Annotated in this window: 50 protein-coding genes, 1 tRNA gene and 1 pseudogene (1 of these 52 only partly in view); 26 read left to right on the top strand and 26 right to left on the bottom strand. The window is 53.3% G+C overall.

All coding sequences use genetic code 11. The features are described from left to right. On the top strand, window positions 1–1076 hold the 3' portion of the coding sequence (locus ACHZB8_RS14520) for a hypothetical protein (RefSeq protein ID WP_316861371.1). It extends 394 nt beyond the left edge of the window; the window shows 1076 of its 1470 coding nt (coding positions 395–1470); its start codon lies beyond the left edge, outside the window; it ends in the stop codon at window positions 1074–1076. A gap of 242 nt (window positions 1077–1318) precedes the next feature. Here the strand turns inward: ACHZB8_RS14520 and ACHZB8_RS14515 are convergent, their stop codons facing one another. The 4 genes from ACHZB8_RS14515 to ACHZB8_RS14500 all read right to left on the bottom strand — a co-directional run bounded on the left by ACHZB8_RS14515 (window position 1319) and on the right by ACHZB8_RS14500 (window position 7514). Beyond that, complete coding sequence (locus ACHZB8_RS14515) at window positions 1319–2500, bottom strand: M20 aminoacylase family protein (protein WP_316861370.1); 1182 nt, start codon at window positions 2498–2500, stop codon at window positions 1319–1321. A gap of 556 nt (window positions 2501–3056) precedes the next feature. Then, complete coding sequence (locus tag ACHZB8_RS14510) at window positions 3057–4079, bottom strand: L-threonylcarbamoyladenylate synthase (RefSeq protein ID WP_316861369.1); 1023 nt, start codon at window positions 4077–4079, stop codon at window positions 3057–3059. Between the two features lie 257 nt (window positions 4080–4336). Then, complete coding sequence (locus ACHZB8_RS14505; protein ID WP_316861368.1) at window positions 4337–5812, bottom strand: pitrilysin family protein; 1476 nt, start codon at window positions 5810–5812, stop codon at window positions 4337–4339. A gap of 13 nt (window positions 5813–5825) precedes the next feature. After that, complete coding sequence (locus tag ACHZB8_RS14500) at window positions 5826–7514, bottom strand: insulinase family protein (protein WP_316861366.1); 1689 nt, start codon at window positions 7512–7514, stop codon at window positions 5826–5828. 580 nt (window positions 7515–8094) lie between these two features. Between ACHZB8_RS14500 and ACHZB8_RS14495 the strand changes: the two genes are divergently transcribed. The 6 genes from ACHZB8_RS14495 (at window position 8095) to ACHZB8_RS14470 (ending at window position 12181) form a co-directional block, all read left to right on the top strand. Further along, window positions 8095–8451, top strand: a complete 357-nt coding sequence (locus ACHZB8_RS14495) for an AtpZ/AtpI family protein (RefSeq protein ID WP_316861364.1) — start codon at window positions 8095–8097, stop codon at window positions 8449–8451. A gap of 148 nt (window positions 8452–8599) precedes the next feature. Beyond that, the gene (locus ACHZB8_RS14490; RefSeq protein ID WP_316861362.1) at window positions 8600–9361 is read left to right on the top strand and encodes a F0F1 ATP synthase subunit A; all 762 of its coding nucleotides are present in this window, start codon (window positions 8600–8602) and stop codon (window positions 9359–9361) included. A gap of 85 nt (window positions 9362–9446) precedes the next feature. After that, complete coding sequence (locus ACHZB8_RS14485) at window positions 9447–9674, top strand: F0F1 ATP synthase subunit C (RefSeq protein ID WP_316861360.1); 228 nt, start codon at window positions 9447–9449, stop codon at window positions 9672–9674. Between the two features lie 367 nt (window positions 9675–10041). Next, window positions 10042–10593 (top strand): F0F1 ATP synthase subunit B, encoded by a 552-nt coding sequence (locus ACHZB8_RS14480; protein WP_316861359.1) that lies wholly within the window; start codon window positions 10042–10044, stop codon window positions 10591–10593. A gap of 9 nt (window positions 10594–10602) precedes the next feature. Continuing rightward, window positions 10603–11085, top strand: a complete 483-nt coding sequence (gene atpF, locus ACHZB8_RS14475; RefSeq protein WP_316861358.1) for a F0F1 ATP synthase subunit B — start codon at window positions 10603–10605, stop codon at window positions 11083–11085. A gap of 472 nt (window positions 11086–11557) precedes the next feature. Next, window positions 11558–12181: a class I SAM-dependent methyltransferase gene (locus ACHZB8_RS14470; RefSeq protein ID WP_316861357.1), complete on the top strand. Its 624-nt coding sequence runs from the start codon at window positions 11558–11560 to the stop codon at window positions 12179–12181. A gap of 338 nt (window positions 12182–12519) precedes the next feature. On the opposite strand, the gene ACHZB8_RS14465 is transcribed toward ACHZB8_RS14470, so the two are convergent. After that, window positions 12520–13248, bottom strand: coding sequence for a hypothetical protein (locus ACHZB8_RS14465; RefSeq protein ID WP_316861355.1), 729 nt, complete (start codon window positions 13246–13248; stop codon window positions 12520–12522). A gap of 424 nt (window positions 13249–13672) precedes the next feature. Between ACHZB8_RS14465 and ACHZB8_RS14460 the strand changes: the two genes are divergently transcribed. Then, the gene (locus ACHZB8_RS14460; protein WP_316861354.1) at window positions 13673–14293 is read left to right on the top strand and encodes a TetR/AcrR family transcriptional regulator; all 621 of its coding nucleotides are present in this window, start codon (window positions 13673–13675) and stop codon (window positions 14291–14293) included. Window positions 14294–15329: 1036 nt separating this feature from the next. On the opposite strand, the gene ACHZB8_RS14455 is transcribed toward ACHZB8_RS14460, so the two are convergent. Continuing rightward, window positions 15330–15953, bottom strand: coding sequence for a LysE/ArgO family amino acid transporter (locus ACHZB8_RS14455; protein WP_316861352.1), 624 nt, complete (start codon window positions 15951–15953; stop codon window positions 15330–15332). 127 nt (window positions 15954–16080) lie between these two features. Then, a complete protein-coding gene (pdxH, locus tag ACHZB8_RS14450; protein ID WP_316861350.1) occupies window positions 16081–16677 on the bottom strand; it encodes a pyridoxamine 5'-phosphate oxidase in 597 nt (198 codons plus the stop codon). 89 nt (window positions 16678–16766) lie between these two features. On the opposite strand from pdxH, the gene ACHZB8_RS14445 reads away from it, so the two are divergent. The 5 genes from ACHZB8_RS14445 to nadC all read left to right on the top strand — a co-directional run bounded on the left by ACHZB8_RS14445 (window position 16767) and on the right by nadC (window position 21998). Next, complete coding sequence (locus ACHZB8_RS14445; protein ID WP_316861348.1) at window positions 16767–17234, top strand: RT0821/Lpp0805 family surface protein; 468 nt, start codon at window positions 16767–16769, stop codon at window positions 17232–17234. A gap of 746 nt (window positions 17235–17980) precedes the next feature. Further along, entirely contained in the window at window positions 17981–18193 is a 213-nt protein-coding gene (locus ACHZB8_RS14440) for a hypothetical protein (RefSeq protein WP_316861347.1), read from the top strand. Continuing rightward, on the top strand, window positions 18165–19244 hold the full coding sequence (nadA, locus tag ACHZB8_RS14435; protein WP_316861345.1) for a quinolinate synthase NadA: 1080 nt from the start codon (window positions 18165–18167) through the stop codon (window positions 19242–19244). The genes ACHZB8_RS14440 and nadA overlap by 29 nt, the downstream gene beginning before the upstream one ends. 141 nt (window positions 19245–19385) lie before the next feature. Then, the gene (locus tag ACHZB8_RS14430; RefSeq protein ID WP_316861344.1) at window positions 19386–21014 is read left to right on the top strand and encodes an L-aspartate oxidase; all 1629 of its coding nucleotides are present in this window, start codon (window positions 19386–19388) and stop codon (window positions 21012–21014) included. A 90-nt stretch (window positions 21015–21104) separates the two neighbouring features. Next, the gene (nadC, locus tag ACHZB8_RS14425) at window positions 21105–21998 is read left to right on the top strand and encodes a carboxylating nicotinate-nucleotide diphosphorylase (protein ID WP_316861342.1); all 894 of its coding nucleotides are present in this window, start codon (window positions 21105–21107) and stop codon (window positions 21996–21998) included. A 77-nt stretch (window positions 21999–22075) separates the two neighbouring features. Here the strand turns inward: nadC and ACHZB8_RS14420 are convergent, their stop codons facing one another. The 3 genes from ACHZB8_RS14420 to ACHZB8_RS14410 form a co-directional block, all read right to left on the bottom strand. Continuing rightward, a complete protein-coding gene (locus ACHZB8_RS14420) occupies window positions 22076–22717 on the bottom strand; it encodes a DUF805 domain-containing protein (protein WP_316861341.1) in 642 nt (213 codons plus the stop codon). Window positions 22718–22927: 210 nt separating this feature from the next. After that, window positions 22928–23422: a DUF805 domain-containing protein gene (locus ACHZB8_RS14415; protein WP_316861340.1), complete on the bottom strand. Its 495-nt coding sequence runs from the start codon at window positions 23420–23422 to the stop codon at window positions 22928–22930. Window positions 23423–23588: 166 nt separating this feature from the next. Then, on the bottom strand, window positions 23589–24041 hold the full coding sequence (locus ACHZB8_RS14410) for a DUF805 domain-containing protein (RefSeq protein ID WP_316861338.1): 453 nt from the start codon (window positions 24039–24041) through the stop codon (window positions 23589–23591). A 249-nt stretch (window positions 24042–24290) separates the two neighbouring features. Here ACHZB8_RS14410 and ACHZB8_RS14405 point away from each other — a divergent pair, with 249 nt between their 5' ends. Next, entirely contained in the window at window positions 24291–25271 is a 981-nt protein-coding gene (locus ACHZB8_RS14405) for a histone deacetylase family protein (protein WP_316861336.1), read from the top strand. A 241-nt stretch (window positions 25272–25512) separates the two neighbouring features. Then, a complete protein-coding gene (locus ACHZB8_RS14400; protein WP_316861335.1) occupies window positions 25513–25749 on the top strand; it encodes an exodeoxyribonuclease VII small subunit in 237 nt (78 codons plus the stop codon). Between the two features lie 153 nt (window positions 25750–25902). Here ACHZB8_RS14400 and ACHZB8_RS14395 read toward each other — a convergent pair whose 3' ends face one another. Next, a complete protein-coding gene (locus tag ACHZB8_RS14395; protein ID WP_316861333.1) occupies window positions 25903–26181 on the bottom strand; it encodes a hypothetical protein in 279 nt (92 codons plus the stop codon). Between the two features lie 158 nt (window positions 26182–26339). Beyond that, a complete protein-coding gene (locus ACHZB8_RS14390; protein ID WP_316861332.1) occupies window positions 26340–27365 on the bottom strand; it encodes an aldo/keto reductase in 1026 nt (341 codons plus the stop codon). Between the two features lie 200 nt (window positions 27366–27565). Between ACHZB8_RS14390 and ACHZB8_RS14385 the strand changes: the two genes are divergently transcribed. From ACHZB8_RS14385 to ACHZB8_RS14370, 4 genes are all read left to right on the top strand, one after another. After that, entirely contained in the window at window positions 27566–27967 is a 402-nt protein-coding gene (locus ACHZB8_RS14385) for a YchJ family metal-binding protein (protein WP_316861330.1), read from the top strand. Between the two features lie 322 nt (window positions 27968–28289). Beyond that, complete coding sequence (locus ACHZB8_RS14380; RefSeq protein ID WP_316861329.1) at window positions 28290–29900, top strand: bifunctional metallophosphatase/5'-nucleotidase; 1611 nt, start codon at window positions 28290–28292, stop codon at window positions 29898–29900. A 724-nt stretch (window positions 29901–30624) separates the two neighbouring features. After that, window positions 30625–30701: transfer RNA gene (locus tag ACHZB8_RS14375), tRNA-Pro, on the top strand. 272 nt (window positions 30702–30973) lie between these two features. Next, window positions 30974–31900: a DUF2493 domain-containing protein gene (locus ACHZB8_RS14370; RefSeq protein ID WP_316861328.1), complete on the top strand. Its 927-nt coding sequence runs from the start codon at window positions 30974–30976 to the stop codon at window positions 31898–31900. Window positions 31901–31911: 11 nt separating this feature from the next. On the opposite strand, the gene ACHZB8_RS14365 is transcribed toward ACHZB8_RS14370, so the two are convergent. After that, window positions 31912–32655 (bottom strand): RES family NAD+ phosphorylase, encoded by a 744-nt coding sequence (locus ACHZB8_RS14365; protein ID WP_316861326.1) that lies wholly within the window; start codon window positions 32653–32655, stop codon window positions 31912–31914. Then, window positions 32615–32998: an MbcA/ParS/Xre antitoxin family protein gene (locus tag ACHZB8_RS14360; RefSeq protein WP_316861325.1), complete on the bottom strand. Its 384-nt coding sequence runs from the start codon at window positions 32996–32998 to the stop codon at window positions 32615–32617. The genes ACHZB8_RS14365 and ACHZB8_RS14360 overlap by 41 nt, the downstream gene beginning before the upstream one ends. A 393-nt stretch (window positions 32999–33391) precedes the next feature. On the opposite strand from ACHZB8_RS14360, the gene ACHZB8_RS14355 reads away from it, so the two are divergent. Next, window positions 33392–34489 carry an alpha/beta hydrolase gene (locus ACHZB8_RS14355; RefSeq protein ID WP_316861324.1) on the top strand — a complete coding sequence of 366 codons (1098 nt, stop codon included), beginning with the start codon at window positions 33392–33394 and terminating at the stop codon, window positions 34487–34489. Window positions 34490–34578: 89 nt separating this feature from the next. Here ACHZB8_RS14355 and ACHZB8_RS14350 read toward each other — a convergent pair whose 3' ends face one another. From ACHZB8_RS14350 to ACHZB8_RS14335, 4 genes are all read right to left on the bottom strand, one after another. Next, window positions 34579–35478 (bottom strand): LysR family transcriptional regulator, encoded by a 900-nt coding sequence (locus ACHZB8_RS14350; protein WP_316861322.1) that lies wholly within the window; start codon window positions 35476–35478, stop codon window positions 34579–34581. Between the two features lie 105 nt (window positions 35479–35583). Continuing rightward, window positions 35584–36777: an arabinose transporter gene (locus ACHZB8_RS14345; protein WP_316861321.1), complete on the bottom strand. Its 1194-nt coding sequence runs from the start codon at window positions 36775–36777 to the stop codon at window positions 35584–35586. A gap of 59 nt (window positions 36778–36836) precedes the next feature. After that, window positions 36837–37286 carry a cyclophilin-like fold protein gene (locus ACHZB8_RS14340; protein ID WP_316861320.1) on the bottom strand — a complete coding sequence of 150 codons (450 nt, stop codon included), beginning with the start codon at window positions 37284–37286 and terminating at the stop codon, window positions 36837–36839. A gap of 63 nt (window positions 37287–37349) precedes the next feature. Then, the gene (locus ACHZB8_RS14335) at window positions 37350–37787 is read right to left on the bottom strand and encodes a cytochrome P460 family protein (protein WP_316861318.1); all 438 of its coding nucleotides are present in this window, start codon (window positions 37785–37787) and stop codon (window positions 37350–37352) included. A 131-nt stretch (window positions 37788–37918) separates the two neighbouring features. On the opposite strand from ACHZB8_RS14335, the gene ACHZB8_RS14330 reads away from it, so the two are divergent. Then, on the top strand, window positions 37919–38815 hold the full coding sequence (locus ACHZB8_RS14330) for a LysR family transcriptional regulator (RefSeq protein ID WP_316861316.1): 897 nt from the start codon (window positions 37919–37921) through the stop codon (window positions 38813–38815). 261 nt (window positions 38816–39076) lie between these two features. Here the strand turns inward: ACHZB8_RS14330 and ACHZB8_RS14325 are convergent, their stop codons facing one another. From ACHZB8_RS14325 to ACHZB8_RS14315, 3 genes are read right to left on the bottom strand one after another with little or no spacing between them, the layout of a single operon-like run. Further along, window positions 39077–40288, bottom strand: coding sequence for an NAD(P)-dependent alcohol dehydrogenase (locus ACHZB8_RS14325; RefSeq protein WP_316861314.1), 1212 nt, complete (start codon window positions 40286–40288; stop codon window positions 39077–39079). A 20-nt stretch (window positions 40289–40308) separates the two neighbouring features. Continuing rightward, window positions 40309–41175, bottom strand: coding sequence for an SDR family NAD(P)-dependent oxidoreductase (locus tag ACHZB8_RS14320; RefSeq protein WP_316861313.1), 867 nt, complete (start codon window positions 41173–41175; stop codon window positions 40309–40311). Between the two features lie 50 nt (window positions 41176–41225). Then, window positions 41226–41966: an SDR family oxidoreductase gene (locus tag ACHZB8_RS14315; protein ID WP_316861311.1), complete on the bottom strand. Its 741-nt coding sequence runs from the start codon at window positions 41964–41966 to the stop codon at window positions 41226–41228. A gap of 122 nt (window positions 41967–42088) precedes the next feature. On the opposite strand from ACHZB8_RS14315, the gene ACHZB8_RS14310 reads away from it, so the two are divergent. The 3 genes and pseudogenes from ACHZB8_RS14310 to ACHZB8_RS14300 form a co-directional block, all read left to right on the top strand. After that, window positions 42089–42985, top strand: a complete 897-nt coding sequence (locus ACHZB8_RS14310; RefSeq protein ID WP_316861310.1) for an AraC family transcriptional regulator N-terminal domain-containing protein — start codon at window positions 42089–42091, stop codon at window positions 42983–42985. A 3-nt stretch (window positions 42986–42988) separates the two neighbouring features. Further along, entirely contained in the window at window positions 42989–43177 is a 189-nt protein-coding gene (locus ACHZB8_RS14305; RefSeq protein WP_316861309.1) for a hypothetical protein, read from the top strand. Between the two features lie 907 nt (window positions 43178–44084). Next, a pseudogene (locus ACHZB8_RS14300) lies at window positions 44085–44219 on the top strand (IS3 family transposase); the annotation flags it as partial. Window positions 44220–44405: 186 nt separating this feature from the next. Here ACHZB8_RS14300 and ACHZB8_RS14295 read toward each other — a convergent pair. The 5 genes from ACHZB8_RS14295 to ACHZB8_RS14275 all read right to left on the bottom strand — a co-directional run bounded on the left by ACHZB8_RS14295 (window position 44406) and on the right by ACHZB8_RS14275 (window position 49531). After that, window positions 44406–45446 carry an SMP-30/gluconolactonase/LRE family protein gene (locus ACHZB8_RS14295; protein ID WP_394706204.1) on the bottom strand — a complete coding sequence of 347 codons (1041 nt, stop codon included), beginning with the start codon at window positions 45444–45446 and terminating at the stop codon, window positions 44406–44408. A 93-nt stretch (window positions 45447–45539) separates the two neighbouring features. Further along, the gene (locus tag ACHZB8_RS14290) at window positions 45540–47036 is read right to left on the bottom strand and encodes a tripartite tricarboxylate transporter permease (RefSeq protein WP_316861308.1); all 1497 of its coding nucleotides are present in this window, start codon (window positions 47034–47036) and stop codon (window positions 45540–45542) included. A gap of 9 nt (window positions 47037–47045) precedes the next feature. Beyond that, on the bottom strand, window positions 47046–47495 hold the full coding sequence (locus ACHZB8_RS14285; protein WP_316861307.1) for a tripartite tricarboxylate transporter TctB family protein: 450 nt from the start codon (window positions 47493–47495) through the stop codon (window positions 47046–47048). 76 nt (window positions 47496–47571) lie between these two features. Next, on the bottom strand, window positions 47572–48417 hold the full coding sequence (locus ACHZB8_RS14280) for an MBL fold metallo-hydrolase (protein ID WP_316861306.1): 846 nt from the start codon (window positions 48415–48417) through the stop codon (window positions 47572–47574). A 106-nt stretch (window positions 48418–48523) separates the two neighbouring features. Then, window positions 48524–49531, bottom strand: coding sequence for a tripartite tricarboxylate transporter substrate binding protein (locus ACHZB8_RS14275; protein ID WP_316861304.1), 1008 nt, complete (start codon window positions 49529–49531; stop codon window positions 48524–48526). Window positions 49532–49662: 131 nt separating this feature from the next. On the opposite strand from ACHZB8_RS14275, the gene ACHZB8_RS14270 reads away from it, so the two are divergent. Then, on the top strand, window positions 49663–50595 hold the full coding sequence (locus tag ACHZB8_RS14270) for a LysR family transcriptional regulator (protein WP_316861302.1): 933 nt from the start codon (window positions 49663–49665) through the stop codon (window positions 50593–50595). A 783-nt stretch (window positions 50596–51378) separates the two neighbouring features. Next, window positions 51379–56637: an ABC transporter ATP-binding protein gene (locus ACHZB8_RS14265; protein WP_316861300.1), complete on the top strand. Its 5259-nt coding sequence runs from the start codon at window positions 51379–51381 to the stop codon at window positions 56635–56637. Window positions 56638–56847: the final 210 nt, after the last annotated feature.

Below are 56847 nucleotides of genomic sequence, written 5' to 3'. Positions count from 1 at the left end.
TGAGCGAAGGACTGGCAGGCGAAAACATGATTGACGAGGCCGAGGAGGCCGAAGAGACCGTCGCCGAGCAAGCCGAGGCGGCCGTCAAGGAAGTCGAAACCGCTGCCGAAGAGCGGGCCGAGCCCGTTGTCGAAGAGGTCGCCGAGACATCAGTCGAGACATCAACTGAGACTTCAGCCGAGAGTGAAGAGGACCGTATTGCCTCGCTTCTCGCCGCTCTGCCAAAAGACGCAAGCCCAGAGCAAAAGGCCGAGGCCGTGGGCACCAAACCGGCGTTGCTCTCTGCTCCGCGTGGCGGGGCTGCTGATGATCTCAAAAAGATCAAGGGCGTCGGCAAGGTCATTGAGGACAAGCTCAACACGCTTGGCGTGTTCCATTTCGATCAGATCGCAGGCTGGAGCCGTGATGAGGTCAACTATGTTACGACCTTCCTCAGCTTCAAGGGCCGCATTGACCGCGAAGAGTGGATCCCACAGGCCAAGGGTCTGATGGGTGAGGGAGCATCTGACACCAAGGCCGCAGAGGCCGCACCGCTTCTTGCAGCGCTGCAAGACGATGTTTCTGAAACAACCGAGCCCGCAAAAGCGGCTCCGGCCAAACCTGCGAAGGCTCCGAAAGCCAAAGCTCCGGCCAAGGCGAAAGCTCCGGCCAAAGCGAAAGCTGCTGCCCCGGCTCCTGTTGAAGAGCCCGTAGACCTTGAGGCAGAAGAAAAACAGATGGCCGCAGCCCTGGCTGCCCTGCCTGCTGACGCCAGCGCCGAGGACAAGGCTCGCGCCGTTGGCAAAAAGCCAAGAGCACTCAAGCAGCCACGCAAGGCCGGTGCAGATGATCTCAAGGAAATCAAGGGCGTCGGCAAGGTCATCGAAGGCAAACTGAACGATATGGGCATCTTCCATTTCGACCAGATCGCCAAATGGTCGCGCAAGGAAGTCAATTATGTTTCAACCTTCCTGAGCTTCAAGGGCCGCATTGATCGCGAAAAATGGATCGAACAGGCCAAGATCCTGGCATCGGGCGAGGAGACTGAGTTTTCCAAGCGCGTAGCCAGAGGCGAAGTCGAAAGCTCCAAAGACTAGAGTTGGGAGCGGGAGTCGGGCGCGAAACCCGGTCGAGGCCTTGATGAAATGGCGTGCTCCTTCAGGCTGTGCCATTTCCGGCGTCTCACCCCGAACGCGCCCTGAAGTTGGGCAGGGCAGAAATTCCGGGAAGGCTCTCCGGCTGGATCAGTGGTTCGCCAAAGGAGCATGGACGGAACGGGGACAGGACTGGACAGGACAGGAGGGCCATTGCCCTCCTGTTGTTTTTCGGGCCGCAAGGATCAGACCTGCAAATAGCGCTCCACAAGACGGGCCCACAACGCAGCCCCCACCGGCAGGGCTTCATCCTCGAAATTGAAATTCGGATTGTGCAGCAGGGCCGACTCTTCCCCGTTGCCCAGGCGCAGGAAGCTACCGGGGCGATGCTCCAGATAATGGGCAAAATCTTCGCTACCCGAACTGACCGGGAAAATCCCGACATTGTCCTCGCCGACCAGCTCTGTCGCAATCTCGCGAGCAAATGCGGTTTCCTTCACCGAATTGTCCACCACGGGCACGCCGCTGGTTGGCGTAATGACAACACTGGCTCCATGCGCCAACGCGATTGCACGCGCCACCTCGGTGATGCGGGTCTTGATCAGTTCCCGCACGGTCTTGTCAAGGGTGCGCACGGTCATGCGCAGAATGGCATCTTCTGGGATGACGTTGGGCGCATCGCCCGCCTGGATCGAGCCAACCGTGATCACCGCTGCGTCGAATGGGTCGACATTGCGCGAAATGATCATTTGCAGCCCGATGACAATGTGACAGGCAGCTGCCACCGGATCGATCGCCTGATGAGGCCTTGCCGCATGTCCACCCTTGCCGCGCACGGTAATGTCGATCATATCCGCAGCCGCCAGAGAAGGCCCCTCACGCAGCAGGATCTGTCCAACAGGAGCACCGGGATGAGTGTGCAAGCCATAGATGGCGTCGAAGGGAAACCGTTCCAGCAGGCCATCCTCGATCATCCTCTGCGCCCCGCTTTTGCCAGAAGCTTCTTCGGCTGGCTGGAAGATGAGATTGAGCGTGCCATTGAAGTGCCTGGTCCGGGCGAGATACTCAGCCGCACCCAGCAAGACTGCGGTATGGCCATCATGACCGCAAGCATGCATGACGCCATTATTCAGGCTTTTATAGTCGAGCTCTGTTTCCTCGAAGATTGGCAAGGCATCCATGTCTGCCCTGACTGCAATGCTGCGTGGGCTGTCACCGACCTTCAGGCGGCCAACCACTCCGTATCCGCCAATATTCTCGACCACTTCATAGCCCCAGCCCTTCAGTTTCTCGGCGACCAGAGCCGCTGTCCCCGCTTCCTGATGTGACAACTCCGGATGAGCATGAAGATAGCGCCGTGTGTCTGTCATGGCTTGCTTTTGCTCGTCAAAGTCCGACAGACAAGCAAAATCATTGTTTCGGGACATTGAGTAGCTCCTTTTCGTATCTGTTCCCCGTAAAGAATGGTCTGGTGCAGTCCAAAGCCTTGCGGGAAGTGGCAAAAGGAATGCGGCGGGAAACTCGGCTTGCGGTTCAGCTTTGCATATTGCGGTTTATTCACAAATAGCAATGGATCGAAAAAAACGGGTCGAGAATGTAAGTTTTGAACAAACCTGAACAGAAAACGACATTTCTGGAGTAACTAGTAATTGAAATAATTGAAAAAATCATCAGGCAATAAATGAGATATTTATTCAAATATTATGATATGCACCTCTCATTTGTACCCTGTCATTCCGTCTGACCGCTAAAGGGTAGACATTTCATTCTTCTGGTTGAAACCGGGTGCAATACACGCATAAGGGTGCTGGCGCAGCGAAAGAGAAGGCCAAGGCGATTTTTCTGGTGCCTGTCCGAGGCTTTGACACAGTGTCTGCCGGGCACATTTTTCTCCATTGGCGAGGGCCGAAGAGGATCTGCCAGGGAAATGGCCGTCTTGTCACGGACTGATGAAAGCCCTTGCCCGCTGTGGCTCTGCATGCTTCAGAAGGCGGCCCGGCGCAGCCGGTCGTTAATGGCTTCCCCAAGGCCCTCATTGGGAATGGGCGCAACGGCGATCCCCCTGACATCGGGACGATCAAGGGTCCGCATTGCTGCAAAGAGCTTTTGTGCGGCTTCGAAACTGTCACCTGTTTCAGACAGATTGATCATGTCGACCGCCCTGTCTGCATTCTCTGGCAGAGCGGGGCCAAAGGCGATGAGGGCCTCTCCGGCCTCAACCTTTACCGCGTTGAGCCTTACCGGAACCGACGGGGCATAGTGGCTGGACGTCATGCCCGGAGAACTTGGTGTTTTATCATTGGTCCCGGCCCGCGCCAGTGGGCGCTTGAGTATGGCTTCGATCGCTCTTGTTGACAATCCTCCGGGGCGCAGAAGCGTTGCCGGTGCGTCATCGACGCAAAGGATGACACTGGATTCTACGCCGACCTTGCAGGGGCCAAGATCCGCGATCAGGTCTATGCGATCGGACAATTCTTCCCTCACATGCTCGGCCGTGGTCGGGCTGACGCGTCCGGAACGATTGGCCGAGGGCGCCGCAAGAGGCTTGCCCGTGGCATAGGCAAGAGCGCGCATCAGGGGCGCATCGGGAACGCGCAGCGCCACCGTGTCGAGCCCGGCCGAGGTGAGCGCGGCAATGGGGCTATCCGCTCGCTTGGCAACGACCAGCGTCATTGGCCCCGGCCAGAAGGCCTTTGCCAGCGCCAGCGCATCCGCATTGAAAATGCCGTGTTGCGTGGCTGCCGCAAGGCTGGGCAGGTGCGAAATCAGGGGATTGAAGCTTGGGCGATTTTTGGCCGCATAAATCCGCGCAATCGCTTCTGCATTGGTTGCGTCTGCCGCAAGGCCATAAACCGTCTCGGTAGGCACCGCCACCAGACCGCCCTTGACGAGGATATCGCATGCCATGCCAAAACCATCGTCAAGCGCCAGCGCATCACGCGCCGCACCGCTTTCGGGATTGATGGTTGGGGACTGAGGGTGCCACAGGGGCGAGCGCTTGGTCATTCTTGCCATGGGGGTGGGAGTTGAGTGCCAGTCTTTTAGTGGGTTTGGGCTGCAAGGTCCAGCCCTCAGAGGCGGAATTCTGGAGGGAATTGGGTTCGGTCCCCGTCATCCGCTGTCTTCATCTCGACTGCTGGCCTATGATACCCGCAAACATACCGGCCTGCTGCCATAAAAAAAGAGGCATTCAGGGCAGGGCCCTGAATGCCTCTTCTTGACAGGTCTTGACGAGCGCTCTGCCTCGTCCCGACGGAAGGCTCTCAGTTGGCGCTCTCTTGCGCGCCCTCTGTGTTGGCCTTGGTCTTGTCCGGGGCAAGAGCTGCATGCTTGATCTGCTGGCCTACCGTCACAATCAGCAACTTGGACGTATCCAGAAGGCGCTTGGCCACCCGTTTGGCATCTTCCAGCGTCACCGCTTCGATGTAGCTGTTGCGTTTGTCGAAATAGTCGATCCCCAGATCCTGAACCTGGATGGCAACCAACTGAGCGGCAATTTTCGACGATGTGTCAAACCGCAAGGGGAAGCTGCCGATCAGATATTTCTTGGCAGAATCGAGTTCTTCCTGCGTTGGTCCCTCATTGCCCAGCTTCTGGATTTCCTGCTTGAGCAGCATCAGGGCCTGTTCCTCGTTGCCTGACCGGGTTGCCATGCCACCGGACATGAAGTCGACATGATCAAGGCTCGACAGATAACTCGATACATTATAGGCCAGCCCGCGTTTTTCGCGGATTTCATTGTAAAGCCTTGAGGAGAAGGTGCCCCCGCCAAGAATATGATTGACCATATAGGCGGCATAGAAATCCTTGTCGTGGCGGTCAATGCCCGGAGCGCCAAAGCGAATAATTGTCTGCGGGCTGATGAACGGCACATGAATGTCACCGGCTCGGGTGATCTTCATGTCCTCGATGGCTTTGAGCTCACCTGCCTCGGGAAGGGGGGCGAAGACCTCATCAAGGACCTGTTTCAGGGTCTCGGCATCAATCGCCCCGACAACCCCGATGGTCAGCCCGTCGCGAGTGACAATGTTGGAATAGAGACGTTTGATGTCGTCCTTGGTAATCGCCCCGAGGGAGGCAACCGTACCGTTAGGCTCTTTCGAGTAAGGGTGATCGCCGAAGCTCGCCTGTCTGTAGGCGGTGGCGAGCATCGCGCTGGGCTGGGTGACGCTTCTTTTTGCAGACGCAATCCACTGCGCCCGCATACGTTCGATGGGCTCGTCATCAAAATGAGGGGCCTGCAATGCTTTGGCGAGCAGATCGAAAGCCGTTTTGCTGTTGGGCGTAAGGCTCCTTAGCGAGCCATAGAAGCGATCCTGCCCCATATCGAAAGAGAGTTTGATGGCATTCTCTTCAAGAGCCATCTGGAAGGTTTGGCTGTCCATGTCGGCCGCGCCTTCATCGAGCAGGCTCGAGAGCATGGCGACGCTTCCCTCCTTGCCCGGGTCATCCTGTGTGGTTCCGCCCGTGAAGGCGAAATTCATCGCTATGATCGGCACGGTATGGTCTTCCACCAGCCAGGCCTCGATGCCCTTGGCGCTGATGACCTTTTGAATCTCCATGGCTCTTGCCGTGTTCCATCCCAGTGCGAACAGCAGGGCTGAAGCGAGAGCGAGCGTTGCCAGAAGGTTCAGATTGCGGCGACGGACAGAGAGTGGAATGGCCCGTACCCGTGACCGGCCCCGTCCTGTTTCCCGGATGTCTTCTTGGCGCAAAGCGGCAAAGTGTCTTTTTGTCATTTCAGATCCCTTGTCATTTGGTCGCTGGTTTGGCCAGTGGCGTCTTCTGGTTCAATATGTCGGGCTTGGGCTTGGGGTACCCTTGTGGCCGCGATTTCGGGTTTGGAACCTTCTGCGAAACGCGCGGGGCATCCTTGGGATTCGGCATCAAGCGAGCCTTGGGCATCGGCTGACCCTGGCTTGCGGCTTCATTTTCGTTTGCCGCCTTCTGGGAAACCGATTGTTCTGGCGGCAACAGATAGGCCGTGACCGAACGATCCTGCTGAAGATATGTCTGTGCGGCAGCGATGATTTGTTCGGGTTTGACTGCGGCGAGCCGTTTGGGCCAGCTCTTGAGTGCATCAAGGCCGACACCGGACGTCAGGCTGACACCCACAATCCGGGCAAGGGCTGCCTGGTTGTCCTGCGCGTAGAAGGTCTGGGACAGCAAAGACCGCTTGGCGCGATTGAGATCATCCTCAGTCACCCCGTCTTTGATCAGCGTCTCGATTTCGCCCTGCATGCCATCCATCACCTCCTGCACCGTATGCCCTTCGCTCGGGGTGCCGTAGATCAGGAATTTCGTGTCATCCAGACCCGAACTCTGATAGTAGGAGCCGGCTGCCGTGGCAATCTTGCGCTCGACCACAAGCGACTTGTAAAAACGTGAATTGGTGCCCGTACCCAGAATATAGTTCAACAGATCGAGCGCTTCGGCCTCACCATCTTTTGCCGTGGTATCGGACGGGGTCAGATAGGCACGGCGAACATTGGGCTGGCTCACTTCCGGGCGGCGCAAGGAGATAATGCGCTCGGTCCTCTGGGGTGGTTCAGTCGGTCTGACCCGCTTGTTCGGCTCTGCCCGTCGTGCAACCTTGCCATAGGTCTGTTGCGCCAGAGTTTTCACTTCCTCTTGGCTTACGTCACCGGCGACGATCAGAATGGCATTGTTGGGGGTGTAATAGAGATTGTACCAGTCAAGCGCCTTCTGGCGATCAAGTGTCTCCATCTCATGCTGCCAACCGATAATCGGAATGCCGTAAGGATGGTTCCGATAAAGGGTCGCATCGAGCGCTTCGCTCAGGAGTGCGCTCGGGTTGCTATCGACCCGCATGGCGCGCTCTTCAAGAATGACCTTCAATTCCGGCTTTACCTGATCATCCCTCAATTCCAGATTGGCCATCCGGTCCGCTTCCAGCTCCATCATCAAGCCAAGATGCTGTTTGGCGACCTGTTGGAAATAGGCCGTATAATCATGCGAGGTGAAGGCGTTTTCAGTGCCGCCGATAGATGCCACGATCTGGGAAAACTCACCGTCCGGATGCGCCTTGGTTCCCTTGAACATCAGATGCTCAAGGAAATGGGCGATGCCCGACGTGCCCGGTACCTCGTCAGCCGCACCCACCTTGTACCAGACCATATGAGTGACGACCGGAGCCCGGTGATCGGGGATTACCACGACCTGCAATCCGTTCTCCAGCTCAAAGCTTGAGAAATTGCTTCCCAGTTCCGGCAGATCAGACAGCGTCGCTCCCAGAACCTGACTCAATGCGCCTGCCGAAGGGGCTGACTGAGACTGTTGCTTTATCATGGGAGGAGAATCGGGGATTGCATCCTCGCTGAGTTCTCCGGCTGCCCGGGCCGCCGGGCCAGCGCTTAACAAGCTGCTGACCATCAGCACGATCATGAGGGAGTGTTTGTAGGTGAAAACCCGATCGAGCATTCAAATCTCCAGTCTTTTGTCTGCATCAGTGATTGTGCGCAACGCATTTTTTGCTTGCCTACTGGAGGGTTGCGGCAAAGCTGTGGCAACATGAAGGCCAATTCGCGCTTTGGAACCCTTTTTATAGGTAGGACGCAAGCAGATCACACCCAAATGAAAACTTCGTAAGGATCGCTTTTGCTGCGCCACAAAAAGAAAGAGCCTCAAGAGAGCCTTTTCGAGGTGTGGGGTGAAAAGATTCCCTTTTGAAAAATGGTGCGACTGCACAGTCATCGCCGGGATTCTCGTCGCGAAAAAACGAAAAACTCACAGTTTTCTGAGACTTTGGTATTGTTACGGATAGGAGAAATCCTGCGAGAAAAAGGGGAAATGACGGAAATAGTGAAGATTTCCACGAATTTTTGCACCCGCGAAATGCGGTTACTATGCACAATTGGACGAAAATAACATGGCAATCGGGCCGGAAAAGCCAAATTATACAAGGATTCCAGCTATATGACGCAAAACCATGCTGTCTTGACACCCTACGGACGCCCGATTAAGGTGCGCCCGTCTTCGAACATCGCAGGGACACGATTGGATGACCGGCAAAAGAGATTCCGATAATCCGGGTGAAACTGAAAGGACGTTAGAGGGCGGTAAGCTGGATAATCGTCTGGAGCAGTTGGACGCTGAACTTGCCAAAGTGCGTCAGGTTCGTGCGACAAAACTTCAGAGTGAACAGCAAAAGCCACAATCGTCCGGCCTTGCCTTGGCCTGGCGTTTGGGGTCCGAATTCATCGCCGGAGTATTGGTTGGCGCTGGGGTTGGATGGCTGATAGACGAATTGCTGGGCTCGAGACCCTGGGGATTGATCATTTTCCTCTTTCTCGGTTTCCTGGCAGGCATGCTAAATATGCTGCGCGCGGCAGGCAAGGTTCCGCCTCCGGGTGCATGAATTAAACGAATGCCGACTTGCTTTGATCTCCGATCACGGGTAAGGACGCAAAACAGGGTAAAGGCCAGTCTGACGACTGCGGCATGGCGCGAGAAGCGCACCAGGCGTCAGGTCAGGTTGACCAGAGCGATTTAAAGAGGACAGACGAGTGACAGATCCAGCCATTGATCCGCTTCACCAGTTCCACATAGTTAACATTTTCTCTCTGGGTAAAGTCGGTGGAGTCGAGTTTGCTTTGACGAACTCCGCAGTATTCATGATCCTGATCGTGGTCCTGATCTCTGCGTTTCTCATTCTATCCACATCGGGTCGTGGCTTGGTGCCGACCCGCTGGCAGTCTGCTGCCGAAATGATGTACGAGATCGTCGCCAATACCCTGCGCAGTTCGGCCGGAACCGAAGGGATGAAATATTTCCCCTTTGTCTTTTCCATTTTTGCCTTTGTCCTGACCGCAAACCTGGTCGGGCTGGTGCCTTACTTCTTCACGGTTACGAGCCACATTATCATTACGCTGGCCCTCGCGCTGCTGGTCATTCTGACCGTCGTGGTCACCGGGTTCATTCGTAACGGAATTGGTTTTCTGAAGGTGTTCGTCCCATCCGGACTGCCGATGGCAATTGCACCCTTCATCACCTTTATCGAAATACTGTCCTTCCTGTCCCGCCCGGTTTCTCTTTCCTTGCGTCTGTTCGGCAACATGCTTGCCGGTCACCTGGTGCTGAAAGTGTTTGCCGGTTTCGTGGTATCCCTGACAGCTGCCGGTGTCGGCGGCTGGTTCGCAGGCATATTGCCGCTGGGCATGACAGTGGCCCTGACCGCACTTGAATTTCTGGTTGCAGTGCTTCAGGCCTATGTATTCACGATCCTGACATGTGTCTATATTAACGACGCTATTCATCCGTCACACTAGTCATCGGCTCAGGTCGTTTGAATAAGTTCAAACCAACATCTAACTCAACTCACATTCTGAATTGAATGAAACAGGAGAATTTACAATGGATGCAGAAGCAGCAAGAATGATCGGTGCTGGTATCGCTTGTTTCGGCATGGCAGGCGCAGCAATCGCAGTTGGCAACATCTTCGGTAACTATCTGACCGGTGCCCTGCGTAACCCATCTGCAGCTCCCTCCCAGTTCACCAACACCCTGATCGGTGCAGCGCTTGCTGAAGGCCTGGGCATCTTCTCTCTCGTCATTGCGTTCCTGCTGATCTTCGTTGGTTAATTCCGCTTGCCTGTTCATTGGGCAGGTTCGGAACAACTAAGGATACAGTTTATCAGTATCCGCTTTGATCTCTGAAACGCACAAGGACCCGAAGCGGGCTGGCAGTTTGCCCGTCCCTTCCCCTTGAGAGAGACAAAGGCGTTTGGCCAAATGGGAACGAATGGATGTCGAAAACAAAGGCATTGTCGTTCAGGGCCATAAGCGTGGATGGTCGTGTTTGTGGTGTTGCCGCAGCATTCATCAACGCGCAAAAAGCGCCAACCGAAAGATCGGGCAAAAGCCATGGCGCATGTTCGGTCTCATCCCTTCAGGGAGTTTGGTTGGTGTCGCTGGCAGGCGGAACTGAGTTTATGATTTGGAGATGACGATGGCTGAGCAGCACATCGATGCGCATACAGAAGTAGCCGGTGGCGGTCATGAAGAAGGCGGGAACTTCCCTCCCTTCGATTCCTCCACATTCGGATCTCAGCTTCTGTGGTTGGCCATCACCTTCGGGCTGCTTTATTACATAATGTCCAAGGTGGCCTTGCCACGGATCGCAAATATTCTGGAAGTGCGGCGTGATCGCATAGCCAGCGATCTGGGGGAAGCAGAACGTCTGAAGCGCGAAACTGACGAGGCAATCGCGTCTTACGAAGAATCTTTGGCCGAAGCGCGTCTGAAAGCGCAGGGCATTGCAAAGACCGCTCGTGAAGAAGCCAAATTGCATATCGAAGCAGAGTTCAACAAAGTCGAAGCCGACGTCGCCGAGCAGATTTCTGCTGCCAATGACAAGATCATGGCAGTCAAGGAAGCCGCGATGAGCGAAGTTGGAGCCATCGCCACGGAAACCACCGAGGCGATTGTTGAGCGGATACTGGGGTCCGGCGTCACCGAAAAAGAAGTGGCCGACGCTGTCTCAGCTTCAAGCGCGAAATAGGAGAGCAAGATGGGTACGAATACAATTTGGGCCTTTGTTGGTCTTCTCATCTTTCTGGCCATCCTGATCAAGATGGGCGTTCCGGGAACCATTGGCAAGGCACTCGATAAGCGGGCCAAGGCAATCGAGGACGAACTGGATCAGGCGCGCCGTCTGCGTGAAGAGGCTCAGGCCCTGCTCGCAGAATATCAGCGCAAGGCGCGGGAAGCCGAAAGCGAAGCCGAAGAAATCATCATGCTCGCGAAACGCGAAGCTGAAGTGATGGAAAAGGAAGCTCAGGCCAAGATTGCAGAATTTGTCAAACGCCGCACCAAGCAGGCCGAAGACAAGATTGCTCAGGCCGAAGCCTCGGCGGTTGGTGAAGTCAAGGATGCTGCGACCGATCTTGCGGTCAAGGCTGCTGAGAAGATCCTCGCCAAGAAAATGGCAGGCAAGGCTGGCAAAAAGCTGTTGCAGGCTTCCATCGCAGAGGTTGGGTCCAAGCTGCATTAAGCAGCTGAGGGATCTTCCATTCCGGCCCGCTGGTGATCCCGAACGGGGCAAATCATCGGGCAAGAGAATTTCAAAAAGCCGTGGCAAATCTGCCGCGGCTTTTTTTATGGGCAGACGCTGTCCTATCCCTTGCGCAGCATCGGCTTTGCGAAGACACGTGTTTTTTACTATGTAAAAATGACGGTATATATAAATAAAAATTAAATGTTTAACCAGAAATAAAATATTTCCTGGATTCAATATTTGAAATATGATGGTTATAATTTATACAGACGGAAAATAAAACAATATGCATTCTGTCTGCGTGATAAATTTTCTAAAAATTTTAGCTATTTATACAGTCATGAATGCTGACTTTGAACGATAAAGCGTTTGTAATGAAAATTTATATTTAAATTCCGGCAAACGTAATCCGACGAAGTCTGTGATGTAAACGACTCGAACCATGCAAACAATTTGGGGGAGCAGTGTTATGGGGAATCGCACCGAGATGCATGAACGCGTTCTTTCGGCCGAATCCACAGATGCGCTCATGGGGGCTTATCAGGAGTGGGCCGCAGACTATGACAAGCATCTTCTGAAGGAGTGGGGCTATCTGTCTCCGAACAGCGTTGCAAGTCTGCTTGCAATTTTTCTGGAACAAAAGGATGCGGCCATTCTGGATGCTGGTTGTGGCACAGGTCTTGTGGGCGAATGTCTCAGTGAACAGAAATTTTCCAACATCGAAGGCGCGGACTATTCAAAGGACATGCTGAAGGAAGCGGAGAAAAAGCAGATCTACAAAGCGCTCCATCAGATTGATCTGAATGATACGGTCCCCTTTGAAGATGGGCAGTTCGACGCCGTAACATGCGTGGGCACCTTCACGACATCCCATGTCAAGCCGGAAGCCTTGAACGAGCTGATCCGGATCACGCGCAAGGGCGGTCTTATCTGCATGACGGTGCGTGACAGCTATTGGGACGAGACGCGATTCTCGCGCTTTCTTCTGGATCTTGATGCCGAAGGAAAGATCCTTTTGCAGGAAATGCGCACAGAACTCATGATCGTAAGCGAAGGATCCTGCTGCAAGGTCCTCTTGATTGAAGTGATTTAGGTCTGCTCCGGATCAGTCCCGGTGACGGTGGATTCTGTCCGTGTGCGCCCTTATGAAGGCAAGGCACGGCCCCAGAGTGCGAGCGAGCGGCATGGCGGTATCGGCTTGCCGAGCCTTTGCCTGACGCGCACACCCCTCTGTCAGACCCATGCAGGCGAGTTGTGCCGGTCTTGGCGGGGTGTAGGGAAGGGCGGGTTGGTGCGCGTGGGGGAAAGGGCGGCTTCGCCACCCGTCTGAATGGTGGGCGAGAAGCCCGGACAAAGCCCTGAACGGACGCAGGGCACTACAACACAGCCGAGGTCCATCAAGTCCCGGATGGCCCACCAGGCGCGTAAATCCTAAAGTCCATCACCCATCAGCCAGTTGATGCCGGTCTTCAGGCCCACACAGCAGATATTGGCGAAAATGCCGCCAGAGAGCTTTGTCACGTCATGATGCAGTCTGGCATCCTTAAGCCTCTGTCCAAGCGCAGGTGGCTCATCTCTCAGCCATATCAGAAGGGTTGTGTCAGGCTCGTAATTCTTCGCCGCTTTTCGCAATACGGCTCGCTTCACCTCGCGCTCGACTTCTCCCACACCGACCTCGAAAGGCCTGAACCGATCGATGACCAGACCGATACGAGACATTTCGCGATCATGGCGGACAAGATCCGCACCTTGTCTGGGGTTCATCGCCCGGGTGATCTCGAGATATCCCGCCCTGTCTGGCGAAATATGCGGTTGGTTGGAAAAGATGCGATACATCGCATCAAAGCTGCATCCATTTCTGGTCTTGGGGTCGCCGCTTCCGGTTCGGGTGGCACAAACTTCAAGGGTCGAGTCCCAGTTTCGTATATCGCCGCTGATATGCTTGCCGAAAAGCAGCAACGGGAGCCACTCATCGACATGCTTGGCTCCCGGTCCGATATGAGACGTTGAAGGATGTTGTTGAACGAAATACGGTCGCTCATTGGCGAGCGCTCTGTCAAAATTCTGTATTCGGATGCTTTCTTCCCAAAACAGCTCCTCAAACTCGCAAACATTGAGCCAGTCTGTCAGGGCGGGGTCAGATGGACTGTCATATATCATGCGACTTGCTTCCAAGAATCGATTGAACACATCCACTTGCCCACCATTGAGCCAAAAACACGGACGAAAATCAACTTTCCTGCGGTTAAGCGGTGTCTCAATCCTGGATCTTGCGCCAATTGCAACGAACAAATTCACTCTGAACAAAAAGGGAATGAGGAGCTTGCCGCTCCATGATTCCTACCTATTCAGATCAGCTTGCCGAAGTTTTTTTGAAGTTTGACGACAAGGAACGGCCACTGTGAACAGTGCCCGGCAGTTGGAGAGATGCGGAATCTGGCGGCTTTCTGCCCTTGCCAGCCGCATTTTTCAGACAGAACAAAAGGCTTGGGAATCGATGTTGACAAAAAAATTTCCCTCAATGATTGTATTTGCCGGGACTGTAGTTGAAACGGGTGCATGGCTCTGACACGCGACGAGAGAGATGACGTCTAAACGGAAGAACTTTACCGAAGAGAAAAAGAGTACGCGGGATCTCATTGTTGAAATCGCCGAACAGGAGATTGCTGTCCACGGCGTTGAAGCGCTCCGCCTGAAGGATGTTGCAGACAAGGTCGGCATTCAATTGCCCTCGCTCTACGCCCATTTTGCAGGGCGTAAGGAATTGCTTGAAGCATTGGCAAATGAGCTGCTCGACACGCTCATTGTTCTTTATACCGAGCTTGCAGCGCTGCCACCAAGGGAGGCACTGCTCGCCAGCGCCGACCGCACAATTGATCTCTATCAAAAGAAAAGGGGCTATGCCCGGCTGCTGCTATATGATTTCCCTGCACCCAAGGACAATTGCATCCTTGCGCAAATCCCAACCAAGATCGACAAGATCCTTGATCTGCTGGACGAGACGATCAAGAGAGGGGTTGCGGAGAAGACCGTGCGCGACTTGTCTCCCGAATTCTTTCTCTCCTTCAGGCTCGGCCTCACGCTCCTGCCGCTCTTCATGCGGCTCGACAGGGGCGGTGGCGGAATGGTCTCCGACCCGGAAGAAATCGGTCGCATCAAGCGCGAGGCCAATCATCTGCTTGCCCATTTCATCGCCCCGCGCTGATTGCACAAGGCACAACAATGGCCATGAAATTCAGTGTGGAAGGGGAGAGAGCGCGCGCAAGGCATGAAACATCGGGCCCATACATTTGGTCACAAGGTTACAATATAACCTGCCAGAAAATAACCGAATATCGGCTATGCAATTTTGCTGCATCGGCAGGCGAATGACTTGTTTTTTCTGATTTTGCGTTCTGTTTTCGCCGGATGGCTGTTCGACGAAATATTGGCCTTAGCAATTATTCCAGTGTCGAGAGAATTTTGTGACATAAAATTTTGCAACAGTTTTTTTAGAAGAAATATAATTTGGAATGGCGGATTTTAATTCAGACATGAGACATATGCATTTCTGAAATGCATCTCATTCTGACGTTCGTGATTAATACGAAAAAAATCCGGGGATAGAGAATTGGAAGTTGGGCTGAGTCATTCGTAACAAAATAGTGTTAGGCTAAAGTATGTGAAACCGGAGTGAAATGGCAAAAAAAGCGAGTATTAGAGCCATGTCTGCACAAGCCAAGAAAGTCTCAACCACCGATTTGCTCGAAAAAGAGTATCACGAAATTGGCATTCAGTCTGTTAAATCTGCTTGCTGCGTAAAGAAACACGTAGAAGAAAAGCACACAGACTATGATCCTGTTTGCGAGAAAAAATAAGCTCGTAATCTAAAGTATTTTTCACGATGTCGGCATCTTGAAAAATACATTGGATAGCAGAAGCCATCCCACAAAATGGTTTGAGGCTCGTTTCTGTGGCATTTCCTGTTGCCGCATGTCGGCAGCCTCAAATCTTGCGTGACGCATTCAATGAAATTCCGCTGTTGGCGATATAGGGTCGACGACGGCAAAGGGGCGTTCGCCCCTTTTTTATTGCCTGCCTGTGTGGTTGCCTGTCTGTGTGATTGCCTGTCGGTGTGGGGGGCTGTGATGCTTTGTCCCGTTCCTCATTCACCGTTTTCGGGTCCCGGATACCCGGTCCCGGAGCGTTGCTGCTCCGGCTCGCGAGGCTTTGCTCTAAATGACGCCTCCCAAATGACGCCCTTAAATGACGCCCTTGAGCAATGACCAGGCCAGCATGAACATGACAAGGCCGATCAGGAAGTCGAGAATGCGCCATGCCATCGGCTTCTCGAACAGGGGTGTCAGGATGCGCGCTCCAAAGCCAAGCGCGAAAAACCAGACGAATGACGCCGAAATGGCCCCGAGCGCAAAGATCCATTGCTGCCCGCCGGGCCATTGCGCAGAGAGGCTTCCCACCAGCAGCACCGTATCCAGATAGACATGCGGATTGAGATAGGTGAAGGCCAGAACGGTCAATAGCGCCTGTTTGAGGCTGATGCCATTTTGCTTGCCGACATGCATCTCGGACGGCTTGAAAGCGCGTCGCAAGGCCTGAAGGCCATAGATTGCGAGAAAGGCAAAGCCGGCCCAGCTGACCACGCTTAGCAGAACGGGCGACTGCTTGATCAGTGCCCCCATGCCAGCGACCCCGGCCAGAATCAGAAGGGCGTCTGAAAAGGAACAGACCAGCACCACCGGCAGGACATGTTGACGCAACAACCCCAAGCGCAGAACAAAGGCATTCTGCGCACCAATTGCTATGATCAGCGAGGCGCCAAGAAAAAAGCCCTGCAAGAGGGGCGCAAAGTAAGTGAGATAGGCCATGCCAAATCAAACCTCAGGCTGTATTGAACGGGAAAAGGCGAAAGGGGAAAGAGAAAGGGGCGAAACACAGGGCAGTTCCAGGGTTTGGTCTGGCTCCGCCCAATGCCTGTTTGTGGCATGAAGAGACTTACGGATAGAGCTGCGTTTTTTCCCATCCATTCTCGACAGCCTTGAAGACGACCCGGTCATGAAGGCGGAATTGTCTGTCATGCCAGAATTCGATCTCCTGAGGCTCGACACGGAAGCCAGACCAGTAATCCGGGCGTGGGATGTGGCCGATATTGAATTTCGCCGTATATTCGGCAACGGCCTTTTCCAGTGCAAAACGTCCCTCAAGTGGCCGGGACTGTTTCGAGGCCCATGCCCCGATCCGGCTGCCACGGGCGCGTGAATCGAAATAGGTGTCCGCTTCCTCATTGCTGACAACACTGACCTTTCCGCGAATGCGGACTTGCCGGCGCAGCGTCTTCCAGTGAAACAGCAGCGCCGCTTTTTCAGATTTCAGCAGTTCGTGGCCCTTGGCGCTCTCGAAATTCGTGTAGAAGACGAATCCCTTCGCGGAATAGTCCTTCAGCAGCACCATACGAACATTGGGCAATCCATTTTCATCAACAGAAGCGACAGCCATGGCATTGGGGTCGTTCGGTTCTTTCGCTTCGGCGTCTGCGAGCCATTGAGAAAACAGCTCTAGAGGCATATTTGCCTCAGTAAAGTTACCACTCATTAACCTTCCTGACAGAGAATAGAATTGGAGTAAAAGGCGAGGTCTGCGTTCGAGCGCAAATCAGCCTTGTGAATGTAAAGGACAGCAACGTGTTTGGCTATAGTTTCCCGGCATCAATTTTCTGCGCTCTGCACAAGGCGCGGAGACTGACTGCTGTGCTGCTTTGCTGTTTCATGGGGGCCTGCGCTTCCATCAATATGGGCGATAGCCTGCAAGCCATTGACACCACGCCAACCGGTTCAATCGGACTCACCGACAGTCTCTTGGCCGGGATTGACCCCTCGGACTGGCAAGTTCTGCTCGCCAGAATTTCCGCCTTTGACAAGGGGGCCTTGGGAACCGGCAATGCAACCGCCGAATGGAGTAATCCGGAAACCGGGTCCAAGGGACGCATTACCCAGGTTGAGGCATTGCCCGATCTGGTCAATGAGGAATGCCGCTCATTCAAAAGCTCGATGCACCGGGTAACTGGCGTTGAAAATATTGCCGGTCAGGCCTGTAGGGCGCCCGATGGCCATTGGCAGATTACCGGTTTCAAAACAGGCGTCTCGGTGTAAGCCACTCTCAACAAATGACAATCATACCGCCGTAGTCTCGTATGACTACGCAAGGTTCGGTGTCTCTGCAAACTTAGGTGCGGTGACCGGGTTGAGGCCCAATCGGCTCTGGCCGGACGGTGCGTGGCGTGGTTTCCGCAACACTGGCGGCAGTCTTTCCCCTGCTTTTTCAATTGGGCGACCATCTCCTCAAAGCCTGATTGCTTGCCGCCATGATGCCGATGCCGCCTCTGCACGAGCCTCGCCAAAACCGGCGTATTTACCATCGTGTTTCTTTCTTTCTGCCTGTCAACGAATTGTCACATAGCTGCGCTACAACATAAACCATGAAAAGGTTAGTAAGGACCGGGTAATTCTGGAAGCTATAGTGAACCTAATTCTTTTGAAGACCTATATTGGAAGTCTATAAAATAGAATTTGCTTAATAACCTAGTCATTTTATTATTTTTATTTGACCTGCGCTCGGTTGATCGTAGGTCTTTTTATTTGCGCGACTTATCTGCTTGCCGCGCCATCAGGAATGTGCCTGACTGTCTTTTTCCGGAATGAAACCGGGAGAGTAGTGACTTTTATCCCCTGATCGCTCTACCAGGTCTGGAAATGTCGACTTATTGCTCCTATATTAGCTTCGAATTTGAAACATTCTGCTTTTAGGCAGGAGGACCAGCGGTGTGCTGGTTGTTTTATGGTCCTCCTTATGCTCAATCTGAGTATAAGTGTTGGCCGGATCAATCAGACCAGATGGCATGGGCGATAGACAGGAACGGATCGACCATGCCCACAGGGTTGAAGGGACTGTCACGATTCGAAAGAGTGCAAAGGCAATGGAAAACCCGGCCTGCATCAAGCAACTTCGGACGGACGAGAGCCGTGTGCTCCCGACAGACCCAGACCAAAGCACCGCGATGACCATGAAGGAGGCCGTTTCCGATGATGATGCCTGCACAAGCCGCGACTGATTTCGCGACGCGCAAACCGAGCAAGGCTGCTCAGGAACGCGGAATTCTTGACATGCCGCCCCTTGACTATACCGACGAGATCGCCGCGGAAACAGCTCCGATCTATGAAATGGTCAAACATGTCATTCCACCCATCGAATGGCCATTTCATGCGCCTTACATTTCGGCCATCAACAAGTTGAAAAAAGAGCGCGGTGCGGTGATTCTGGCCCATAACTACCAGACCCCTGAAATCTTTCATGGCGTGTCCGATTTTCGTGGCGACAGCTTGCAGCTGGCCATCGAGGCGGCCCGGTCCGACGCGGATCTGATCATTCAGTGCGGTGTGCATTTCATGGCCGAGACCTCCAAGATCCTGTGCCCGGAAAAAACGGTTCTGATCCCGGACAGCACCGCTGGCTGCTCACTGGCCTCTTCCATCACGGCCGCCGATGTGCGCGCGCTGAGGGACAAATATCCCGGCGTGCCGATCATCACCTATGTCAACACCAGCGCCGATGTAAAGGCCGAGTGCGATATCTGCTGCACCTCGTCCAATGCCGTACAGGTGGTCGAGAGCATGGGTACCGATCGCGTGCTGTTGGTTCCCGATCAATATCTGGCAAAGAATGTCGCCCGTCAGACAGATGTCGAGGTTCTCACCTATGCCGGATCGTGTGAAGTGCATCAGCGCTTCACAGCCGAGGAAATCCGCTCCTACCGTCGCGCCATGCCCGATGTGCAGGTCATTGCCCATCCCGAATGCCCACCTGAAGTGGTCGATGAAGCCGATTTCTCCGGCTCGACCAAGGGCATGATCGATTGGGTCAAGAATAATCGCCCTGAAAAGGTCATGATGATCACCGAATGCTCAATGGCTGATAATGTTGCCAGCGAAGCGCCGGAGGTCAATTTTGTAAGACCATGCAATCTCTGCCCGCATATGAAAAAGATCACCCTGCCGAAAATCCTCGACAGCCTGCTCTACATGCAGGAAGAGGTCACCGTCGACCCGCTTGTCGCCGACAAGGCCCGTCTGGCAGTGGAGCGCATGATCAATCTGAAATCCTGAGCCAATCCGGTCCGCGCCCGACCTCTTGTCGGGTGCGGACCGATCTTCAAGTTTCCTTTTCCATCTCAAGTGGTCTGGTTTCCGAATTAATAGGCCTGCAAAGGGCCCGCCTGAAACCGAAAGACCCGAAAAGACTCATCCATGATTACATCTGCGCCCCGTGAATTTAGCCCCGAAAGCTGGCAACGCCATGACGACGTCATCATTGTTGGAGCCGGGCTTGCGGGCCTGTTTTGCGCCTACAAAATGGCCCCGCGTTCCGTAACCCTGATTGCTGCTGCTCCCATCGGCGAAGGCGCGTCCTCCGTCTGGGCGCAAGGCGGGATCGCCGCAGCCGTCTCCGAAGGCGACAGCGCGGCTTCCCATCTGGCAGACACCATTGAAGCCGGGGCGGGCATTGTGGACGAGAAGATCGCAGCCCTCATGACATCCCAGGCCGCAAGCCGCATTATCGATTTGCTTGAAGTGGGCGTGCCCTTTGACAAGGATCTCGAAGGCAAGCTTGAACTGAGCCGCGAGGCGGCCCATTCGGCCTCCCGTATTGTGCGCGTCTCGGGTGACAAGGCAGGCTATGCGATCATGGACGCCCTGATCCGGCGGGTTGTCGAGATGCCATCGATCCGGCTCGTCTCGGGCTATCAGGCCGAGAGCCTGCACACAAACGGACGCTTCGTCGACGGGGTCGTTGCTCGCAGACGGCCAGAGGAAGGCGAAAAGGGCACCAGCAGCACGATCTTTTTCCCCGCTCGTGCCGTCGTGCTCGCGTCCGGTGGTGCCGGGCATCTTTTCCGCGTCACCACCAACCCCAACGAAGCCAATGGCGACGGCATGGCCATGGCGGCAAGGGCAGGGGCGGTGATAGCCGATCCCGAATTTGTCCAGTTCCACCCCACTGCGCTTGATGTCGGCAAAGATCCCGCGCCTCTGGCAACCGAGGCCTTGCGTGGTCATGGGGCCAAGCTGATCAACAAACAGGGTGAGCGTTTCATGCTCGGCGAACACAAGGATGCCGAACTCGCCCCCCGCGACGTCGTGGCGCGTGCCATCCATCGTCAGGTCGAAGACAACAAGGGCGCGTTCCTTGATTGCCGCGAAGCCATCGGAGCGTCTTTCCCCAAAGAATTCCCCACCGTCTATGGCTATGCCCAGGAAGCGGGGATCGATCCGGTTACCGAGCCGCTCCCCATCGCGCCTGCCGCGCATTATCACATGGGCGGCGTGCTGACCGACGCCAATGGCCGCACATCGCTTGATGGATTGTGGGCTGCTGGCGAGGTGACCTCGACCGGTGCCCATGGTGCCAACCGTCTAGCCTCCAACTCCCTGCTCGAAGCGGTGGTCTTTGCCTCGCTCGTTGCCGCCGACATCAACAATCAGCTTAACACGCCGAAACATGAGCTCTGGCAGCCGATTGTCAGCAAGTCTCATGAAAACTGCACCGATCAGGATCCTGCCGACCACAAGAAACTGCGCAAGACAATGACGCGCTATGTCGGGGTTGAACGCAATGCAGAAGGGCTGACCAGAGCCCTCGAAATCATCAACGAGCTGGAGCAAAGGGCCGTCTGTCAGTCCTTCCGCAATCAGCTCGTCGCCAGCAAGTTGATCACCGTTGCCGCCCTGATGCGTCAGGAAAGCCGGGGCGGGCACTACAGAACCGATTTCCCCAAGTCTTCCGATGACTGGAAGCATCGCACCTTCATCACTCTGAAGGAGGCCGAAGCGATGATTGATGAAATTCTCACTGCCCGCAAGAGCGCGGCACAATAGACCTCTTCCTTTTTCTATCTGGAAAGCCGGATTTGAAAAGGCGATAGAAGGCACGCACAACAAGGACCAAGAGCAAAGGGAACCGCGTTTATGAGCGAAGCGACCACTTTTTCCGCAGATAAGCTCTATCTGCCTCAACCCATCATCGACGAGGCTGTCCTTGCGGCTTTGAAAGAGGATCTGGGGCTGGCTGGCGATATCACGACCCTGGCCACCATACCTGAAACGGCCCACGCAAAGGCCGTGATCGCGGCTCGCGATGAAGGGGTCGTCTCGGGAATCCCGCTTGCCGACAGTGCCTTTCGCCAGATCGGCAAATGGCATGGCGAGATCGTTACATTTTCACCGCAGATGGAGGATGGCACCGAAGTCGGCAAGGGCGATGTCGTCGCCCGCATTTTCGGCCCCGCCCGTCTGGTGTTGTCCGCCGAGCGGATCGCGTTGAATTTCATGGGGCGCATGTCAGGCATTGCCACCGCGACCCATCAGATGGTCAAGCTCACCGAAGGCACCAGGGCCAAGGTGACCTGCACCCGCAAAACCACACCGGGCCTCAGGGCCTTTGAGAAATATGCGGTCAAATGCGGTGGCGGCTCGAACCATCGCTTCGGTCTGGATGATGCGATTCTTATCAAGGACAATCACATTGCCGTTGCAGGCTCTGTCACCGAAGCCATTCGCCGCGCCCGTGAATATGTCGGCCATCTGGTCAAGGTCGAGGTTGAGGTCGATACCATCGATCAGCTCAAGGAAGCCATTTCCTGCAAGCCCGACGTGATCATGCTCGACAATATGGGCCCGGACAAGCTGCGCGAGGCGCTTGCCCTGATGGAAGGTACGAATATCATTTCAGAAGCGTCCGGCGGTGTCAGTCCGGCGACAATCAGGTCCATCGCGCAAACGGGCGTGGATTACATCTCCGCCGGATATATCACGCACTCGGCACCCAATTTCGATCTCGGCCTCGACATCACCGTGAGCTGATCGGACTTCGAATTTTCCATTGAAAACAGATGGAGGCTTCCTTGTTGCACCTTATCGCAAGGGAGCCTTTTTCATCTCTAGCGCCTTGCAGGCTGGCGGGAGGTTTGCAGCCCCGCAAAGCCCGACGCGGCCCCGGCTCCACGACGCCCGAAGCCCCCTGACGTCTTGCCCATCGGCTTGGGCGGACTGGTGCGGGTGACACGAGTGGCGGCCCGTGCTTGGGTCATCGCTCGTTTTTTCTCCATCAACAGATCCAGCTCCTCACGGGAGAAGGCTTTCAGACCGTCCTGATGTCGTTCGATCGCATCAAGGTCAAGGGCTGCCCGCTTCTTGCGTGTTGCCTCGTTGGGGTCCGGACCATAGAGATTGGGGCCGATCATGCCTTTCTTCAATTGCAAATGGCTGAGATAAAGCGCCCCAAGCAGCGGAATGAGGATGATCAGCACCCACCAGCCGCTCTTGCCCACATCATGCAGCCGCCGAACGGTGACCGCCAACCCCGGAAAGAACAGAACGAAGCCGGTTGCCATCGATATGGACGTGCGCTCAAGGCCTGCCATCGATCCGGCATGGAGGGATAGGGCAGCGCCTGCGTAACCGGACAGATAGCTGACAAGCGTTGCGGCAATCAGCCAGCTCCAATATTCTTTACGTGTTGCGCGGCCTTCATATTCCGCAAATTTTTGCAGACAGGAAAAGATAGCTGCAAAAAAGCTCATGATCCGCCTCGTGCTGAAGTTCGTTTCGATCACTATGGATCGCGAGGATTAAGCAGCGGCTAATGAGGCGGCTCTGCAATCGTGCAATCACCAAACGGACTTAAGAATTGGTTAAGGTGCCAGAGCCCCGCACGGTCAGGGCGACGGTGAGATGGGGGGATGAAGAGCCACTCATGGCAGGTAGAAAGGTGAGGGCGCTACAACGCCTTCTCACTCCGCAGGTGACGGAACAGAGCCTGAAAGATCGCCCGGAGCGCTTCGAGACACCTTGCTTTGGTCAAAGGCGGCAACCGCTGCCAGATCAAGCGGATTGGTGCCAAACCGGTTGAAGCCGGGTTGTCCGGTGCGAAGCAGCATCACGAACATTGGCACAAGGCCTGCCACGGGGATGAGATAGACCAGTCCCCACCATCCATTGTGTCCGACATCATGCAGACGGCGTATGGTCAGCGCCACCATTGCCGGTGTCAAAAGGATCAGATGAAGCCAGACAAAGGGGGCAGCTCCGCCAAACAAGGTTGACAGGGCCAGAGGCAGACCGGTTGGCTGCTGTTCCTGGAAATAGGTGACGTCAGCCCCCAGAGCGGCAAAAAACATCAGGCAGTAGAATATGAGGAAGAACCAGAAATCCTTGCGCGGAGACCGACCAGAATAGGCGAAAGACTGTCTCAACAAGGAGAAAAGCTTGCCATAGATCCCGAACATGATGAACTCCCGCATGGGGCAAGGACTCGCCCCTCTGCCCCAAGCCTACGCAAGAGATCATGGTTAATCAATTATAAACGAAATCTTTCGCTTGGTATGGTTAACGGGCGAGATCGCTCCATTTTGGTACAGGATGCACAAGGGTCGCAAAGGTGGCAAAACGGGATTATTCTGCGCTTTTGTCAAAGGGCGACTTGCGCGGTGGATAGGGATCGCCAAAACGGTTTTCCCCACCCCAGCCCGGAACAAAGCCGATGACGAAATAGAGCACCATCACCAGAGCCACCGGCACATAGAGCAATTCGGTCATGAGCTCCGGGGAGACGAGGGCCACGCCAAAGGTGATGACCATGCCAATAGGCACGATCAGGAACCATTTCCCCGTCAATTCCATGTCATGCAGGCGGCGCACGGTGAGGGGAACACTGAGCATGAACATGATTGCGAACCAGACTTTCCAAAGTCCGTCGAGCAGCGGCACATTCAGCCCGATGAAATAGAGCCCTATCGTCATCAGAATGGAGAAAAGGAACCAGAGCCAGAATTCGCCTCGCCCCGCCCGTCCGTTGAACTGGAGGCAATTGACTAGGCTGTGTTCGACAAGCTGGATGGGAGACATGGAAGAACCTTTGTTTGGGGTGCGTTTGCTGCTTTGCATGAAACAAGCATCAGAATGCGTCAATAGGGCGGCTTATTCAATCAACAATCGATTTTCCCGCAAAGCGCCGAACGCCTTCACCGGACGTGGCTGCGGGCGTATGCGCATAATGCGGTACAACAAATCGGCCCCCCCAACTTATTGATGACCGGATAACCCCTGCTTCTGCCTCCAATGTTGCATTGACGAAAAGCCCCTGCTGATCGTTGGATGCGTCTAGCAGATTTTACGGATATCGGGAGGATTCTTTCGGGCGTGGCAACGGTTTACATAACACATCCGTCCTTTTTGAAGCACAAGACGCCGGAAGGTCATCCGGAGCGTCCTGATCGCATGCGTGCGGTCAATGTGGCGCTTGAGCATGAGAAATTTCTCTTTCTTGAGCGTGAAGAGGCACAAATCGGACAACGTGAGGATATTCTGCGCTGCCACCCTGAAAGCCAGATCGACATGCTCGAGAGCTTGACGCCAACCGAAGGGCTCGTCTCACTTGATGGCGATACGACAGTTTCCCCAGATACTTATCAGGCGGCCCTTTATGCCGTTGGTGCCTCGACGCAGGCCGTCGATGAAGTCATGCAGGGCAAGGTCGACAATGCCTTTTGCGGGATAAGGCCTCCCGGTCACCATGCCGAGAAATCGCGTGCCATGGGGTTCTGCTTTTTCAACAATGCGGCCGTTGCAGCCCGCTATGCGCAGAGCAAATATGGTGCCGAGCATGTGGCCGTGATCGATTTCGATCTGCATCATGGCAATGGCACCCAGGATATATTCTGGGATGACCCCTCGCTCATGTATTGCTCGACTCACCAGATGCCGCTTTATCCCGGCACCGGTGATTGGCACGAAACCGGCAAGGACGACAAGGGCAACATCGTCAATGCGCCGCTCAATGCCGGCCATGGCTCGGACCAGATGCGCGAAGCGTTTGAAACGCGCCTGTTGCCCGCCCTTTATAATTTCAATCCCGATCTGGTGATCATTTCGGCAGGCTTTGACGCCCATATTCGCGATCCGTTGGGCGATCTCACCTGCACGGAAGCCGATTTTTCCTGGATGACCGGCAAGCTTATGGATGTCGCGGACAAATGCTGTGACAACCGGGTGGTTTCCTTGCTGGAAGGGGGATATGACCTGCGGGCTCTGGCCCGTTCGGTTGCTGTTCACGTGGACCGGCTCATGCACGGGTGACTTTCCGCGCCCGATCCCGGGCTGACCGATCCATTTGAAGCGAGGGCCCAGTGTTTGCCAGGCATTGGGTCCTCGTCCTTTGAGAGAACCGTCAACAGGGCCTTGATTTGGTTTTCAAAAGCCGAGAGATATCGGCTCAAAGCTTTTGCAACGTGCAAAATCCATGTAAAAAGAGAGGGCGCGACTCAGCTCGCCCATTAAACACCTCTTTCAAGACCTCTTTTCAGGAAGATGATACATCATGACCGATCTGTCAGACCTCACTTTTGAAGCAGCCCTTGCTGAACTGGAACAGATCGTTCAAAAGCTGGAACGGGGTGATGTTGAGCTGGAAAAATCAATCGAGGCCTATGAGCGCGGGGAAGCGCTGAAACGCCACTGCGACGCGCTTTTGAAAAAGGCCGAGGAAAAAGTCGAGAAAATCCGCCTGTCCGCAGAAGGACAACCGGTGGGAACCGAACCGCTCGATGTTGATTGATATCAGCCGGTTTTGAACCGGATCCGACAAACCTCGACAAGCCTTTCCTTTCGGGACGACTGAGATTTCTTGCGGCTTTGCCCGCATGGCTCGGGAGCCCGTTGCAGCTTGCTCGCTTTCTCCTCAGCCAGATTTGTCAATCGTCCAGACTGGTCAATCGTCACTATCAGAGCCGGAATCGCTGTCATAGTCGCCATCTTCATAATAGGCGGTGCCGTCGTTATTCTTTCTCCGCTTCTTCGTTCGTGAAGGAACAAACAGCAGAACAAGAATCGCAAAGCCATAGGTAATGGCGCTCAGCACAAACCAGACCAAACCGGACCGGCCTTTGGCCTTTGCCGTGATGGCCCCGATGACCCCGGCCAGAAACAGCACTTGAAGGACAATCATTTCATAGCCGTCAATTTCAAACAGGCTTGGCATATTCGGCATGGTCACCCTCCCAGAATAAACGCGTTCTCTCAGGCAGCTTACGCAAGTTTGCAATAAATTCCAATTGGACACCTGGACCAGACGCACAGCATCCCCATCGCGGTCTGCCTGGCGGAAGGTTCACGTCTCTGCGGTGCAACAAGGGGCAAGAGAGATGGTCACGCCTTGCCGATTTCTGCCAATCTCGCCACTGAGTCGTCCGGCAATCTCAAGCCGACCACCGCATGAGGAATATAGGGTGCCTCAAGCCGGGCGATTTCATCGGCGCTCAATTCCAGCTCCAGTGCCGCATTTGCATCTTCCAGATGCTGAAGCCTTGTCGCGCCAATGATAGGGGCCGTGATGGCCGATTTTTGCAGCACCCAGGCGAGCGCGATCTGGGACATTGAAACGCCACGTTCCCTGGCAATTCCCTCGACCGCTTCGACTACCTTGCGATCAGCCTCTGCCGTGTGGGAAAACAGGCTCTGGTGAAAGGGATCGCTTTCGGAGCGCTTGGTTGTCTCGGCCCATGGTCGGGTCAGGAGGCCCCGTGCCTGTGGGCTCCATGGGATGACGCCAACCCCTTCGGCTTCGCACAAAGGCAACATCTCGCGCTCTTCTTCCCTATAGAGCAGATTGACGAAATTCTGCATGCTGGAAAACCGTGCCCAGCCATTGGCTTTCGAGGTGGCGAGCATGGTCGCGAATTGCCATGCAAACATTGACGACGCGCCGATATAACGGGCCTTGCCAGCCTTCACCACATCATTGAGCGCCTCGAGTGTTTCCTCGATAGGGGTGCCATAATCGAATCGATGGATCTGGTAGAGGTCGACATAATCGGTGCCGAGCCGCCTGAGCGAATTGTCAATTTCCTGCATGATGGCCTTGCGCGACAGACCCGCTCCGTTTGGTCCCGGATGCATGCGATTGAAAACCTTGGTTGCGATCACGACTTCGTCCCGGCGAGCAAAGTCGCGGATGGCTCGCCCGAGAATTTCCTCTGACACGCCAGAGGAATACATGTTGGCGGTATCAAAGAAATTGATGCCGATCTCAAGCGCCTTGAGATAGAATGGGCGGCTCTGCTCTTCATTGAGTGACCAGCTGTGAGACCCGCCTTCGGGCGAGCCATAGGTCATGCAGCCAAGGCAAAGGCGGGAAACCTCAAGTCCGGTGCGTCCAAGTTTTACATATTTCATGCGGGGGGCCTCGTTTTTCGTTTGGAAATGCAAATCATGTCTTGGCAATGATGGCCCGCTTCCCTCGTCAGGAGCGGGTGCAGAAAGAGCCTCATTTTTGTTCGCATGAGTCCTTTTTGCGTGAATGGAAAGTGCGTGACCAGCCTTTGTCCTATCTCTATGCTAACACAGGAAAAAGACACTCGAAAGGAATGGCTCCCATGTCACACGATTCTTGCCCCTGCGGCAGTGGCCAAAGCTTTGAAAGCTGTTGCGGGCGCTTTTTGTCTGGCAAGGCGATGCCCGAGCGCGCAGAGCAATTGATGCGGTCTCGCTACAGCGCCTACGTCAAACTCGATATCGGCTATCTGCGTGAGACCCTTTGGCCGAAATATCGGCAGAATTTTGATCTCTACGGCACGACCAAATGGGCGACGGAAAGCCGCTGGACTGGCCTCTCCATTCTCGCTCTGGAAAAGGGTGAGTCGCAGGACCGGCAGGGGACAGTCCTGTTTGAAGCGCGCTATCTGTCCCTCGGAGAGCTCAGAACACACCGTGAGCTTAGTCTCTTCAAGAAAAAATCCGGTCGCTGGTATTATCTCCAAGCACTTCCCGAAGGTTGAAAGCTGGCCCGAGGCATAGACTCTAGTCGGACTATGACTGGGTTTTTTGCAATCGGTCCATACTTTTCGACATAATTCTGTAGAGAAGGGAAGGGCGGCACTGGTAACCTTCGGGTTGTCATGAAACAGTTGTCTTCGCTGGTTATGTTGGCCTGCACTTCGGGGTCTGCTGCGTTGCGGACTGATGATCCTGATGAACGCTCCCCAACTGTGAAAGCCTTGCTGCACTCGGGCTCACTTTGCCATTAGGGGCAGTGATGGCAACAACTCCGATTATTTCATTGAAGTGGGGAGATTAACCATTTTTGGAGGTTTCTCTCAGATGAAAAAGCTTCTCACCAGTGCTGCTGCATTGGCTATGACTGCTGGCTTTGCAGGCGTTGCCCATGCAGATTTCTCGCTGAATATTCTTCACATCAATGATGTGCACTCCCGCATTGAGTCCATCACCAAATATGACAATACATGCGATGCCAAAGGCGAAGAAGAAGGCAAATGCTTCGGCGGCATGGCTCGTGTCAAAACCATGATCAATCAGCGCCGGGATGAGCTCAAGGCAGCTGGCAAGAATGTCCTCGTGGTTGATGCCGGTGACGAATTCCAGGGTTCGCTCTTCTATTCGACCTATAAAGGTGCGGCCGCTGTTGAAATCATGAATGATATCGGCTTCGACGTCATGGCCGTTGGCAACCACGAATTCGACGATGGCCCGCAGGCCCTGGCCGACTTTGTCGGTAAAGCCGAATTCCCTGTCATCTCCGGTAACATCGATGTTTCCAGCGAGCCCCTTCTGGCTGGCAAGATCAAGGGCTACATCATCAAGGAAGTTGGCGGCGAGAAAATCGGTCTTGTCTCCACTCTGGCAGAAGACACCGTAGAAACCTCTTCTCCGGGCGACAAGGTCATCTTCTCGTCTTCAGAAGACTATCTCAAACAGGCTGTCATGGAACTGACCGATCAGGGCGTCACCAAAATCATCGCCGTGACCCATGAAGGTTTGCCAAAAGACATGGATCTGGCGTCCAAGGTGTCCGGTATCGATGTGATCGTCGGTGGCCATTCTCACAGCTATCTGTCCAATAGCAGCGACAGGGCCGAAGGCTCCTATCCGGTTATGGTCAAGAATCCTGATGGCAAGGATGTGCCGATCGTTACCGCTTATGCCTATTCCAAATATGTCGGCGATGTTGAAGTGACCTTCAACGACAATGGCGACGTGGTCTCTGCCAAAGGCGAGCCAATCCTGCTCGACGCTTCTGTCAAGCCTGACGAAGCCATGCAGGCACGTATCAAGGAACTGGCAGCGCCAATCGAAGAGCTGAAAACCAAAGTCATCGGTTCCCTTGGGGCCGACGTTGATGGCGCGCGCGATAACTGCCGTCAGAAAATCTGTGAAATGGGTGTTCTGGTCTCCGACGCCATGCTTGAACGCGTCAAGGATCAGGGCGTTTCCATTGCCATCCAGAATGGTGGCGGTCTGCGCGCCTCCATCAAGGGCGGTCAGGTCACCATGGGTGACGTCCTCACCGTTCTGCCATTCCAGAACACGCTTGCTACCTTCCAGCTGACCGGTGCCGAAGTCATCGAAGCGCTGGAAAATGGCGTGTCTCAGGTTGAAGAAGTCAAAGGTCGCTTCCCGCAGGTCGCAGGCATCAAATATAGCTGGACCCGCTCCAAGCCGGTTGGCGAGCGCATTCTGTCTGTCGAAGTCATGAAAGACGGTGCCTGGGCTCCAATCGACAAGGAAGCTGTTTATGGCGTTGTTTCCAACAACTATATGCGTTCTGGCGGCGACGGCTATAAAGTCTTCAAAACCAACGGCAAAAACGCCTATGACTATGGTCCGAACCTGGAAGATGTCGTTGCCAACTACATCACCAACAATCCGGATTACGCAGTTGTTCTTGACGACCGCATCACAGAAGTCAAATAAGCCTCCGGCAATAGCCTGAGCTTACGACAAGACACAAAAGCCCGGCGGGAGACATCTCGTCGGGTTTTGTTTTTGGGGTCGGAAGATCGGAGAGGCGAAGTGGAGACCTGCGAGGCGGACGGCACCTTGCCTAACAAATCCCATCTTGAAACGGACAGTGACATGGATCCCTTGCGGGATCATTCGCGGTTCAAGGCCTTGCGGGGTCGGCTCTAGGTCCCGTGTTTTGTTCTCCCATTTGTGCATCTTTGTACCGACACCGACCTTAGTCGTCTTGCCGCTTGAAGGGCGGGAAGGGATAATTGGCAGACCGGATTATCATAGCAAAGAGCAGGGAGGGCACTATGAATCTCGTCTTGGGTCTGGCACTTGCACTTGTCGTTTTCCTCGCCGCCAACGGACTATATAAAGTGATGGAGCGCAGAAAAACGACCATCAGCAAGTGATGCATGGGCGGTGATTGGCTCCGCCTTTTGCCCTCCAAACTGACAGCACAAACGGTATTGAAACACCCAACCAGTGACCCGCTTTCTGGCAACCGTCCACCATGTGCGTCAAAAACAGGTCAATTCCCTCAAAATGAAGTTGCTTGTAACAGATTTGTGACGTACAAAGCGCTCAGTTGACACCGCTGATGTGTCTGTTGCTCAAGGCAAATGCCCCACCGCGCAACATCCTCACATCGCCGCCAGCCATGTCCCGCATCCGTCGGGGCCATATTGATCGGAGTGTAGCTCAGCCTGGTAGAGCACTGCCTTCGGGAGGCAGGGGCCGGAGGTTCGAATCCTCTCACTCCGACCAATTAAATCAATAACTTACATTGATTTGAGACAGTGGTTTTAAGTTCTATTGAACCTTCCTAATTCTAGTGGAGTCCAGAGTATTGGATTCTTCCCTCAAATGATCAGGCGCATATCCGTCGGCGGGAGGCCCGCCTTTACAGCGCGAAGCAAATTAGTCGGGCTTGGCCATCAAGGCCCTCGCAAGAGACTTGGGCTGTCAGACCGCTTGTCCCGTGGGCATTCGTCTCCATGAAGGCCGCGATGGTTGCGGTCCAATCGATGGAGAGCCCCATGAATGCTTCTGATGACATCACACCAGAATCCATCTCGTCGCCAACCGATCATATCGTCCAACAACTCGAACTCTACGGCTATCACCCGATTGCGGGAGAGGTTGATCCGCGCGACCCGCCGGAGGGCCTCAGTATCGAAGGTGCTGTCACAGATATCTTTGATGCCCTTGTTGCCACCATGTCAGACACTAGCCTTGATCCCGACCTCCCTGAAATCCTCTGGTCCATGGTCAATATTTTCCATCGCGCGTTAGAAAGGATCGAGCGCAAGCTTGACGATAACGAGCAAGCGCAAAAGCGCCTTCAGCGCGAACAGGATGGCTCCGAGGTGAAATCCGTCCAGCTCGAAACCCTGATCGCTATGGGGCAGGGGCTGTTGGACCGCCGCAACAGCTTGGAGCATTTTCGCGAAACCGCAGCAGACCACTTTGCCAGCTTCACCGGAACGCCCTGGACACCAAGAACCGGCTCGCGTGTTGACCATCGCCATCTGACGGCTGCCATGATCGACAGTCGGGATTTCATTGCCGCCAAGCGCCGCTCCGAGAATGAAACCCTTCTTCCGCCCGGCGTAAAAATCGCCTTCTCAGGTGGCGACACCGCCGAGCATCACCTGATTTGGGATCGGCTCGATCAGGTTCTTGCCAAGCACCCTGACATGGTACTGCTGCATGGTGGCTCACCCAAGGGGGCTGAAAAGATAGCCGCTCTCTGGGCCTCTCAACGCAAAGTGCCTCAAGTCGCCTTCAAGCCTGATTGGGCCGCCCATGGCAAAGCTGCCCCCTTCAAGCGCAACGACCTGATGCTAGAGGCCCTGCCAATCGGCGTTATTCTCTTTCCGGGCACCGGTATTCAGGAAAATCTCTCGGACAAGGCCCGCAAACTCGGCATTCCCGTCTATCGCATCAACCAAGATGGCGCGTAAGCGCCATCCTCCTAATTCACGCGATCATCAGCAAAGTCGCTCTTGAGAAACTCAAGGCTGAGTGCAGGGAAAGCACAAATGGCCTGAGCTACATCCGGGCGGATATGAATGTGCCATGTCTGATGGGCTATCGGTTCTGGAGACGCGAAAGCGACAGCATCCAGCACCGCCAGATTGGCACCGGATTTCGGATCCCGAACCGATTGGTAACGAATAATCTCCGCCTGCGCTTCTCTTGCCTTGTCTGAAAGATCAAGACAGGCATCGTAGTCCTGCTTGTTCGTCCAGAGTTCGGCATCCTTTGCCAAAGGATCAGACATCAGATCCAGCATTTTTGCTGTTTTGAGAGCCACAGCAAAAGCGGTGTGGATCAAGGCATTGGTCGGGAAGGGCGTGTCTGGCGATTCCGAGAAAAAGAGATAGCGATAGAATACCGTCTCAGCCATCGCCGTCTCGACCTGTTCGGACGCATAGAAGACACCGGGTGTCATGCCTGCTCTCCGAAAGCGGGATGCATACGGATAGGGCTTGTAGCGAAATGGCGTGAACAACAAAAAATGAAGATGCGCACAAGCCTCAGGTACTTGCGGTTTTACCTCGTCGAGCATTTCTTCGAGTAGCTGCTGTTCATCAAGCGTATCGACCAGCTTTTGGGTAGATATCTGGTGTTGTGCCTCTACCACCCGCCAGCCAGTGCCATCATACAGAGCAAGCTCAGATGATAGCGCGTCGACTGTCCAGATAGTTTGAGACATTCAAAAGCCCTGCAACACTCATGATGGCATCAAGAGGCGTAGCCTCCAGCACCATGTTTCTGTTCTTCATCCATTGGCGGGCAACCGCTTCGTCACCGCCCGTGATCGCATCCAACGAACGGAAAACCCGCACAAGATGCAAGGCCAGCTCAAATTCCTTGGAGCCCTCATCGAGCACATAACCGCCCTTCTTCATGCGAGAAACAGTCGGAGGCGAGAGGCCGATCACACCAGCCAATTGGCCAGCTGTCAGCCCAAGACGCTCAGCGGCACCAAGTACGGCTTTGGTAGCCACTTGCCCGCGTGATGCATTCGCTTTTGCTGCATTCAGAACCTGTCGCATATTCTTCTCCATGATTTCCATGGAAAATATAGCATGGAAAAGTTTCGGATGAAAGAGAAGTGTTGTTCAAGCAGTAAGTGAATTTGACGACTGCTAGCTAATGCATATTCAATAAATGCACGAAAAAAGTTGAAAAAACTCCCAACCCGCAATGCAGCGTTATATGGACATCATCCCATTCAATCAGCTGTGGCGCCTGATAGAACAGAGCCCTTCGATTTGATTGGCTGCGTTGATGGCGATGTCAGTAACCAGCAGAACCCTATCGAAGCATGAATGAGATTCATGGCTTCATACAAGAATTGCTCTCTACCATCCCTCCTCCCGGCGACCATATTCATATCATAAGAATTTTGAAGTTCGATGATCGAGTAAAACGCTGGGAGACTGCCGATGAAAGAAGATAAAAACGTCGAAAATTCAGGAAAATTTGCGCGTTCAAGCAGGAGAAGCGTGCTGAAATTTGCGGGTGCCAGCGTTGCAATTCTTGGTGCTGTCTCGCTATTCAAAAGAACCGAAGCAAAGGCAAGTAACATGACGGATGAGTGGGACAAAACATTCCCGAAAAGCGAAAAGGTAGAACACAAGAAAGTCAGCTTCAAGAACCGCTATGGTATTACCCTTGCGGGCGATCTCTATGTGCCGAAAGATCATGCTGGAGGCAAGCTTGCTGCGATTGCCGTGAGTGGACCGTTCGGGGCTGTCAAAGAGCAATCTTCCGGGCTCTATGCCCAGACCATGGCTGAGCGTGGTTTTGTTGCGCTTGCCTTTGACCCTTCCTATACCGGCGAAAGTGGCGGGGAGCCGCGCAACAACGCGTCACCCGACATCAATACGGAAGACTTCAGTGCCGCAGTTGATTGCCTTGGCATGCAGCCGATGGTGGACAGGGAGCGGATCGGTATCATCGGGATCTGTGGCTATGGCGGCTTGGCGCTGAATGCGGTTGCCGTCGACAAGCGCGTCAAAGCCGTTGTGGCCAGCACCATGTATGACATGACCCGCCTCATGTCGAAGGGCTACAACGACAGCATGACCCTTGAGCAACGCACGCAAAGGCTTGAGCAGTTAAGCCAGCAGCGCTGGCAGGACGCGGAACGTGGCAGCCCTGCCTATGGTCCGGTATCTCTCGAATTGAAGGGAGGCGAGCCGCAATTCGTCGTGGACTATGCGGACTACTATAAGAAGCCTCGCGGTTTTCATGAACGATCAGTCAACTCCAATGGCTCATGGAGCCTCACATCGGCTTTTCCGTTCATGAACATGCCGATCCTGACCTATATCGCGGAAATCTCGCCGCGACCGGTCTTGTTCATTCATGGTGAGAAAGCCCATTCACGGTATTTCAGTGAAACGGCCTATGCAAACGCAGCTGAACCGAAAGAGCTGATGATCATTCCGGGCGCCAACCACACCGATCTTTATGACCAGGTGGACATCATCCCGTTCGACAAGCTGCAATCCTTCTTCGAGCAGCATCTGGCCGTCTGATTGCCATCACCTGGAGCCAAGAGGCCCGCGGTTTGCGTATCGCGGGCCTTTTTTTATGTTCACGCAAAGAGAAGTCAAAGGGCTTCATATCAGGAGGCGTTTTGCGCTTTGAGGCGATCAATGACGAGCCTCAACGCCGAGCTCATCTGGCGGCGGCTGGAATAGAATAGATGATATCCTTCAAACGGTTCGCACCAGTCTTCCAGAAGGCGATGAAGGGACCCAGTCCGGATATCGTCCATGACTTCATCTTCAGTTACATAGGCAATGCCAAGGCCTTCCTTTGCGGCCCTGATCGACATGTCACTGTCGTTGAATATAAATGATCCGGAAACACGGGTGATTATCTCCTCTCCATCCTTCTCGAATTCCCATTCATACATGGCCGCATTGGGATGGAACCGGTGATTGAGGCAGCGATGAGCATCAAGATCGCGAGGATGCTGGGGAGCGGGATGTTTCTTCAAATAGTCGGGAGAAGCGACAACCGCGATGCGAACGGGTGGCCCTATGCGCACAGAGATCATGTCCTGACCAACAAATTCGCCAAGCCGGATGCCCGCATCGAACCGATCCTCGGTCAGATCATTCAGGCGGGCATCAAGATTGAGCTCAATCTCGATTTCGGGATAGTCCCGGGCGATTTTCGAGAGAACCGGCCAAAGCAGGAGTCTGGCCACAGGTTTGCTCGACGTCAGCCTAACCAGCCCTTTCGGCGCGTCGCCAAGAGACCTCAGTTCCTCGATCCTGTCGTCAATCTGTTCCAGCCCCGGCCGCAGAGCCTCTAGCAGCTTTTCTCCCGCATCTGTGAGGGAAACGCGTCGGGACGTTCGGTTCATCAGCTTGATGCCGATCGAGCTTTCCAGGCGCCGGATTGTGTGACTGACAGCGGATTGAGAAATTCCGAGGCGCGCAGCGGTCCGTGTGAAATTCGTCTCTTCTGATGCGACCATAAAGACGGCCAGATCACTGAGATCTTCTCGTTTCATTCATGCCTCCTGAAGGAAAGACGTTCCATTTGTTATCTTTTCTCTATTTAGAAGCATTGTCCATGAAATTGATTCATTGTTGAAGAGGCGTCGGTCGTAGGGCCTTTATTCACGGGCGCTGATAATCAGGCGAGCTGCGATCAATGCAGTGCAGGCCACGACAAGGGCGCTTGCTGCAAAGATTGTATCAAGGCCCGACCATCCGGCGATCCAACCCAAGGCTGGGCTTCCTATCGCCATGGCAATGTCAAGAAACACGGTGTAAAGCCCCATCGCCAGACTTCTATTGGCGGCAGACGAGCCGCGAACCGCTTCCACACCCAATCCGGGATAGACAAGCGCATATCCGAAGCCCGCCAGTGCGGCCCCGCAAGAGGCAATGAAGGCATTTGATGCCAACCAAAGAATGAGCAATCCAAGGGTTTGAACAAGCACAAAGGTAAGCGCAATTCGCGCCCCGCCGAATTTGTCGGGTAAATGACCCGCAACAAGCCTTGCAAAAATCAGGGCCAGGCCAAAGGCGGAAAATGCCAGCCAGATTGGATGCCACTCCTGCTCATCATAGTATAGCGAACTGAAGCTCAAAATCGCGCAATAACCAATGCTGGCGAAAGCCGCACCCAAGCCGGGAAGCCAAACAGAACCTAAAACTGACAGGGCTGATTTTTTGGACTGTGCCGGTTGTAGCGGCACCGCTGGAATTTGGATCAGGGCCACGAGAACCGCAAGCGGAATGAGGGCTGTGGCGAGAGCTATGGATACAAAGCCATAGGACGAGAACAAAAGGCTGCCCAACGGGCCTCCAAGTGCCATGGCTGCAAACATGGCCGTGCCGACCCATGCGATTACCTTGCCAGCGTGAACATCATCGACCCGGCCCAACCCCCAGCTCACTCCACCGGTGATGATAAAGCTTTCGGCACCGCCAAGAACAGCGCGGCCAACAATCAGAATGATGACCGACATGAGTGGCGTGCCTGCTAGAGCGAGCGACAAAAGATAGAGCAGTCCCGCCACAATGGCTGTTATGAGTCCGGTAATGACACCGGCCTTGGGGCCGTATCTGTCGGAGAAGGCACCCGCCCAGACGCGTGAAACCAGCGCGGCGATAAACTGGGCCCCGGCGATCAGACCGACCACAAAGGCTCCATATCCGAGATCGTCGGTCACATACAGGGGCAACACCGGCAGGGCAATGCCTATGATCAGGAAGCCTGCAAGCACTGCAGTCATGATCGGCGTGAGAATGCGGAATACCGCCGGAGAAGCACCGGTCGATTGAGATACTTGATTGGTCATGAGACGCTCAATATGCGGCCAGCAGCAGCAAAAGCAGACTATGCTTCCTGCTGCTGGCTCTAGTCCTTCAGAAGCTGAAATGTCACCTCGGTGCTGCCAACCTGTTGGAAGATTTCGACATCGCTGTCGATGCGCCCAGTTTTTTGCAAATTGCTGATGCGCTCGCCATTTTGCGCGTACATGATGACAAAGCTGTGCCTTGGCGTCCAATAGACGATGTCCCCGACATCATAGTTGCTCGTGGTTGTCTCATTGGCAGGCAGAGCGTCCGGGAAGCGATAAACCAGCTCCCGTGCGTATAGATCCTGCATCGCGACTGTCAGGGGGAACTTTGCGATCAAAGCTCTGCTCGTAGCATTGTCAATGAATGTGGCTGTGGTCTCTTTCCCGCCTGCAATCACTTTGACCCGGATGGGGCTTTTGTCATTCTTCTCAAGCGAAGAAGCCTGAGCGGCTCCAGATCCTGTCATCAAGGCCGCAGCCGTCAGCGCCGCAGCACCAGTTCGCATGCCTCGGCGAAATAGTGACCGAGGTCGGGATGAATTCAGGCCTTTACTCTTTTAGCTCATGACCTACTCCTCTCGCATCTGATCAATTGTGAATACAAAGTCCTGATCTGCCTCACTTTGGTGGCAACTCATGCAACGTTGTCCATTCTCGGACATGTTCGGCGATCGATCGGGCGCGAACTCACGAAATTCCCAATCTCCAGCTCGTGCACTTTCCGAATAAGCCTCACCCCAGCCTTTCCGTTTTTCCATCACGACATATTGATGGAGTTGATCACCGCGATAATCCTCCATCATGATGAAGGTGCCATCGGGAAAAGGATCACCCCTCTTTGCTGCAGCAATCGCTTCCGGGCTCGAGTAAAGCTCTTCGCGGACACCGCCCCGGTTGACCGTCGCGTAGTGCACGCCGTTCTTGTAATTTTCAGGAAATTGAACGCGATCATTTTCTGCCCAAGCCTGCCAGACGGATGCAGCCCCTATGAAGGTCAAAATCGCCAAGACAATGGGAGACTTTCTTGCAAGAGACATCGCTCGTTTCCTTTCTCAAACCATTTCTCAATAAAATAGCGCAAGACAGACTATGCGATTAGATGCTAGATTCAGTATGCATCAATAAGGAAAACTTCTAAATGTCTGGAGAAAGTCTCAACGATCTGGCGGCGTTCATGGTTGTCGCCCATGAGAAAAATTTTACTAAAGCCGCCAAGAGGTTGGGGGTGTCACAGTCTGCGTTGAGCCAGACAATTCGTGCTTTGGAAGCGCGTTTGGGATTGAGATTGCTCAACAGGACGACACGCAGGGTAGCTCCGACAGAGGCAGGTGAACGCCTTCTGCGCAATATTGGCCCTCGCATCGAGGAAATTCAGCACGAACTGATGATGCTTGGTGATCTGAAGGAAAAGCCATCTGGTGTCATTCGCCTTACCGCCACAGAATTTGCAGCGGAGTCGATCCTGTTTCCGACAGTCTCAAAGTTGGTACAACAATATCCTGATATCAAAGTGGAAATCGTGACCGATTACGGTCTGACCGATATTGTCACCGAACGGTTTGACGCGGGTGTCAGGCCGGGGGAAACGATTGACAAGGACATGATAGCTGTGCGCATCGGGCCTCAAATGCGCATGGCCGTTGCCGGCTCCCCCGATTATTTTGAAAGGCACTCAATTCCTCAAAAGCCGCAAGACCTTACGCAACATAAATGCATCAATCTGCGCCTTTCTGGACATGGCGGTCTCTATGCATGGGAGTTTGAGAAAGAAGGTCGGGAACTCAGCGTGAGAGTGGATGGGCAGCTTGTTTTCAATACCGGCAGTCTCATTCTGAAAGCGGCTCAGGATGGTCTGGGACTGGCCTATCTGCCCCAAGCCCAGCTATCACCTCTGATTGAAAGTGGCAAACTGGTTCATGTCCTTTCAGACTGGTGCGAACCATTTTCGGGATACCATCTCTATTATCCCAGCCGCCGCCAACCAACACCCGCCTTTTCCCTTTTAGTGGAGTCATTGAGATACCGGTCAAAGTGACAAACGGAATACGGAGAAAATAGATTGAGGATGGATGGAACTTCATCAATCATGTGGTTCCCTAATTTCATGTCGAGGCAGAGGAAATACTCTCCCGATGTCAAAGGCAGCTAACGAGAGATCCGCTTAAGCAGCAGCGCTGTTTCCAATGACAGCTCAGGGCCGCGACCTCCAAAATCCGGAAAGCTTGGCAGCAAGGCTTCGGTCTCGCTTCCTGATAGGAAACGCCTTCGCGGCAAAGGATCGCGAAGGCGCATATTGTCAGCTTTTCAGTGTGCTCATGTCGATGACGAAGCGATAGCGGACATCCTTGGCGACGACGCGATCCCAGGCTGCATTGACCTGATCGATGGCGATGACCTCGACTTCGGGCCGGATATTCTTGGCCGCGCAATAGTTCAGAAGCTGTTGGGTTTCCGGTACGCCCCCGACATTCGATCCGGCAATGGACCGGCGCCCCAGAACCAGCGGGAAGCCTTTGATCCCCTCGATCTGGCCGAGAACGCCGACATTGACCAGACTTCCGTCAACCTTGAGCAGGGGAACGAACATATCGACCTTGTAGCTATGGGGAACCGCCACAATGATGAAGTCGAAGTGACCGGACAGCTTGGCAAAAGCCTTTTCATCAGGCCAGACGACGGCCTGTCTGGCCCCCATGCGTGTGGCATCGGCGGTCTTTGCCGGTGTGGTCGTGAAGACGGTCACATCTGCGCCCCGCTCGACCAGAAATTTCAGCGCCATGTGGCCGAGGCCCCCAAGACCGACCACGGCCGTTTTCATGCCCGGTTCAATATCCCAGTGATTGAGCGGCGAAAAGGTCGTGATGCCAGCGCACAACAAGGGCGCAGCAGACCGCAGATCCATCCCTTCTGGGATATGATAGCCGAAATGCTCACGCACAACGAGCCGATCGGCATAACCGCCATAGACCTGCCCGCCGTTGCGCCGGTCTGGCCCATAGGTCCATGTCGTGCCATTGAGACAATATTGCTCCAGCCCGCGAACGCAATTTGCGCAGCTGCCGCAGCTGTCGACCATGGTTCCGACGCCAGTAATGTCACCGACTTTGAACTTGCTCACTTGCGGGCCTGTTGCCACCACGCGACCGACGATTTCGTGCCCGGGGACAATCAGCCCCGCGACGGGGCCCCAGTCGCCACGCCCGGTATGAATGTCTGAATGACAAATACCGGCATACATCACGTCGATCACGATATCATCTGCCCGCATGGGGCGATGGGAAAAATCGACAGGTTTGAGCGGCTCCCCGGCTTTGGTCAGGCCATAGCCATGTGCCTTGATAGGACTTCCCACCGCAAAGCCGCTCTGCGGTTGGGCGACAGCCTTCTGTGCGCCCAATGAGGTTCCGGCCGCAACCGCACCAAGAAGGGCCGCCCCGCCGCTCAGGATGGTTCGTCTGCTCAGGTCCGGAACATGGGGACCGGTGCCATTCTTGCAATTTTCACACATTCAACTACTCCTCTCCGGGTTTATGCTCTCAGGTCAGATGGATGACATTCTTGCGGGAAATCGGTTGCAAGCCCCTCGCTCCTCCAGCGCGCGATATCAGCTTTCAGCTGCCCCAGATGGGCCTGCAACATGGCGTGGGCATCGGAGCCAAGAATGAGCCGCATCGGCGAATGGGGTGCCTCAACTGCCCTCACGATCACCTCTGCAGCCCGGTCCGGATCGCCCGGCTGGCTGCCAGCATGCGCTGACAGACTTGCCTCTATCGGGCCGATGAGCGGGGCATAGTCGGGGATCCTGTTCAGAGGCCTGATGATCTTGTCGCCCTCGAACTCGGTGCGAAAGGCTCCGGGCTCGACCAGCGTGCAGCGAAGGCCGAGATCTTCAATTTCTCCGGCGAGCGCTTCCATCCATGCCTCAAGGGCGAATTTCGATGCTGAATAGGCCCCGAGATCCGGTATGGACACCAGACCACAAATGCTAGTGACCGACAGGATATGCCCCGACCGTCGCCTGCGCATGCCGGGCAACACAGCGCGTGTCAGTTCCACCGTACCAAAGAAGTTCAGCTCGAAGGCCTGCCGCAACTGTGCGGAGGAGAGCTCTTCTCCGGCCCCGTTTATGCCTCGCCCGGCGACATTGGCGAGCACGTCAATCCTGCCAAAACGCGTCTCGGCAGCATCGATCGCCGATTGGCGCGACCCTTCATTTGTCAAATCGAGCGGAAGGGTCAGAACCCGGTCCGGAGCCAGATCGCGCAACGGCTGAAGACGCTCCGTGCGCCGCGCGCCGGCCACCAGACAATCCCCGCGCGCGATGACTGCGCAGCAGAGCGCCGCCCCCAGACCGGAGGAGGCTCCGGTAACAAACCAGATCTTTGGGGATGTCATGGGAGTTTCCTTTCAGCTCTGCCTTGCAGCGATTGCACCGCTATTGACGCTCAGAATTCCTGCGAAGTTGGACGCAATACGATGTCGTTGATGTCGACATTGTCTGCCTGCGAAATCGCAAAGGCGATGGTATCCGCTATCGTCTGGGTCGGGATGGCTGTCTTGTAGAACTCGACCATGGCGGCCGCGGCTGCAGGGTCGGACGAGCCATATTTCAGCTCGCTGTCCACCGCACCCGGAGACAGGGTGGTCGTGCGGATGTTCGGTCCCGCTTCCACGCGCAAGCCTTCAGAAATGGCGTGAACGGCAAATTTGGTTCCGCTATAGACCACGCCACCGGGCGCAGAGACCTTGATGCCGCCAACCGAGGAGAGGTTGATGAAATGGCCGCTATTCTGCTTGCGGAAAACCGGAAGGGCAGCGGAGATACCATAAAGGACACCCTTGATGTTGATGTCGATCATCGCATCCCATTCTTCGACCTTGTCCGCATCCAGCGGTGCGATTGCCATCAGTCCGGCATTGTTGATCATCACATCGAGACGACCAAATTCAGACAGGGCAAGGTCAACCAGCCCCTGCACATCTTCCCGTCTGGTCACATCGGTCTGGCGGTAGGCTGCCTGTCCGCCAGCATCGCGAATGCTGCTACAGATATCGGCGAGACGTTCCTGCCGGCGTGCGCCAAGCACGACCTTGGCACCAAGGCTTGCCAGATGACGGGCGGTGCATTCACCAAATCCGCTTGACGCTCCGGTGATGACAACCACCTTGCCTGCAATATTTTTCATTTTCTTTTTCCTTTTTTGTTGATTGCTGTTGGCTCTCTGGACTACAAAATAGTGGCGTCTCATTCTGCAATGAAGGTCCGATACTGGCTATTATTTGCCTATTTCTGCTTTTGGAGGGAAATATGCCACGCGAGAAATTACTCAATGAGCTGCTGCAGCGATGCCTTGGGGAGGCACCGGCAGGGACACGCGAGACGACCGTCGACGGGGTGAGACTGTTCTGGACCAGCATGCCGACACCACCCGCGCCGCTTCTTTATGAAGCCGGGCTCGTCATCCTGCTGCAGGGGCGCAAGGAAGGTCAGATTGCAGATCAGCGGTTCATCTATGACGAGAATAACTATCTGGTTCTGACATTGCCGATGCCGTTCCAGTGCGCCCATTTTGCCAGCCGGGAAGAACCGCTTTGCGGTCTGTTCATCACCTTTTCCCGACAGGAGCTTGCCGACATGCTGGCACAGATGGACCCCTTCGGCGGTGTGCGGGCGGAAACCGGGCTGAGTGCCTTGGCTCCCGCTCCCATGACGGAAATGATGCGCAACACCATCACTCAACTTCTCAGCCTGCAGGATGAAGAGATGGCATCGCGCATCATCGGCCCGATGCTGAAACTGGAAATCCTGTTCCATGCCCTGCGGGGGCCGTGCGGACCGGCTCTTGCGGCCTATGCCCAGCAGGCCGGTGATGATGGTAAGTTCGACAGCCTGATCGAAACAATGCGGCGTGACATGGCAAAGCCTGTGCGCGTCGAGGAGATGGCCGATCAGGTTTCCATGAGCGTATCAGCCTTTCACAGAGGCTTCCGGCGCAGGACGGGGCAGTCACCCTTGCAATATGTCAAACGGCTGCGTCTGCATGCTGCACGCGCCCTGATCGTCTTCGAAGGTGTACGTGTGGGAGATGCCGCCCATCGGGTCGGCTATGAAAGCCTTTCCCAATTCAGCCGCGAATATAAACGCCTGTTCGAAGAAGCCCCGCTTGAGACCAGAAGTTTCAGCCGGGAACAAGGCGCCCTCTAGCACGTGCCCTTGTATGATACCGGCAGTGAGAACGCGCCGGTTGGATCGAAGGGCGGCTTTCGGGAAGCACCGCGCGATCATCTCAAACGGACCGAACGGCAGCTCTGGGCCGTGGTTTCCAGGTACCTCATTCACGCATGCGAACACCCAACCATTTCCAATGTCGTGTTTGGGCTCGAAGCAGACTATTGAGAGAGCCGGGAAGCTCTTGTAAAGCAGGGTCCCCATTGAGGCCCTACCTATTTTTTTTGACCCTCGATAAGAGTAAGTTATCCCAACTGGGAAGGGATCTCGTGTGGGGAAACCAAAACTGAAATCAAAACAAGTTTTCCAAATGACTGCTACCTACTGCTACCCAGATCTGCCTTTACCGATCAACGTCGTCGAGCACGTAGTGATTGGCAAGCATCTCGAAAAATCAATCAGCAAAAAGCTGCTAGAAAGATCCAACGGAGCTCTCTATACCCAATATGTTGACCTCTAAGCTGGCACCGTGACAAGCGGCACATTCAGCGTTTCGAGTGACAAAGTCTGGGTGGACGGAAAACCGCCATCTACTGCGCACGCGAGATCTCCGATACCACTTGCCAAATCGGGCATTCGTGAAGTCTCAAGGCGTATCTTTATTGTTGAGCTCAATTCGAGCCGGGTGCGGCATTCTCATCAAATCAAGATCATTTCTGAAAGTGCATCAACTTTCATATGTTTTAAACCTTTTCGCTTTGTTCGCGGTGAATCTTGCAAGGCATCGACATGGATTGGCCATTCATGTCCAGCGCACTTGGCTGTGTGACACAGCCGTTATGGACCTGTCACGGAATTATACCGTTTCTTTGAAAGCATATTGCGCAACAAAGTCGATTGGGTATGGGGTGATCCAGAACCGAAGAATTTTGGCAAGAGGCGGTTCGCATTGCGTTGACCAGTGGCCTTTCAAGACGGCAGGTTGCATCTGATCTAGGGATTGGGATGTCAACGTTGAACAAGTGGGTACCCGCAAATACAAAGTCACGACCGATAGCAATCATGGTTTTATCATCGCACCTAATCTTCTAGATCGAAACTTCTATGCGAGTGATTAAAACCAGAAGTGGGCTAGCGACAAAGCTGGCAAACAAGAAGACAAGCTGAAGTGGCAATTTTTGAATATATCAATGGCTTCTACAATCCCAGAAGAAAACATTCAGCTCTCGGCTGGAAAAGCCCCTTGGCATTCGAAAGAAAAGCAACCTAAATGAATACCGGCAGCGGAACAAAACCGTGACCGGTCCAATTGGTTGTTTTACACAAAAGTTACCCCCTCAGCGTGGGTTTGTGGGCTGGCTTTTGTTCTTCAGAGGCTCTTTTTTTACAGCTACAGTTATACGAAAAGCCGAGCTCGTCGAGCGCCGACAACGTCGACGCTATTGTTTTCAGAGCATCAAAGAAGACCCGCCCCTTTCGTATTGACATAGAGGGAATAGATGGAATGACCGGCAGCCATGAAGAGCCGATTGCCCATCAATCCTCCAAAACAAAGATTGGCGCATCGTTCTGGCAGGCTGATATGTCCAATTTTCTTGCCTTCAGGGTTAAAAATCATCACCCCGTCCCCCTCGACAGGATTCTTGAGATTACCCCATCCGCACCAGAGATTGCCATCTACATCGCATTTGATACCATCAAACGCCCTTTCTCCGTCCTCCTGGATAAGGTTGCGTTTGTTAGAAAGCGACCCGTCTGCGCTGACATCGAAGGCCCACAGGATCCGGTTCGGCTTGGCTCTTCCTTCCACTACATAGAGCGTCTTTTCATCCTGCGTGAAGCATAATCCGTTTGGTGCAGCCAGATCATCCAGAACCCGCATCAGCTCTCCTTGCGGGGTGATGCGATAAAGCGCATCTGGAAGCTCGGACGAGGCCTTGATGCCCTCATAATTACTGGAAATCCCGAAAGGAGGGTCAGTGAACCAGATCGCCCCATCAGATGTGCAGGTAATATCGTTAGGAGAATTCAGCTTTTTACCCTCAAAACTATCGGCTATCACGGTAATTTCACCACTATGTTCGGTTCTGGTGACCCTTCTTCGGCGGCTTTCGCATGTCAGCAGGCGCCCCTGACGATCTAGTGCATTTCCATTAGAGTTTTCAGAAGGGGACCGAAACACAGCTGTTTGCCCAGTAATTTCATCCCAACGCATCATTTTGTTGTTGGGGATGTCACTGAACAGAAGATACTGCCCGTCCCCAACCCAAACAGGTCCTTCAGTCCAACGGAACCCGGTGGACAGACGTTCTACACTGGCGGCAGGCAGCCAAACTTTCATGAACTCAGGGTCGAGAATTTTGATCAAAGGGTCCGGGTAGCGCAATGATGGCTCCCACCCTGCAGCTCTGGCAGGTACAGAGGCGGCTGCCGCTGTGGCTGTAATGGCAAGGCCTGTGAAGAAATGCCTTCGCGTTATATTTCTGTCATTATGCATGGTTTTCCTCCTCAAATGTCCGCAAACGGAATGAATGCCTGCGTTTATGGGATCGGCGAAGTGCCCTCTACCGATCCGAAATTGCGATTGTCGTTAAGCCTTTGACTGTTTGTGGGTCTTCGACAGAAGCGGCTTTGCATAGGGCCAGAGGATGCTGACGAGCGCCACCAACAGAAGGATGGCAGACACCGGTCGCGTGATGAACATCATCAGGCCATGTTCGTCATAGGTAAGCGAATTGCGCATATTGAGCTCAAGCATGGGCCCGAGGATATAGGCGAGCAAGAACGGGCTAATGGGCAGCGAAAACCAGTCCATCAGGAAGCCGAAGAGCGCAAAGCCAAGCAAGAAATAGAAGTTGAACTCGGTTCCGGCATAAACAAAGGTACCCGTAAAGCACAGCACGATGATCGCTGGATAGAGGATATTGTGCGGAATGCGCAGGATATAGGGGAACAGGCGAATACCGAAATACTGGATGATAAGCACCAGAATGGAGGAGAACAGCGCCGTTGCGAAGATCGTATAGATGATATCGGGATTGGTGTCGAACAGCAGCGGGCCGGGCTGCAAACCGTGGATCATAAGACCACCAAGCAGCAAAGCTGTGGTGCCATCTCCGGGAATACCCAACGAGATCATAGGGATCAGTGATCCGCCAATTGAAGCATTGTTAGCGGTCTCACTGGCAAAGACGCCATCAATACACCCCTTGCCAAACTCTTCGGGATGTTTGCTGGCGCTTTTGGCCTGAGCATAGGCAACAAGGTTGGACAAGGCCGCGCCCATACCAGGAAGGAAACCAATCCAGAGGCCGATCATGAAGGATCGGAACATGTTGGTGGCGTTCGAGCGATACTCTTCAAGGGACACACCCAGCCCACGGATTTTTCCGATATCGACCTGAGGGAAGCTGCGCAATCCGCGAGCATATTCTGCGGTAATTTGCTTGATGGCAAACAGCCCGAGCATCAAAGCAATCAGATCAAAACCACTCCCCATATAGACTGAACCAAAGGTAAAGCGCTCCGAACCATCGATGGGAGCAAAGCCAACACAGCTCGTCAACAAGCCAAGAGCAGCAGCCGCAAAGCCATGGAACACGCCATCTTTGGCGAGTGAAGAAACCAACGAAATGGCACAGAGGCCGAGCGCGAAATACTCCCAAGGCCCAAGGCGCACTGCCACACTGGCGAGCATCTGGCTCATGAAGGTGGCAATGATGATACTGAGCGCAGTGCCGATGAAGGACGCCGAAATCGCAGCACCCAAAGCCCGCACGGCCTCGCCCTTTTGCGTCATGGGATAGCCATCAAAAGTCGTCGCAACGGCTGACGGCGAACCGGGAATACCCAGCAGGATAGAGCCTATCATCGCCCCCGACTGACCGCCGACCCAGACAGAGATCAGCATGGCGAAGGCCATTTGAGGATCCATGCCAAAGGTCATTGGCAGGAAGAGGGCTACGGCTATGCCTCCGCTCAGACCAGGAATTGCACCGAAGACAATGCCAACAACGTTTGAGAGAAGGACTACTGCGAATGTCGTGGGCAGGAACAGAGCCCCGAAGCTGGTTAGAAACATGGTCATCGCGGGCCCTCAGTACAGAATGCCTTCCGGGAGATAGGATCCCAGAACATATTGAAAGAACGAATAGATGATGGCGAATGTGATTGCCGTATAGATCAACGCTCTGAAAAGGGAGAACTGGCCCTTCTGCGACATCTGCCAGTAGAAGAAGAAAAGCATGATCGGCGTTGCAATCTTGAACCCGATGAGCCAGAGCATCAGACCATAGGCGATCAGACCGGCAAATACCAAAGCCAGCTTGATCCAGTAACCCTTCTGGAAGACCTGCTTCTTTTGGTTTTTCTTTGATTGGATGAGCAGCCCCAGTCCGCAGAGTACGAGGATAGTGCAAGCAAAAAGCGGGAATAGCTTTGGTCCCGGATCGTCTGTCATTGGGGTATAGTCGATTTGAACGGTCACGATACCCAGAAAAAGGGCAGCGATCATCAGCAAAATGCCGAGATATCGGTCTCTAGTCATGGTCTGTTCCGCGCAGGAAATGGGCAACAATCTTGGGATGCGGGAACGGTTGCCCTGCCTGTCTGTGTTGTCTTTGCTATTCACTATCTTTGGCGAATTCGATCTTTGCCTTCTCGATCAAGTCATCGATGAAGCGGCTCCAAAGATCCGGGTCATAAAATGGATTGTGATCCTCAGCAATCTCTGAAACCCGATCCAGCATGCGCACATGGATTGGGTGGGAGCCAAGAGCAATATCTATAGGCATGTCCCGCAAGGCATGCAGCGACTGAAGATAGTCCGATTGGTAGCTTTTGGGAAGAGAGTGCTCTTTCAAAAAGGCATTGGAGAGCGTGTTTAGCCCAATACCTCCATGCAAGCCGCAGCGGTAAGTCTTATCATCATCACTTGTCGCATCGAAAAAGAACGATGTTGTTCCCGGAGTATGGCCTGGCGTCAGGACGGTCGTAATCTCCCTGTCGCCCAAGCGTACCGGCTTGGCATCGTCGTAATAGTCATCCACGTTGAACTCCCCATAGGGATAGCCGAAATCGAACAGCATGTCGGGCCGCTGGGTCAGAAAATCGTGGTCCTCGCGGCTCAGCATGATCCGAGCTCCGGAAAGTTCGGTGATCACACGCGCACCGCCAACATGATCATAATGCATGTGAGACAGGAGCAGAAGCTTGATATCCTTGGGGTCAAATCCGAGCTTTCGGATATTCTCAAGAACGATATGAACTTGAGGCTGCATCGTCGAGTCGATCAGGATCAGACCCTCGGAGCTGCTAAGCAAATAGCATCCTACCCAGCTGTTTCCGACATAGTATGTGTTTGGAGCAACCTTGAAAGGGTCGATATCGACTTCCCATGGACGTTCACAACCCTGCCTCAACGAGGCGACGGGATCCCTCCGAACCGGAGAGGCTGTCTGCTCGGACATATCTTTAATCCTTATAGATTTTACTGAACTTTCGGAACGTGACCAAGCGAAGGAGGCGGGTTTGAGTGCCAGAGGGCGTCACCCGTCTCCTTCATTCACGGGGGGATCACTCGAAGCCGAGCTCTTTGGCAAGTTCGGCAACCACCGCATCCTGCTCGCCAAGAACTTCTTGGCTTTCCGCTAGTGGCAATGTTGTCATTGGAATGCGCATTTTGGTCAGCTGATCGGAAATCTCCGGATCAGCAACAGCATTTGCAAAGCCCTTGTTGATGGCCTCGGCGAGAGCCGGGTTCATGTCTTTGGGGCCAAGCAGCAGGAAGTCAAGACTGAAGAGCACGCCCGGATAACCAAGCTCCGTGAAGGTTGGAATATCAGCGACGGTTTCGTCTTTCTCCGAGGTGCGAGAAACGCTGGCAAGGATTTTGAGCTTGCCCGCTTCCTTGTGCTGAACTGCAGTTGAGCAACTGACGAGGCCGGTAACGATGTTGCCACCTTCAATGGCGACTGTCAGATCGGAATCGCCACCGCCCTGAACAAACCGGTAGGCTGCTCCCGTTTCACGCTGAATGAGGGCACCTCCGAAGTGCGTACCACTTTTCAGCTGCACGCCAAATGTCACGGCATCCGGGGTCTCTTTAGAAGCATCGGTGAGAGCTTGAAGACTGTCATAGGGAGAGTTCTGATCGACAACCAGACAGTAGCTAGCCTTAAGTGGGAAGAAGGCAAGGGTTGTAAAATCCTTTGATGGAGATGCCTTGATCAGTCCGGTGTGCGACCGGTGGATGATCGCCGAGTTGAAGAACAGCAAAGTATTGCCATCAGGGCGAGCTCGCTGAACGGACGTCGCCGCCACGCCGCCACCACCTGCAGGCTGGTTTACTACGACGAAGGGTTTGCCCAACTGTTCATGCAGCTTGTTTGCGATCAGACGCGAAACAGCATCTGTACCCCCGCCAGGTTTGATCGGAACAATCATCCGAACAGAGCCTTTGGGCCAATTGGCCTCGGCGGCTTTTGTTTCTGAAACAGTGGTCGCGATCAGACCGCTGGCAAGCAAAAGGCCACCTGCAGTGCATGCAAAAAAGGTGCGTGAGAGATTAATTCTAAGGGTCATTTTATTCCTCCCGGTTAGAATGCGTGCTTTCCTCCAAAAAGCACTTTTCAATATGACCTCACATATTTGATAGAATTAAAAATTAAAAAATTGCCAACTTCATAAGCATCGCTTATATCGCAATCATGACCATGGATTCTACTACGCTGCTCAATCGATTGCTGACGAAAGGAAAGTTTCGTCATCTACAAGCCATCGTTCGCCTCAATGATCTCAGAAATATCAGCCGAGCGGCCGAGTCGATTGGCATCACTCAGCCTGCCATGTCACTGCTTGTTTCAGATCTGGAGAAGCTACTGGAAACAAGGCTTTTCTTGCGACACACTCGGGGTGTTGAACCCACGCCAGCAGCCATGGAACTGATCACTGTTGCTGGGTATATCATCAAACATCTGGAAGATGGGGCGGAAGCTATCAGCGCTCAAATCTTTGGCGCTCGCTACTTTGTGCGCGTCGCCGCAACCGCCTCGATGATTGAAAATCTGTTTGTACAGACGATACCTGAATTCACCCAAAAGCATCCCGAAATTCAGGTTGATCTAAACGAGATTTCAAATCGTGAACTAGACGAAGGCTTTGCGAGTGGCGAATATGATCTGATCTGTTGCCTCAAGAAAGAAGTGTTGCCAGAGGGATGGGACTTTTGTCCCTGTGTAAATGATAAGCTCGTCGCGGTTTGTTCTTCGAGTTCGAGTCTGGGGCAGAGCCAGGACTTTAATTCGCGAGACTTCGGGCAAGAGACCTGGCTTCCAAATCATGCACGGACAGCCTCAAGACGTGGTTTTGATTATTTAAAAAAGCGCCATAGTTGGGACAATGTGAAAACGGTTAATCTGACAAGTCGCAGCATTTCCCTTACTTTTGCCATGCTACATGCGCGAGAGCTGGTGACCGTGCTGCCACGCAGTATTGTCAAACGGGGCCTGGAAGATGGGAGCCTTGTTGAGCTGCCGCTGGACATTGGCATTTCACACTGGCAATTGGGTATTCATTGGCAATCTAACAACGCCAGCCCTGCGACTGTTATATTACTCAACGCCCTGAAAACCCATAAGGTTATATGATCTAGTTGGCAAAGTATTTTCGTCTCCCTCTGACATTTGGTTTCAAGGGCGAAGAAGCCTAGAGCAGAGCAACCAATTGCAAAGCAGTGACCTTCGAGAAGCAGAACCGGCCCTTTTGTATATGCCGGCTGTTGTACGCAAGAGATTTCTTTGCAGGCCACAAGAAGTTGCTCAAATGTATCCCGCTGTCCCGTCTCAACGCTTATACCAAAGAGCAAAGTTACAGACTCAATTTAGGGATTCTCTTTTTTGTGCATTTTTTGAATCAATAAGTTTCATTGATTTGGGGGATGCAGAATGGGCAGAGCAGTATCACTTCGTGATGATTATGATGGTCAGACGTTGCGGCAATTGGCCAAGCATAGCAAGCAAGCGAGCCAAGGACGAAGCCGCTCGATAATGGGGACTTATCCCAATACAGAAACCTATTGCAGCGATTCATGCCAAGCGCAGCGAAGTCAATAAATGAGCCCATTAGAGACCTTCGAATTGAAGGATCATGCGCCGATGCTACAACGGGGGCCAGAAAACACGGCCCAAACCTGACTTTTGTTAGGTTGCTGATGTTGCAGTGCAGTCTCCTTTAACCTGCCATTCGCTCCGTGTGCAGCATTTCGGCAATGCCTCCTCTAGTGCCGCCGCTAACAAACCTTGGTTCGTAATCTCGGGAAATGTGGGACTTCGTAAAATCAACGAGGATCGAAAGCTTGTAGCCTATACGCATCACCCTTGATAGCTGTATTTTAAAATAAAGAGAATCGTTGCAACAAAGACAGAAGGCCATTGGTAAAAGTGACAAGTAACTCCTACAAACCGCCACAAGCGAATGCGACATTACGGTCTACAAGTGGTGCTGGGTTTGATTTTGAAGATAGGATTAGTGCTTGGTTGCTGGTTAAAGCCATGTGCGGTGAGCAAGTACCATGTATAGGAGGCTCTACAATCCAACTCCAGGCGCAGGTCGAAGCACTTGGGTGGCGTATGGACGATATCCTTGTGACAAGCAAGATAGATCGTACGAACCAAGCACATTTGGCTATTTCTGCAAAAGGAAACAGGCAGGTCAGTCGATCAGGCCTTCCAACTGATTTTGTTGAGCGAGCTTGGGAGCAGTGGGCAAGCTGCGACGGGCCCTTCAATCCTAAATTCGATGGTCTAGCACTTATCACGCGTGGCCTTGATCATAATTTTGATCCGCATTGGTGGGAAGTAAAGAATGCATGTTCTGGGTCTGATATAGCACTAGCGTTGGCGAGGATAAAAAATAATTCCAACCAACTGCGCATCTTTAACAGCGTTCAAAACCCAGCTGGAAAAGCCGCTGGTGATGAACATGAAACAGTTCGGCTCATTAGTTGTCTCCACGTAATCCCGTTAGACTTTCAACTCAATCATTCGAATGCAGAAGAGCAGTCGATAGCACAATGTCGTCGATTGTTAGAGTCCAGCGAAGTGTCCCAAGCAGAAAAGCTATGGGAAAACCTTGTAAACATCGCCAGAGATGTGCGGATCAATCGCGGGACTGTTACTTTGCGATCTCTGTTCGCAAGCTTGCGGGGAAGTTTCAGGCTGCGAGATCATCCTGACTATGAGCAAGATTGGCAAACACTTCACAATGTAACTGAGGATCATAGGTCTCGCATAGAGACTGAGCTTTCAACGGGATTCTCCGTTAGAAGGGTTGAAGAAAGTGAACGGTTGTATGATGCAGTAACAGAAGCTGAAGTAACCGTGATATTTGGGGATTCAGGTTGCGGCAAGTCAGCGTTGGCAAAAACCGTCTTGGACGAGCGATTGAGTTCTTGGAAGCAGATCTGGCTCCCGCCAGACGATCTTAAAACTGCACTGAGTGCCGCAAAACGCAATAGCTTACCTTTGCATCACGAGTTATCAGAGATCCTAAGAACGAGTGTACATGAAAAGAGTGTACTCATATTGGATTCCTCTGAACGCATTGAGCCTTCAGAGTTGCCTGTCTTACGACAACTGATCCAGGCTCTGGTTTCTGATAGGTCGGTCGATGGATCAAGTTCTTGGCATGTTCTTATCATCACACAACCTCAGAACCTGAGCACGATCGGGGAAACATTGGCTGGTCAGCGGACAACTGAAGCCATTGAGATCCCCAAGTTAAAAACGGAAGAAGTTAGATCTGCTCTTACATCCTCCACAAACTTTAGTTGGTTACTTGGGCACGATGATACCATCGCAGCCCTGACTAACCTTAGGGCCCTTTCATGGGTTCTGAAAGCTGGCGCGGCATTTGCAACCAATAAAGAAGAAATTTTTTCTCATGTTGAAGTTGCAGATCGACTTTGGCGATACTGGACTGGCGATAATGCTAATTGTCAGGCGCTGATGATGCGCCTGTCTGAAAGAGATGCATTATTTGAGCGGAGCTTTGCTCTAACAGAGTTGAATCCGATTGATGTTTCGATATTTGCAGAACGGTCTCCAGACCTTCCACTTCATTTAAATGAAAGAACCAATCGGATCGTCTTTGAACATGATCTTGCTGCCGACTGGTCGCGTTTTCAGTTCTTGAAGCAACATGCCGCAGCGACGGAGAAATGGGTTTCTTTGGCACAGAACCCGCTATGGACAAATGCACTGCGAATGTTTGGTCAATATCTGCTAAGGGCAAACAATCAAGATGCCGCTATGTGGGATGTCGCCTTCGCTGCCACAGAGGTTGCTGAAAATGGCCAAGCAGGCGACACTCTCCTTGATGCTCTTTGTTTGGATCCACTTGCCGAACATTACTTAACTGAGCGCATTGATTTTCTTCTAGAAAACAAAGCCAAACGGTTGGAAAAGCTACTCTCGCGATTTTTCCATATTGCTACAAGACCAAAGCTCGGAAATCTTGGCTTGGCATCATCTGTCGGCCTTTACATGGAGGCCCAATTTCGTACTGTCATTTTCTCGCGCTGGCCGCCAGTTCTGCGCTTTCTCATTGCCAACCGCGAAAAGCTCGATGGCCTGATATCGACTGCTCTATCCAAAGTCATTAAGACCTGGCTAACTGAGACGCCGCAGCAGTTTACTTCGGGCCAGTCGATCCCTTTTCGGCAAGAAATTACCGATATGGCACTTGCTATGGCTCGAACCGTTCAGGTTGAGAAAGGCCAAGGTACCATTTTCCTTGACCGAGATACTATTTACTACACCGCCCCTTTAGCTGGAGCTGCTGATTTGCCAGGTAAAATCAATGACTGGGCACTAGAGCTTGCAGGTCGCTGCGAAACCGATCCTCAAACATCCATCCGTATCACCTATGCTCGGCAGCTAAACCACAAAAAGCATCTCGAGCGCCTAGAAACGGATCCTGAATACAAGGCAAGACAAGAAAGTCATTCTAAATCTCTGCCAGTAATCGGTATCTCGGAAAAACATAGGGATCCCTGGCCTTTAGGACCGAGACACAAGCTTGACATGGATTTCCGAACCGCTTGCTTTAAAGATAATGGTATCGTTCCTTTGATGCACTCCTCTCCTGCGGTCGCGGCAGAAGTCTTGCTTGCGCTAATGATCGAAGAGGAGCCAAAACAAAGGCATAGATCGTATCGGCACCGTGACTATCTTGGGTTAGAATTTGCCCGAGATGGATATCCGACAGCTTTTTGGAAAAGTCCGTTTTTCTCATTTCTGAACATCTCGCCAAGAATTGCACTTCAAGCGCTGATTAACCTTGTCAATTTTTGCACGGACCGCTGGTTCGATGAGTTTTCTGAAAACGAGAAAGATGCATTTCCCTGTGTAAGATTAAAATTCGACGACGGCTCGGAAAGATGGTTTTCAGGCTGGTGGCAGATTTATGGTTGGCCCCAAACCAACAATACCTCTAACGGAAATCTCTTTTGTTCGCTTGATGCACTAGAGCGTTGGTTAACCCTCAAGCTGGATGCAAAAGAAGATATTTGTCCGTATCTGGAACAGTTGCTTGCTGAAGGAAACTCTGCTGCCCTCATCAGTGTTTTGATCAACGTGGCTAAGTATCAGCCTGCCCTCTTAAAGCAAGAATTAAAACCATTGCTGACTTTTCCTGATATTTTCCATTGGGACGAGCGCCGGATTGAAAATATTGGCTATACTTTTGATGATTTTGTCTGGTTTCAGCAGGGCGAAGCGATTTTCAATGCCGCACGTGAGTGGACACTGTCACCTCATCGAAAGCTCAAGTTTCTTGAGATCTCCATCAACCTTCTTATCGAAAACAAGGGTATCGCAGATCAGTTTAAGTCCATTGTTCCAACTTGGAATTTGCCAGACGACCCTAAGGAAGCTTTAGAATACAAGCTCATTTTTGCCAGACTGAATAGAGATCATTATCAACTATCCATTGATGCAGATACTGGCGGGCAAACACTTGCATTCATATGCCCAGATTCTCTGATTCAAGAAATGCAGCAATGGCAAGCCGATCACGCAGAGCCGCTCAGTCAGTTTATGACCCCTTATCAATGTCAAAAAAGAATTGAAAGAGGTGGTTTCCTTACTGATGAGGAGGCGGGACACCTCTACAATCTAATCATCACATGTGAAAATGAAACAATTGACGAGAATAATAAAGAGGCAAATTCTAGCTGCAAAATCGCTGCATCGTCTACGCTCGTAATTCTTGGAACCGACTGGCTTACAAGGAACCAAACGGTTTACTCCCACATACTCCAAATTCTCCGCACCACAATCTCAGAAATACCCTCAACAGCAAGGGGTATCCGTCAAGCTCAGTTCGGATCGCTTCTTGATGGTGAAAATCTTCTTTCTTACGCAATTGTTCAACTCTGGATAAAAGATTGTAGTAGTACCGAATGGGAAAGAGCGATTCTTTGTCTCCTCACCAGTGGCAACTACAGATCATCCGCAGCAATCGTAGACACTGCTTATCTTTACCGTGATCAATTAGGAAATGCTTGGTGGCGGCTAATCCAACTGGGGACACTCTGGTCCGGTTTGCGCTTGCTGATCCCTCGTATAGAGGGAGATTGTGATGCAGAAAGGCGCTGGAATAGATGGCTTCTTCGGTTTCGAGCATTTCCACTTCGAGAAAAAGAAATCTTGCCGAGCTATATCAGCTTAGAGCGCATTGCCAAATCATGCAGCCGTTTGGAATACCGACGTGAGCTACGCCTTTACAATTCCGGTCACGATACTTGGTATGGCGAGCCAGAGCCTAGGTTGGGTTTCGCGCTAGATAGCACCTTTCTGGAAGGACTGTTTCATTGGCTCATCAAAGGAGACGGAACAGGTGATTGGGTGACGGATAAAAGCTTGGCTCTGAGTATTTGGAACTATGATGCCCAACGCGCTAAGGAGAGATCAGACAAAGATGATGGTGAGTATGATTTGCCAAGTGGGCATCTTGGATATGACATTCTGCATCGTCTTGCGGTACTGACAATTGAAGCGCCTTCCAACAATGATGCGCTTGTTTGGCGACCGTTACTTGAGCGTGGACCTGTTGCCCATGTTGCACTGAAGCATTTCATTCGGGCGTTTTTTCTTCAGCTTCGCGAAGCTGGCCGCTCGTCCCGGTTCGAAATGATTTGGCGTGCCATGGTAGAGTATGCCCTTGAGGTGGATTGGTCTCAAAAAGGGCTCTGGTTTCATGGCGAACGCCTAAAATGCGATTTGCTCGGATTTGGTAATGCATCGCTGCTCGTCGCTCTTGACTCGGGAGCCATCACCAGAATGAAGGATCTGTATGAAAAGTGGGCAAACACGCATCTCCGACGAGATGAAAACATCGGCTATTTTTGCCACTTTCTCAAGTCAGACTTCGCGGCTCCATTACGATCAAATGGCTTAAGATGGCTAGCAGATACGTTGAAACAGATCGACGCTCCAAAAAGTTGGTTCCGCGATGAAACCGGCGAAGTTATTGCTGAGCTTATTTCAGAGATTTTGACATTGGACTTCCAAGCTCTGGCTACTGAACCGGAAGCGCGCCAAGCTGTTATTGAGATTGTGGCCATTCTATCTGCGAATAACATGTCTATCGCACTTACGCTTCAGGATCGGATCAGGCAACTGAGATGACCTCCCTGAAAATGCCACAAGCTGTATTTTGGTATAGTTCTAGTTAAGATTTATCAAATGACCAACAAAGAATTGTTAGAAGATCGTTTCAATAAACTAGTTGAAGATTACCCGGAAGCGTTAATCAGGATCGCGAGTCTGCGAGCTGATAAAAAGCAATATCTGTTATTTGCAGGGGTAGAACTATATCCGTTTGATATGGCTGCACCA

The organism is uncultured Cohaesibacter sp., from assembly GCF_963556055.3.
Lineage (GTDB): Bacteria > Pseudomonadota > Alphaproteobacteria > Rhizobiales > Cohaesibacteraceae > Cohaesibacter.
This window is presented reverse-complemented; position numbering and strand designations above follow the sequence as displayed.

What these genes read in the sequence shown, in the direction of transcription:
- ACHZB8_RS14350 (WP_316861322.1), bottom strand. Translation starts at nt 35,478, where the DNA reads ATGAAACGAGAAGATCTCAGTGATCTGGCCGTCTTTATGGTCGCATCA.
- ACHZB8_RS14390 (WP_316861332.1), bottom strand. Translation starts at nt 27,365, where the DNA reads ATGAAATATGTAAAACTTGGACGCACCGGACTTGAGGTTTCCCGCCTT.
- ACHZB8_RS14465 (WP_316861355.1), bottom strand. Translation starts at nt 13,248, where the DNA reads ATGATATATGACAGTCCATCTGACCCCGCCCTGACAGACTGGCTCAAT.
- ACHZB8_RS14270 (WP_316861302.1), top strand. Translation starts at nt 49,663, where the DNA reads ATGGATTCTACTACGCTGCTCAATCGATTGCTGACGAAAGGAAAGTTT.
- ACHZB8_RS14365 (WP_316861326.1), bottom strand. Translation starts at nt 32,655, where the DNA reads ATGTCTCAAACTATCTGGACAGTCGACGCGCTATCATCTGAGCTTGCT.
- ACHZB8_RS14380 (WP_316861329.1), top strand. Translation starts at nt 28,290, where the DNA reads ATGAAAAAGCTTCTCACCAGTGCTGCTGCATTGGCTATGACTGCTGGC.
- ACHZB8_RS14295 (WP_394706204.1), bottom strand. Translation starts at nt 45,446, where the DNA reads ATGCATAATGACAGAAATATAACGCGAAGGCATTTCTTCACAGGCCTT.
- ACHZB8_RS14325 (WP_316861314.1), bottom strand. Translation starts at nt 40,288, where the DNA reads ATGTGTGAAAATTGCAAGAATGGCACCGGTCCCCATGTTCCGGACCTG.
- ACHZB8_RS14515 (WP_316861370.1), bottom strand. Translation starts at nt 2,500, where the DNA reads ATGTCCCGAAACAATGATTTTGCTTGTCTGTCGGACTTTGACGAGCAA.
- ACHZB8_RS14440 (WP_316861347.1), top strand. Translation starts at nt 17,981, where the DNA reads ATGGGCGATAGACAGGAACGGATCGACCATGCCCACAGGGTTGAAGGG.
- ACHZB8_RS14430 (WP_316861344.1), top strand. Translation starts at nt 19,386, where the DNA reads ATGATTACATCTGCGCCCCGTGAATTTAGCCCCGAAAGCTGGCAACGC.
- atpF (WP_316861358.1), top strand. Translation starts at nt 10,603, where the DNA reads ATGGGTACGAATACAATTTGGGCCTTTGTTGGTCTTCTCATCTTTCTG.
- ACHZB8_RS14420 (WP_316861341.1), bottom strand. Translation starts at nt 22,717, where the DNA reads ATGAGCTTTTTTGCAGCTATCTTTTCCTGTCTGCAAAAATTTGCGGAA.
- nadA (WP_316861345.1), top strand. Translation starts at nt 18,165, where the DNA reads ATGATGATGCCTGCACAAGCCGCGACTGATTTCGCGACGCGCAAACCG.
- ACHZB8_RS14280 (WP_316861306.1), bottom strand. Translation starts at nt 48,417, where the DNA reads ATGTCCGAGCAGACAGCCTCTCCGGTTCGGAGGGATCCCGTCGCCTCG.
- ACHZB8_RS14275 (WP_316861304.1), bottom strand. Translation starts at nt 49,531, where the DNA reads ATGACCCTTAGAATTAATCTCTCACGCACCTTTTTTGCATGCACTGCA.
- ACHZB8_RS14355 (WP_316861324.1), top strand. Translation starts at nt 33,392, where the DNA reads ATGAAAGAAGATAAAAACGTCGAAAATTCAGGAAAATTTGCGCGTTCA.
- ACHZB8_RS14360 (WP_316861325.1), bottom strand. Translation starts at nt 32,998, where the DNA reads ATGCGACAGGTTCTGAATGCAGCAAAAGCGAATGCATCACGCGGGCAA.
- ACHZB8_RS14385 (WP_316861330.1), top strand. Translation starts at nt 27,566, where the DNA reads ATGTCACACGATTCTTGCCCCTGCGGCAGTGGCCAAAGCTTTGAAAGC.
- ACHZB8_RS14415 (WP_316861340.1), bottom strand. Translation starts at nt 23,422, where the DNA reads ATGTTCGGGATCTATGGCAAGCTTTTCTCCTTGTTGAGACAGTCTTTC.
- ACHZB8_RS14500 (WP_316861366.1), bottom strand. Translation starts at nt 7,514, where the DNA reads ATGCTCGATCGGGTTTTCACCTACAAACACTCCCTCATGATCGTGCTG.
- ACHZB8_RS14495 (WP_316861364.1), top strand. Translation starts at nt 8,095, where the DNA reads ATGACCGGCAAAAGAGATTCCGATAATCCGGGTGAAACTGAAAGGACG.
- nadC (WP_316861342.1), top strand. Translation starts at nt 21,105, where the DNA reads ATGAGCGAAGCGACCACTTTTTCCGCAGATAAGCTCTATCTGCCTCAA.
- ACHZB8_RS14320 (WP_316861313.1), bottom strand. Translation starts at nt 41,175, where the DNA reads ATGACATCCCCAAAGATCTGGTTTGTTACCGGAGCCTCCTCCGGTCTG.
- ACHZB8_RS14340 (WP_316861320.1), bottom strand. Translation starts at nt 37,286, where the DNA reads ATGCGAACTGGTGCTGCGGCGCTGACGGCTGCGGCCTTGATGACAGGA.
- ACHZB8_RS14345 (WP_316861321.1), bottom strand. Translation starts at nt 36,777, where the DNA reads ATGACCAATCAAGTATCTCAATCGACCGGTGCTTCTCCGGCGGTATTC.
- ACHZB8_RS14470 (WP_316861357.1), top strand. Translation starts at nt 11,558, where the DNA reads ATGGGGAATCGCACCGAGATGCATGAACGCGTTCTTTCGGCCGAATCC.
- ACHZB8_RS14460 (WP_316861354.1), top strand. Translation starts at nt 13,673, where the DNA reads ATGACGTCTAAACGGAAGAACTTTACCGAAGAGAAAAAGAGTACGCGG.
- ACHZB8_RS14370 (WP_316861328.1), top strand. Translation starts at nt 30,974, where the DNA reads ATGAATGCTTCTGATGACATCACACCAGAATCCATCTCGTCGCCAACC.
- pdxH (WP_316861350.1), bottom strand. Translation starts at nt 16,677, where the DNA reads ATGAGTGGTAACTTTACTGAGGCAAATATGCCTCTAGAGCTGTTTTCT.
- ACHZB8_RS14485 (WP_316861360.1), top strand. Translation starts at nt 9,447, where the DNA reads ATGGATGCAGAAGCAGCAAGAATGATCGGTGCTGGTATCGCTTGTTTC.
- ACHZB8_RS14480 (WP_316861359.1), top strand. Translation starts at nt 10,042, where the DNA reads ATGGCTGAGCAGCACATCGATGCGCATACAGAAGTAGCCGGTGGCGGT.
- ACHZB8_RS14510 (WP_316861369.1), bottom strand. Translation starts at nt 4,079, where the DNA reads ATGACCAAGCGCTCGCCCCTGTGGCACCCTCAGTCCCCAACCATCAAT.
- ACHZB8_RS14395 (WP_316861333.1), bottom strand. Translation starts at nt 26,181, where the DNA reads ATGCCGAATATGCCAAGCCTGTTTGAAATTGACGGCTATGAAATGATT.
- ACHZB8_RS14455 (WP_316861352.1), bottom strand. Translation starts at nt 15,953, where the DNA reads ATGGCCTATCTCACTTACTTTGCGCCCCTCTTGCAGGGCTTTTTTCTT.
- ACHZB8_RS14315 (WP_316861311.1), bottom strand. Translation starts at nt 41,966, where the DNA reads ATGAAAAATATTGCAGGCAAGGTGGTTGTCATCACCGGAGCGTCAAGC.
- ACHZB8_RS14285 (WP_316861307.1), bottom strand. Translation starts at nt 47,495, where the DNA reads ATGACTAGAGACCGATATCTCGGCATTTTGCTGATGATCGCTGCCCTT.
- ACHZB8_RS14410 (WP_316861338.1), bottom strand. Translation starts at nt 24,041, where the DNA reads ATGTCTCCCATCCAGCTTGTCGAACACAGCCTAGTCAATTGCCTCCAG.
- ACHZB8_RS14290 (WP_316861308.1), bottom strand. Translation starts at nt 47,036, where the DNA reads ATGACCATGTTTCTAACCAGCTTCGGGGCTCTGTTCCTGCCCACGACA.
- ACHZB8_RS14400 (WP_316861335.1), top strand. Translation starts at nt 25,513, where the DNA reads ATGACCGATCTGTCAGACCTCACTTTTGAAGCAGCCCTTGCTGAACTG.
- ACHZB8_RS14330 (WP_316861316.1), top strand. Translation starts at nt 37,919, where the DNA reads ATGTCTGGAGAAAGTCTCAACGATCTGGCGGCGTTCATGGTTGTCGCC.
- ACHZB8_RS14310 (WP_316861310.1), top strand. Translation starts at nt 42,089, where the DNA reads ATGCCACGCGAGAAATTACTCAATGAGCTGCTGCAGCGATGCCTTGGG.
- ACHZB8_RS14505 (WP_316861368.1), bottom strand. Translation starts at nt 5,812, where the DNA reads ATGACAAAAAGACACTTTGCCGCTTTGCGCCAAGAAGACATCCGGGAA.
- ACHZB8_RS14405 (WP_316861336.1), top strand. Translation starts at nt 24,291, where the DNA reads ATGCGTCTAGCAGATTTTACGGATATCGGGAGGATTCTTTCGGGCGTG.